Origin of the sequence: Streptococcus oralis, assembly GCF_016028255.1 — a bacterium.
Taxonomy (GTDB): domain Bacteria; phylum Bacillota; class Bacilli; order Lactobacillales; family Streptococcaceae; genus Streptococcus; species Streptococcus oralis_AC.
This window is the reverse complement of sequence record NZ_CP065707.1, coordinates 1,442,399-1,500,069: the sequence shown is the minus strand read 5'-3', so window position 1 is coordinate 1,500,069 and position 57,671 is coordinate 1,442,399. Positions and strand designations below refer to the sequence as shown.

Below are 57,671 nucleotides of genomic sequence, written 5' to 3'. Positions count from 1 at the left end.
ACAAGGGGATACGCGTATCGAGCCAGAATTGCTCCGTCAGCTTTTCCCAAGTTGATTTGTCGATGACATCTTCGATGGCATTCCAGTTAATGGCTTTGTAGTAAGTTTCCATGTTTATAATCTCTCGTTTTTTTGAATTCTTTTTTGAGACAAATACTTTCCTGCTACTGAACTACCTTTTCGTAGTGCATCAGAAGCTATTGTATTAGTTTCGTTTTCTAAAGTTTCTTTTTCTTTTTTAAGATAGGATATTCTCTTTTTATCTTGTGAGTGTAACTCATTTAAAACAGAGTTTTCAAATCTCAATCTATCATATTCTCTTTTCTTTTTACTGAATCCAAACATATACTTCTCTCCTAATTTGAAAAGTTAAGCTGTAAATTTGAACAATTTAGAATAAAAAATTAAATCACACAGCTTTCACATTGGTTAGCACCGACTTCTCCACCGTCGTCTGTAAAGGTACGGACGTAGTAGATAGACTTGATCCCCTTGTTAAAGGCATAGTTACGAAGGATAGACAAGTCACGTGTTGTTTGTTTGTTTTCTTTCTTCCATTCGTAAAGACCTTTTGGAATGTCGCTACGCATGAAGAGAGTGAGTGAAAGTCCTTGGTCCACGTGTTCAGTTGCAGCCGCGTAAACATCAATCACCTTACGCATATCCATGTCGTAGGCAGAAGTGTAGTAAGGAATCGTTTCTGTTGACAAACCTGCAGCAGGATAGTAGATCTTACCGATTTTCTTCTCTTGGCGTTCTTCGATACGTTGCGTAATCGGGTGGATAGAAGCCGAAACATCATTAATGTAGCTGATAGAACCATTTGGCGCTACAGCAAGACGGTTTTGGTGGTAAAGACCATCTGCTTGAACCTTTTCGCGAAGTTCAGCCCAGTCAGCAGCGCTTGGAATAAAGACATCTTTAAAGAGTTCTTTAACACGGTCTGATTTTGGAACAAATTCGCCAGTTACATACTTATCGAAGTAGCTTCCGTTAGCATAGTCTGATTTTTCAAAGTTGTGGAAGGTGATACCACGTTCGCGCGCAATATTGTTTGACTCCACCAAGGTCCAGTAGTTCATAAGCATAAAGTAGATGCTTGTAAATTCAATTGACTCAGGAGATCCGTATTCGATGAGTTGTTGGGCAAGGTAACTATGAAGTCCCATGGCACCAAGGCCAAAGGTGTGAGCCAAACTGTTTCCGTGGTCGATAGTAGGAACAGCTACTATGTGTGAACTATCTGTAACGAAAGTCAAAGCACGAACCATAGCACGGATAGAACGACCAAAGTCTGGTGAGGTCATCATGTTGACCACGTTTGTTGATCCAAGGTTACATGAAACGTCCGTTCCCATTTGAAGGAATTCCTGAGCATCGTTGATCAAGCTTGGTTCTTGAACTTGAAGAATCTCAGAACACAAGTTACTCATGATAATCTTACCATCAACTGGATTTGCACGGTTAGCCGTATCAATGTTGACTACATAAGGGTAACCAGACTCTTGTTGCAATTTAGAGATTTCAGTTTCCAAATCACGCGCTTTGATTTTTGTCTTGCGGATATTTGGATTTGCAACCAATTCATCGTATTTCTCAGTGATGTCGATGTAGTTGAACGGCACACCATATTCAAGCTCTACAGAGTATGGGCTAAAGAGATACATTTCTTCATTTTTTCGAGCCAATTCGTAGAATTTATCGGGTACTACAACACCGAGTGAAAGGGTCTTAACCCGAACTTTTTCATCAGCATTTTCTTTCTTGGTTGAAAGGAAAGCGATGATGTCAGGGTGAAAGACGTTGAGGTAGACAACCCCAGCACCTTGACGTTGCCCGAGTTGGTTTGAGTAAGAGAAGCTGTCTTCAAAAAGCTTCATAACTGGTACGACACCAGAAGCAGCACCTTCATAACCTTTGATAGGAGCTCCGGCTTCACGAAGGTTGCTGAGGGAAATTCCCACACCACCACCGATACGTGAAAGTTGAAGAGCTGAGTTGATGGAACGTCCGATAGAGTTCATATCATCAGTCACCTGAATCAAGAAACAGGATACCAACTCCCCACGACGAGCACGTCCAGCATTCAAGAAGGAAGGAGTAGCAGGTTGGTAGCGTTGGTGGATGATTTCATTGGCAATATCAGTCGCAATCGCCTCATCACCGTCAGCGAAATAAAGCGCATTAAAGAAGACGCGGTCTTCCATGCTTTCAAGGTAATATTCACCGTCATTAGTTTTCAAGGCGTACTGATTGTAAAACTTGTAGGCAGCCATGAATGATTTGAATTGGAAGTTTTGATCCTTGATAAATTGATGCAATTCTTCCAAAAACTCTGGACGGTACTTCTTGAGAAATGCAGTTTCGATATAGTTATGTTCAATGAGGTAGTTGATTTTATCAGTGATTGAATCAAAAACCATGGTATTTGGAACCACATTTTCTTTAAAGAAGGCATCCAAGGCATCCTTATCTTTATGAAGCATGATTTGTCCATTAACAGGACGGTTGATTTCGTTATTGAGACGGAAGTAAGTTACGTCCTCAAGATGTTTTAATCCCATAAAATTTCCCTTATCTAATTACAAAAGAAAGGCTTCTAAGTTAGCCCTAGAAGCGAGTTTCTTCTGGATGATGTACTAAGATTATGCTAATTGTTTCAGTTTTCCTGGTTGGAAGCCTGAAAAGACTTCAGTTGGTGTTTGGATAACAGGAGCAGCACTGAAACCGAGCTCTTTAACTTGATCGATATACTCAGGTTGCTCGTCGAGATTGATCTCACGATAAGCGACATTGTTGCTATCCAAGAAACGTTTGGTCATTTTACATTGTACACAATTATTTTTAGAATAAACCGTTACCATTTCGTAACTCCTCATAAAATTTGATTACTTTCTTAGTATATCAGAAAAAAAAACTTTGTCAAACTTTTTAAACTAAATCTTGTGCCTAAAAGTTACAGTTTTAAAATTAAAATACAAGATATAGTGGTTTTTGAAAGAAGTTGAAAATAGCAAAAATCGTAAGAGCATGAATAAGTTTAGCGGAGACAATGCTTTAACAAAACTGAAACTGTAATATTAATGAAAAAAAGAAAGTCTCTGCACAAGATGTCCCTATATTTTGTATTAAAATATTTAAAAGATAACTAAAATGAAGATGTTAGATTATACTGCATTCATCCAAATAGATTATGAATTTCGTATTCTTGATAGAGAGTATATAACTGTAATTTTTGGGAAGTATTCGCTTTATGTGGTATACTAGTAGTGACCATAGAACTTATAGATAGGAATAAATTTAAAAATGAAGCTATGAAAAGAGTTTATAGCGATTACGATATTTAGGTATATAGACTATTTAAAAAATATAAAAGACAGTAGATGAGTTAGATAAATGTTGAATATGCAAAAACTATTAGAATAGAGTTATTCACTTTAGAAACTTATACTTACTGTGGAAATATATAGTATAATGTTGTTAGGGAAATAGGATTAATAGATTAATAAATGAAAGAATGCAAATCAGGAGGTGCGTAGTGAAAGAAAACGAGGTTATTTTAAAACGGCAATCTACTCGCGTATTTTTTAAGAATGGGGATACGGATTTTTTCTTTAATTGGTTGCTAGGAATCGGTGAAGTTTTTGGCTTCTCTCATGGAGAGCTGTATTATCTTGCTCAAAAGTTAGGTAATTCACCAAAACCTGATGACTGGAAAAATGAGTTTTTATCACATGTGAACTATCTTGAACAAAAGGTTAGTAATTTAGGTTTGAGTGAACAAACAAAGGCGCAGTATTATCTCGCACAGACCTACTCACTTCGATCGGCAATCCAGTTTACTGATCCATTTTCTGCCGAATACTTACCTATCGTTTGTCAAATGGAGAAGGCGTTCTCTAGTGCAATTCATTCACTAGGTACACCGATTGAAAAACTAACTATTGCTTATCAGGATTCCTACTTGCCTGGTTATTATCTTCATAGCGGTGATAATTGCCCAACGCTGATTATGATCGGTGGAGGTGATACTTATCGCGAAGATTTATTTTATTTTGCAGGATATCCTGGATGGATACGAAATTATAATGTTTTAATGGTTGATCTTCCTGGTCAAGGGAGCAATCCTAGTAGAGGGCTAATCTTTGGTGTGGATGCCTCTATTCCAATTTCATTATGCATAGACTGGTTGGAAAATAGAAATCCTAAACTAAATTATTTAGCCATTTATGGTGTCAGCGGAGGGGGATATTTTACCGCACAAGCTGTCGAAAAGGATCCAAGAATTCATGCTTGGATTGCTAGTACCCCTATTTACGACGTTGCAGAGCTCTTCAGAAAAGAATTCGGATCAAGTTTGAAAGCACCTAGTTGGTTAATAAATGCCATTTTAAAATTAGCTGGAAATTTGAATGAATCAGCAAATTTGAATCTTAAAAAGTATGCATGGCAGTTTGGTACTTCTGATTTTAAGAGTGCTATTGATGATGTATTTAACTATGCAAAGATTGTAGATTATCAAAAAATTCAATGCCCATGCCTGTTTATCATGGGAAAGGGTGAGGGTGCTGAACTGCAGCATCAAACTAAGGTAATTTATGAATCACTTAAATCTAAAAATCAACAAACTAAACTTCAAGTATTTGAGGCGGAAAGTGGTGCGGACGCTCATTGCCAAGTCAATAATTTAAGACTCGCCCATAATGTCGTTTTTGATTGGTTGGATACTTTATTTGAATGGAATCAATCAAAGTTTTAGTTCTACTTATACTATTTAGATATATCTACATTTTTACTGTTAGGTGCTACAAGCCTATTTTACTTTAAGTAGCAAATTGAATAAATTCTCTACTGTTGATGGTAAGAGTAGGTTTTAGAATTTCAGTATTTGATGAAGTCTTTTCAAATAATAGGTTGGCTGAGTTATATTAATTATAACTAAATAGTATTATTTTTTTCATTATTTACTAGGATTGTCTTCTGATTGATATTAAGAGAAAATAGCTTTGAAAATTGAATTTTGATGATAACATTTTTGAACAATTAGTGTTTAGATATGCTATTTAATTGCTAGAGTGCTCATTATAATAGAAAAAGAAGTAATTTCATTTTCAGTAAAAGTCCATAAAATACTTGAAAAATTATCTTGAAGATGATATAATACAGTCTTGTAAGGGTTATCACATATAACTCAAAAAGAAAACACTTAAAGGAGAGTCAAACTATGGCTTCTAAAGATTTCCACGTAGTGGCAGAAACAGGTATTCACGCACGTCCAGCAACATTGTTGGTTCAAACAGCTAGCAAATTTGCTTCAGATATCACTCTTGAGTACAAAGGTAAATCAGTAAACCTTAAATCTATCATGGGTGTCATGAGTCTTGGTGTTGGCCAAGGTGCTGACGTTACAATTTCAGCTGAAGGTGCAGATGCTGACGACGCAATCGCTGCTATCACTGAAACTATGGAAAAAGAAGGATTGGCATAAGGAAAATGACAGAAATGCTTAAAGGAATCGCAGCATCTGACGGTGTTGCAGTTGCAAAAGCATATCTACTCGTTCAACCGGATTTGTCATTTGAGACTGTTACAGTCGAAGATACAAACGCAGAAGAAGCTCGCCTTGATGTCGCTCTACAAGCATCACAAGACGAGCTTTCTGTTATTCGTGAGAAAGCAGTAGGTACGCTAGGGGAAGAAGCAGCTCAAGTTTTTGACGCTCACTTAATGGTTCTTGCTGACCCAGAAATGATTAGCCAAATCAAGGAAACAATCCGTGCGAAGAAAGTGAATGCAGAAGCAGGTCTGAAAGAAGTGACAGACATGTTTATCACTATCTTTGAGGGCATGGAAGACAACCCATACATGCAAGAACGTGCAGCGGATATCCGCGACGTGACAAAACGTGTATTGGCAAACCTCCTTGGTAAAAAATTGCCAAACCCAGCTTCTATCAATGAAGAAGTGATCGTCATTGCACATGACTTGACTCCTTCTGATACAGCTCAATTGGACAAAAACTTTGTTAAAGCTTTTGTAACCAACATCGGTGGACGTACAAGCCACTCAGCTATCATGGCACGTACACTTGAAATTGCAGCAGTATTGGGGACAAACAACATCACTGAAATCGTTAAAGATGGTGACATTCTTGCCGTTAACGGTATCACTGGTGAAGTGATTATCAACCCAACTGATGAGCAAGCGGCAGAATTCAAGGCTGCTGGTGAAGCTTATGCGAAGCAAAAAGCTGAATGGGCACTTTTGAAAGATGCTAAAACAGTAACTGCTGATGGCAAACACTTTGAATTGGCTGCCAATATTGGTACTCCAAAAGACGTTGAAGGTGTCAATGCCAACGGTGCCGAAGCTGTAGGTCTTTACCGTACAGAGTTCTTGTACATGGATTCTCAAGACTTCCCAACAGAAGACGAGCAGTACGAAGCTTACAAGGCTGTACTTGAAGGAATGAACGGTAAACCTGTTGTCGTTCGTACAATGGATATCGGTGGAGATAAGGAACTTCCTTACTTTGATATGCCTCACGAAATGAACCCATTCCTTGGATTCCGTGCCCTTCGTATCTCTATTTCTGAAACTGGAGATGCTATGTTCCGTACACAAATCCGCGCCCTTCTTCGTGCGTCTGTTCACGGTCAATTGCGTATCATGTTCCCAATGGTTGCGCTCTTGAAAGAATTCCGTGCAGCGAAAGCAGTCTTTGACGAAGAAAAAGCAAACCTTCTTGCTGAAGGTGTTGCAGTTGCGGATAATATCCAAGTTGGTATCATGATCGAGATTCCTGCAGCGGCTATGCTTGCAGACCAATTTGCTAAAGAAGTTGACTTCTTCTCAATTGGTACAAACGACTTGATCCAATACACAATGGCAGCAGACCGTATGAACGAGCAAGTTTCATACCTTTACCAACCATATAACCCATCAATCCTACGCTTGATCAACAATGTTATCAAAGCAGCTCACGCTGAAGGTAAATGGGCTGGTATGTGTGGTGAGATGGCTGGTGACCAACAAGCTGTTCCACTCCTTGTCGGAATGGGCTTGGATGAGTTCTCTATGTCAGCAACATCTGTACTTCGTACACGTAGCTTGATGAAGAAACTTGACACAGCTAAGATGGAAGAGTACGCAAACCGTGCCCTTACAGAATGCTCAACAATGGAAGAAGTTCTTGAACTTCAAAAAGAATACGTTAATTTTGATTAATTGAAAAGCCCTTGCAACTAAGTTGCAGGGACTTTTTTTGATATTTTTAAAAGAATTTTCAAGCTAATCTTTCTTATATAAAGTCCAATCTTGAGAAAATTGTGGTCAGAATAAAAAAGTACTTAACTGGTTCATAAAATTCTTGACAAGCTGCAAATTTAGGAGTAAACTATTAACCAGTTAAGTACTAGAGAGGAGTTTCTGCAATTTAGAAATGAATTGCAACTAGAAATATCAAAAAGAAAGAGAGTTTCGATGAAAATTAATAAAAAATACCTAGCTGGTTCTGCGGCAGCTTTGATGTTAAGTGTCTGTTCTTATGAATTGGGACTGTATCAAGCCAGAACGGTCAAGGAAAATAATCGTGTTTCCTATATAGATGGAAAACAGGGTGCGCAAAAAACGGAGGATCTAACTCCTGATGAGGTCAGTAAAAAAGAAGGCATTAATGCCGAACAAATCGTCATCAAGATAACTGATCAAGGTTATGTCACTTCACATGGAGACCACTATCATTATTACAATGGGAAGGTCCCTTATGATGCTATCATCAGTGAAGAGTTGCTGATGAAGGATCCAAACTACCAGCTCAAGGACGAAGATATTGTCAGTGAAATCAAGGGTGGTTATGTAATCAAGGTGGACGGAAAATACTATGTTTACCTTAAGGATGCAGCCCATGCGGATAATGTCCGTACAAAAGAAGAAATCAATCGGCAAAAACAAGAGCATAGTCAGCATCGTGAAGGAGGAACTTCAGCAAACGATGGTGCGGTAGCCTTGGCACGTTCACAGGGACGCTACACCACAGATGATGGTTATATCTTTAATGCCTCTGATATCATTGAAGATACTGGCGATGCTTATATCGTTCCTCATGGCAATCATTACCATTACATTCCTAAGAGTGAGTTATCAGCCAGCGAATTGGCTGCCGCAGAAGCCTTTCTATCTGGTAGAAGTGGTCAATCAAACACTGCTACTTATCGCCGTACCAACAACAGTACCAGCAGCGATGTAGATAGATGGACCCCATCCTATAATAATCAAGGTAGTGGCTATACGAACACAAACACGGCTAACAACAGTAACAGTAGCGACGATAGCCAAGCAAGTCAAAGTGATGACATTGATAGTCTTTTAAGACAGCTCTACAAACTGCCTTTGAGCCAAAGACATGTGGAATCTGATGGCCTTGTTTTCGACCCAGCGCAAATCATAAGTCGAACAGCTAGAGGTGTAGCTGTACCTCATGGGAACCATTACCATTTCATCCCTTATTCACAGATGTCTGAATTGGAAGAACGAATCGCTCGCATCATCCCGCTTCGCTATCGTTCAAATCATTGGGTGCCGGATACAAGACCAGAACAACCAAGTCCACAACCGACTCCGGAACCTAGTCCAAGCCCGCAACCTGCACCAAATCCTCAACCATCTCCAAGCAATCCAATTGACGAAAAATTGGTCAAACAGGCGGTTCGAAAAGTAGCTAATGGCTATGTATTTGAGGAAAATGGAACATCTCGTTATATTCCTGCCAAGGAATTATCAGATGAAACTACTGCAGCCATTGATAGTAAGCTAGCCAAGCAAGAAAGTTTAGCTCATAAGCTCGGAGCTAAGAAAACCAATCTCCCATCTGGTGATCGAGGATTTTACAATAAGGCTCATGATTTTCTAGCAAGAATTCATCAGGACTTACTTGATAATAAAGGTCGTAAAGTTGATTTTGACGCTTTGGATAAACTGTTGGAACGTTTAAATGATGAAAGCAGTGATAAAGTTAAGTTGGTCGAAGATATACTTGCATTTCTAGCACCGATTCGTCATCCAGAACGTCTAGGAAAACCAAATGCGCAAATAGCTTACACAGATGATGAGATTCAAGTAGCCAAGTTGGCAGGCAAGTATACAACAGAAGATGGCTATATCTTTGATCCTCGTGATATCACCAGTGATGAGGGGGATGCCTATGTAACTCCGCATATGACCCACAGTCATTGGATTAAGAAAGATAGTTTGTCTGAAGCTGAAAGAGCAGCGGCCCATGCTTATGCTAAAGAGAAAGGTTTGACTCCTCCTTCAACAGACCATCAGAATCCAGGAAATACGGAGGCTAAAGGAGCAGAAGCTATCTACAACCGCGTGAAAGCAGCTAAGAAGGTGCCGCTTGATCGTATGCCTTACAATCTCCAACATACCGTGGAAGTTAAAAACGGTAGTTTAATCATTCCTCATTATGATCATTACCATAACATCAAATTTGAGTGGTTTGACGAAGGACTTTATGAGGCACCTAAGGGGTATAGTCTAGAAGATCTCTTTGCGACTGTCAAGTACTATGTCGAACATCCAAACGAACGTCCGCATTCAGATAGTGGTTGGGGAAATGCAAGTGACCATGTTCAAAGAAACCAAAATGGCCAAGCTGATACCAATCAAACGGAAAAATCAAACGAGGAGAAACCTCAGACAGACAAACCTGAGGAAGAAAATCCACGCGAAGAAAAACCGCAAAGCGAGAAACCAGAATCTCCAAAACCAACTGAGGAGCCGGAAGAAGAATCACCAGAGGAAGCAGAAGAACCTCAGGTCGAGACTGAAAAGGTTGAAGCGAAGTTGAGAGAGGCTGAAGAGTTACTTGCAAAGATCCAAGACCCCATTATCAAGTCCAATGCCAAAGAAACTCTCACTGGCTTAAAAAATAACCTGCTATTTGGTGCTCAGGACAACAATACCATTATGGCTGAAGTTGAAAAGTTGTTGGCATTGTTAAAGGAGAGCAACTAAACCTACCCCAATTTTCTAACTCCTAAAAACAGGATAGGAGAGCTAGAAAAGATAAAATCGAAAAATGAGAGCAGAATGTAAGTTCTAGTTCTCATTTTTTTCATGAAAATATGCAAAATATCTTGACATATAGTGTAAATAAAGATAAACTATTTACTAGTTAATTAAACGGTTAAATACTAGTTAAGGAGTAATGATGAAAAAAAGAACATTTCTATTATTAATGGCAGGTCTGTTGGTTTTTGTCTTAGGAGCATGTAGCCAAAAAGAAAAACAAGAAGCAAAAGGGATGAAGATTGTAACAAGTTTTTACCCAATCTATGCCATGGTAAAAGAGGTATCAGGTGATTTGAATGATGTTCGGATGATTCAGTCAAGTAGTGGAATTCACTCATATGAACCTTCAGCGAATGACATTGCTGCCATCTATGATGCGGATGTCTTTGTCTACCACTCTCATACGCTCGAATCTTGGGCTGGAAGTCTAGATCCTAACTTGAAAAACTCAAAAGTTAAGGTTTTAGAAGCTTCTGAAGGAATGACGTTGGAGCGTGTTCCAGGTTTGGAAGATGTAGAAGCTGGTGACGGTATTGATGAAAAAACACTCTATGACCCACATACTTGGTTAGATCCTGAAAAAGCAGGAGAAGAAGCGCAGATTATTGCAGATAAGTTGTCTGAATTAGATAGTTCTAATAAGGAAACATATCAAAAAAATGCCAAGAAATTTATCGCTAAAGCCCAAGAATTGACTAAGAAATACCAGCCTATTTTTGAAAAAGCGAGTCAAAAGACTTTTGTTACGCAACACACAGCCTTTTCTTATCTCGCTAAGCGATTTGGACTTAATCAACTTGGTATTGCAGGTATCTCTCCCGAACAAGAGCCAAGTCCGAGACAGTTGACAGAAATCCAAGAATTTGTCAAAACCTACAAGGTTAAAACTATCTTTACTGAGAGCAACGCTTCTTCTAAAGTTGCTGAAACCTTGGTCAAATCAACAGGAGTTAGTCTAAAGACACTCAATCCTTTAGAAGCAGATCCTGAAAATGACAAAACATACTTAGAAAATCTAGAAGAAAATATGAATGTTCTTGCAGAAGAATTAAAATGAGGAGATGATGAAAATGAAGAAGAAATACCTTGTAGCAGGATCGGCTCTAGTCCTTTCCTTAAGTCTTTGTATCTATGCATTGAACCAACATCAGGTAGAAGGAAACAAAGATAATAACCGTGTGTCTTATATTGATGGGAAGCAAGACTCTCAAAAAACAGAGACCAAGACACCAGATCAAGTTAGCAAAAAAGAAGATATTCAGGCAGAACAAATTGTTGTGAAAATTACCGATCAAGGTTATGTGACTTCACACGGTGATCATTTCCATTATTACAATGGTAAAGTTCCTTTTGACGCGATTTTCAGCGAAGAACTGTTGATGAAAGATGCTAATTATCAACTGAAAGATGCTGATATTGTCAACGAAATCAAAGGTGGCTACATTATCAAGGTGGATGGCAAGTATTATGTCTACCTTAAAGATGCGGCTCATGCTAATAATGTTCGTACGAAGGACGAAATTGAGCGCCAAAAACAAGGTCATACTCACGATGTACCAACTTCTAACAGTGCAGTGGCGCTTGCTCAATCGCAAGGACGCTATACCACCGATGATGGTTACATCTTTAATCCATCTGATATTATAGAGGATACTGGAGATGCTTATATTGTCCCTCATGGTGGACATTACCACTATATTCCAAAGAGTTCCTTGTCTGCTAGTGAATTGGCTGCGGCCCAAGCCTACCTCTCTGGAACTAGAAAACAAGAAAGTGTGACTGACTATCGTCCTAGTTCAAACGAGACTGGTCAAACTAGCAATCTTAGTCAAGAAGCTGAAAGACCAAGCACTCAAGCGGAGAGTCTTCAGAGTCTATTGCAACAGCTCTATTCTCTTCCACGTACTCAACGTTATGCTGAATCAGATGGATTGATTTTTGACCCTGCTAAGATTTCAAGTAGAACGCCGAGTGGTGTGGCGATTCCTCACGGAAATCACTATCATTTCATCCCATATACAAAGCTTTCTGCCTTGGAAGAAAAGATTGCGCGTATGATTCCTTTATCTAGCGACAGTGGGAAGCCAACACCTTTGGAAAATCCAAGCAAACCAGGAGAGCATCCAGCTCAACCAAATCATCCTCATGACCAAGACGGTGACCATGGAAGTCAGGATACCAACCATGAAGACCATGACCACGATGGAGAGGAGCATGACCACCATCACGGTGAAGACCATGATCACGGCTTTGCAGCTGACCGTGTTATTAGTGAAGATGAGCAAGGGTTTGTAGTTTCTCATGGAGATCACGCTCATTATTTCTTTAAGAAGGACTTGACTGCAGCTCAAATCAAAGCTGCCCAAGATCACTTGAAAGAAAATCATCAGTCTCAGCACGTTCAACCACTTGCAAAGACTGTGGAAAGTTTCTCAAGAGATGCTAGCGATGAAGAAAAAATCAAGTATATCTCACAGACCTACGGAGTACCGCTCGAAGCAATTCGCATTTCAAATGGATTCTTTGTCTTTGGAAATCCGGATCAAGCCTATGATCCAACCCATATCCATCCCTATGCTGTTCGTAAGGAACATGTTCGTATTCCACTTCAAACTGGGAATCCAGAACTTGATTTCCTAAATGAACTTTATACCACTGCCTTACGCGACAATGTTTCTCCTTATAGTTTACAGGTAGAAAATGGTAGTTTTGTGATTCCTCATGGTGACCATAATCACTACATCAAGGTTCAAACCAAGGGATATGAGGTAGCATTAAAGAACAAGATTCCTACCTTACAATCAAGCTATCAGCCGGGAGCTTTTGACGAACAAACTGTTCTTTCTAAAGTTGATCAACTTTTAGCGGAAAGTAGAGGTTTCTATAAAGACCAACCTATCATGCAGAGACGAGTTGAACTTGCTTTGGGTCAATTTACCGAGAACATGAAAAAACTGGCGACCAACTCAACTGCTGGATACCTAGCAGCCTTGGATCTCTTTGATAAACAGTATATCCATGTGGATCAAAGTGTGGCACCAGTTGAAACTTCACCTTTAGATAAGAAGTACCAAGCCCTTGTAGATAAGATCAATACACTGGATACGGACACTTATGGCTTGCCTAAGAAGGATCTTTTGGTACATTTGCAGGAAGCAAAACTAGCACAAGATGAGACAGAGTTGGATGCGATTGAAGCGAAACTTCAAGCCTTGCAAGATTTCCGTGATCGTACAGGAGTAACAACAGTAGAGTACATCAAGTATTTCTATGAACATGTATCTGATGGTCGTCTCAGAGAAGAACTTCGGAACCGTGTTGCCAAATTGACATGGGAACTTTACCAGTCACAATCCTTCCTCAAAGCGACCGACTTAAACAAGTTATTCCCAACTATTTACCAAACTAAGCTAGAAGTAGAAGAGGCTCTCAAAGAAGAACCTGTTTCTACAAAAGCTGGTAAGACTATTCTAGATACGGAAAAAGTAGATAGTCAAACTGCTAAGACAGCCATCTATGAATTCCTAAAAGAACTCTACGGTGATTTTATGCCAGAAGAGCGGGTTAACTATGTTAAGAAGGAAGAAGTGGATGCTCTTCTAACAAAAGCTGCTCAACTCCTAGCACGTGTCAAAGAAGATGGTGTTAAACAATCCCTAGCTGAAGAAGCAGCTAATATCAAAGCGGCTACTGAAAAGGAAAATGCGGACCTTGACGAAGCTAAAACACAACTTGAGGATCTTTTAAATCGTATTGCAGCGACTATCCAACGAGAGAAAAAAGAAGCAGAACAAGATCCGCAAACCGTGATCATCTACCAAAAACTCTATAATGTCTTGCTCTCTCTTCACAAGTACTTAGAGGATAACAAAGGATCCGATGCTGACTTTGAACGTGTCGATGCCCTATTTGATCAACTTGCAGCCAAAAGCAGTGATAAAGAAGGCCTCCTCACTCTAGCTAAAGAAATCATTAGCTTGAACCAGGAACTCCGTTCAAAAGCAAGTAAAACTGATAGCCAATCTAAGTCTGAGAAAGACAGTGAAACAGCTGCTTCTCAAGCGACAGAAAAGCAAGCGCAAAGTGAGTCTGAGACAAGTGCTCAACCAAATGAATAAAAAGAAAGGCGAAGTAGCTGAGCTACCTCGTCTTTTTTAGTCTTTATAAGATACAATGCCAATGATGGTATCCACCGCACGCTCCATAGTCTGAAGGCTCACGTATTCAAAACGTCCATGCATGTTTTCACCACCAGCAAAGATATTTGGAGTTGGGATTCCCATAAAGGAAATCTTAGAGCCATCTGTTCCACCACGGATTGGTTCGATAATTGGCGTGATACCTAAATCTTCCATAACAGCCTTAGCAATGGTAACAGGCGTCATGTCTTTCTCAATGACTTCCTTCATATTGTAGTACTGGTCTGTCAGAGTTAAAGTCACGCGATCATTCCCAAGCTCTTGATTCATCTTGTCAGCGATGACTTGCATAGCTGCTTTACGTGTTTCAAAGGTATCCTTTTCAAAATCGCGAATGATGTAGCTTGCACGCGCCTCCTCGACACTACCTGACACATCCATAAGATGATAGAAACCTTGGTAGCCATCTGTCAGTTCAGGTCGGTCACTCTCTGGAAGTTGATTATGAAAATCAATTGCTAGCTGGAGAGCATTGACCATTTGACCTTTAGCAGTACCAGGGTGGACATTGCGGCCTTGGAAATGCAATTCAGCAGCAGCTGCTGAGAAAGTCTCGTACTGAAGCTCCCCTAGTGGGCCACCATCAACAGTATAGGCAAAGTCAACGTCAAAGTCTTCAGCATCAAAATTGTTAGCTCCAACACCGATTTCTTCATCTGGTCCAAAACCAACTCGAATCTCACAGTGTTTGATTTCGGGATGAGCAGTCAGATATTCAATAGCAGTCATAATCTCAGCAATACCAGACTTGTCATCAGCACCTAGCAAGGTCGTTCCATCTGTTGTGATGAGTGTTTGTCCTGGATATTTCTCAAGGCTCTTGAAATCAGCAGGATCGAGTTTAAATCCAGAATCACCTAAGTCGATAGCTCCACCATCGTAATTTTCGATGACTTGCGGATTAACTCCCTCAGCATTAAAGTCAGCAGTGTCCATGTGGGAGATGAAGCCAATCTTGCGTGTCAAGCTGGGATCATTAGCTGGTAAGGTTCCAATAGCAAAACCATTTGGTAAGTAGTAGACATTTTGCAAACCAACACGTTTCATTTCAGGAATAAGAACGTTGGTCGCAAAATCTACCTGACTTTGCGTACTTGGAGTAGTAGTAGAGTGTTCATCAGAACGCGTATTGACCTTAACGTAGGTCAAAAAACGTTCTAAAAGGTTCGGGTAATTCATAAAAACTCCTTTAATATCATTTTTTTCATTGTATCATAGAATGGAGAGAAAGACAAAGAGAAGTAAATAAAAATAAAATGAATGAAAGCGTTTATTTATGATATATTTCATGGTACAATGGTAATTGAAAAAAATATCACAAGGACATATCAATGAAAAAAGCAATTTTAATGATGACATTCGGTTCACCAGAAGAGATTACCTTTGAGAGTGTGGCGGATTTTTTTACCAATATTCGTCGTGGAGTTAGACCCGAAGATCACGAGATTCAGACTCTCTATGACAACTATGTTCGTATAGGTGGAACACCGCTTCAGAGGATTACACGTGAGGAGGTCAGTCTAGTCAAGGAACGGTTAGGAGAAGAGTATGGCATCTACTTTGCCAACAAATTTTCTCGGCCCTTTATCCCTGATGTGATCAAGCAGATGGAGGCTGATGGTGTTGAAGAGTGTATTTGTTTGATTTTAGAACCACATTATTCCTTCTACTCGGTTATGGGGTATGAGAAGTTTCTGGAAAGTCAGCAGATCCGGTTTTTAGTCATTAAGGATTGGTATCAGCAACAGTCTTTGCTGGACTTTTGGACAGATGAGATTAGCAAAATTTTACGAAACGATGTGGGAGAAGAGTCCTTTAAGGTAATCTTCTCAGCTCACAGTGTTCCAATTTTTGCCTTGGACTTTGGAGATCCTTATATCGATCAGATTTTTGATAATAGCAAGTTGATAGCAGAGCAACTCAGTCTAACAGCCGACCAGTATACCAATACTTGGCAGAGCGAGAGTGATATTGGAATCCCTTGGATTAAGCCAGATGTCTTAGAATATTTGCGAGAACAAAAGCAACATCCAGAGCATTATATCTTTGTCCCGATTAGCTTTATCAGTGAACATATCGAAGTTCTTTTTGATAATGATGTAGAATGTTATGAATTATGTCGAGAATTAGGTGTAACCTATCATCGTCCACCTATGCCAAACACAGACTCTCGTTTAATTGACGCTTTAGTTGATACTATAAGAGCCAATGAGCACAAAGAATTTAAGGAATTTCTCCCAGAAGAAGAAACCTTTGACGAGCTAGCTCCGTCAGCTACCACTAAGGATATTATGGAGGAGACGGACGACCTCCAAATGCCAGAATTTGTCAAAAAACTGATTGAGAAAAAAGGCCGTGAAAATGTGAAGATGCCTTACTTAATTAAGAAAATGCTCGAAAAGGCTGGTAAATTGCCGAAAGAGTAAAGAGTAAAGAAAAAGGATTTAGCATGAAGCTAGATCCTTTATTTGTCTTATTTTTTCTCAAGAAGAGCTTTGATTTCTTGAAGGACTTCAAGTTCAGTTGGAGCAGCAGGTGTATCTTCAGCTGGCTCTTCTTTCTTAGTAAGGTTTTGAGCTTTTTCAACAGCTTTGATAACGAAGAAAAGAACAGTACCAATCACTAAGAAGTTGATAACAGCACTCAAGAAGCTACCGTAACCAACACCATTCCATGAAAGTTCAGCGATACGTTCTACGTTCGCCGCTTTCAAAGCTGGGTTCAAGATAAGTGGAGTGATGATGTCATTTACAAGTGAAGTAACGATAGCACCAAAAGCAGAGGCGATGATCACACCAACAGCGAGGTCAACGACATTACCGCGAAGCAAAAATTCTTTAAGATCTTTTAACATTTTCATAATTTCCTTTCAAAAACTAATCTTAATTGTACCTGAAATAGCTAAATATTGCAACCTTAATGCTTAATGACATCCATTTCATTTATAAAAAACGTATACTTTACTAAAAATATAGTTAAGAATGATAATCAAAACCTGCGCAATTAGCGTTTCGATGGTATTGACCTGATCTAGTTGATCGTTGACAAATTGCCCGATAATATCGGGATAAGATGTAACAAAGATATAAGTTAAAAGAACGTCAAGACCAAGAGTAGAGAGACGAGCTAAGAAAAACTTAGCCAGGCGAGTCGGCCAATTTCTTCTCTCTTGTTTAAAGACGATAGTGTCATTTGTGAGAAAGGCAAAGAGAATCCCAATGATATTTGCAAGAGCAGTCGCTAGGATTTCCTGATGGCTGATATGGTAAATAACCAAACGTGATAAAATCGAGACCAAAGTAGTAGCGCCACCGAAAAATAAGTAGGAGAGGATTTCGTTATCGAAGAATGCTCTTATTAGTTTTTTCATGATTTTAGTATAGCATAAAGCTAGCTATTGTGCTATACTAGTAAGGTTGATAATCTCAACCCTTGGTGCTTAGCTTCTTTCACCAAGCATATTTTACGCGGGAAACCGCCAAAGGAGAAAACATGAAAAAATTAACTGTTCGTGACATGGCAGATATTGCTATCGTTGCTGCTATCTATGTGGTTTTGACCATCACCCCACCCCTTAATGCCATTAGCTACGGTGCCTACCAGTTCCGTATTTCTGAGATGATGAATTTCTTGGCCTTTTACAATCCCAAATATATCATCGGTGTGACGATTGGTTGTATGATTGCTAATTTCTTTAGCTTTGGTCTAATAGATGTCTTTGTCGGTGGGGGCTCTACCCTAGTTTTCCTAAGTCTAGGTGTATGGCTCTTTAGCAAGTACAAGAAAGACTATCTGTTCAATGGTTTGATTCGAAAAGATCATTTCTTCTTTTCAATCCTCTTCTCAATTTCAATGATTACCATTGCAGCAGAACTCTATATTGTTGCAGAAGCTCCATTCTTCTTTACATGGTTCTCTACGGGGATTGGTGAGTTTGCATCACTCATCGTAGGTGCTATTTTAATCGGAAAATTAGGACGCCGAATTGATCTAACAAGATAAGAAGTTTATAAGCTAGATTCTTGCTAAATCTAGCTTTTTTCATTCCATAAATTAAAAGAGAGCGCTTGACAAGAACTAGGAACTATAGTATACTTTTTAGGTAAGCTGATTTAGCTCAGTTGGCAGAGCGCATCCATGGTAAGGATGAGGTCGCCGGTTCAATCCCGGCAATTAGCATGATAGAGACAAAATGACCTTGGGAGACCAAGGCTTTTCTTATCTACCTGTATAAATGAAGCAAAGAGTTTTGTCTGTTGACAAAAGTGACTCTATCTAGTAGAATAGTAGTTGCGATGAGTCGATAGGTAGTCTTCGGACTGCTATTGAGCATAAGGAGGTCATAACGCAGGAGCGGACCTTGATGAGTTGTGTGAACCTGCTCATCACATGAAGATGCCTCTTAGTCCCTGGTCGAATGGCTAGGGATTTTTAATTTTCAGAAAATATAGTCTAAAAATACTTTTCAATTTCTGTAAAAAGTAGTATAATACATCTATTATAGAAATTTTTAGAAAATTCCGAAAGAGGTTATTTATGGGATATACAGTTGCTGTAGTCGGCGCGACAGGTGCTGTCGGAGCTCAGATGATAAAAATGTTGGAAGAATCAACACTTCCAATTGATAAAATCCGTTTACTTGCTTCTGCACGTTCAGCAGGCAAAACTTTGAAATTTAAAGACCAAGATATTACGATTGAAGAAACGACTGAGACAGCTTTTGAGGGTGTTGATATTGCTCTCTTTTCAGCAGGTGGTTCGACATCAGCTAAGTATGCACCATACGCAGTTCAAGCTGGAGCGGTAGTAGTGGATAACACATCTTACTTCCGCCAAAATCCAGATGTACCTTTGGTTGTTCCAGAGGTCAATGCTCATGCACTTGATGCCCACAACGGGATTATTGCCTGTCCTAACTGTTCGACAATCCAAATGATGGTGGCGCTTGAGCCTGTTCGTCAAAAATGGGGCTTGGATCGTATCATCGTTTCAACTTACCAAGCAGTTTCAGGTGCTGGTATGGGTGCTATTCTTGAAACCCAACGTGAACTTCGTGAAGTTTTAAATGATGGTGTGAATCCACGTGATTTGCATGCGGAAATCTTGCCTTCAGGTGGTGACAAGAAACACTATCCTATCGCCTTTAATGCTCTTCCACAAATCGATGTCTTCACTGACAATGATTACACATACGAAGAGATGAAGATGACCAAGGAAACGAAGAAAATCATGGAAGATGATAGCATTGCAGTATCTGCAACCTGTGTACGTATTCCAGTCTTGTCAGCTCACTCTGAGTCTGTTTACATCGAAACAAAAGAAGTGGCACCAATCGAAGAAGTCAAAGCATCCATCGCAGCCTTTCCAGGTGCTGTTCTTGAGGATGACGTAGCGCATCAAATCTATCCTCAAGCTATCAACGCTGTTGGCTCGCGTGATACCTTCGTAGGTCGTATCCGTAAAGACTTGGATTCAGAAAAAGGAATCCACATGTGGGTTGTTTCAGATAACCTCCTCAAAGGTGCTGCTTGGAACTCAGTTCAAATCGCTGAAACGCTTCACGAACGTGGATTGGTTCGCCAAACAGCTGAGTTGAAATTTGAATTAAAATAGTCATATCGTTTAGGAGTTCAGATGAACTCCTTCTTTGAAATAGAGAGGTGTTTCTCATGTCTTATCAAGATTTAAAAGAGTGTAAAATCATCACAGCCTTTATTACCCCTTTCCATGAGGATGGTTCCATTAACTTTGATGCCATTCCAGCCTTGATTGAGCATTTATTGGCCCATCATACAGACGGAATTCTTCTTGCAGGGACGACTGCTGAGAGTCCAACCTTGACTCACGATGAAGAGTTGGAACTCTTTGCGGCTGTGCAAAAGGTTGTCAATGGACGCGTTCCTTTGATTGCGGGTGTAGGTACCAATGATACACGTGACTCGATCGAGTTTGTCAAAGAAGTCGCAGAATTTGGCGGCTTCGCTGCTGGTCTTGCTATCGTACCCTATTACAATAAACCTTCTCAAGAAGGCATGTATCAGCACTTTAAAGCGATTGCGGATGCCTCAGATTTGCCTATTATCATTTATAACATTCCAGGGCGTGTGGTTGTCGAATTGACTCCAGAAACCATGCTTCGTTTGGCTGACCATCCAAATATCATCGGTGTCAAAGAATGTACGAGCTTGGCTAATATGGCTTACTTGATTGAACACAAGCCAGAAGAATTTTTGATTTATACAGGTGAAGATGGGGATGCCTTCCATGCCATGAACCTTGGTGCGGATGGGGTTATTTCTGTTGCATCCCATACAAATGGGGATGAGATGCACGAGATGTTCACTGCTATTGCAGAAAGCGATATGAAGAAAGCAGCTGCTATTCAGCGCAAGTTCATTCCTAAGGTCAATGCGCTCTTCTCTTATCCAAGTCCTGCTCCTGTTAAAGCAGTACTTAACTACATGGGATTTGATGCTGGACCAACTCGTTTGCCATTAGTTCCAGCACCAGAAGAAGATGCCAAACGCATTATCAAGGTCGTTATTGACGGCGACTATGAGGCAACAAAGGCAACTGTAACAGGTGTCTTAAGACCAGATTACTAATAAAGACTATAAAATCCATGACCAAATGATCATGGATTTTTCTTATTTTCCTAAACAGAATTGGCTAAAGAGTTGTGTAATGAGTTCATCAGGAGCAGCATCCCCAGTGATTTCTCCGAGAATTTCCCAAGTACGGGTCAAGTCAACTTGCAACAAATCAACTGGCATCCCCAGTTCAAGACCTTCGTTAACAGCTTGTAAGCTTTCAACGGCCTTTTCAATCAAGGAAATATGACGAGCGTTAGACAAGTAAGTGGCATCTTGCTCGACTAGACCAGCATTTTCAAAGAAGAGATTGTTGATGCGCTCTTCAATTTTATCGATGTTTTGGTTTTTAAGGACTGAAATACGGATGACATCTTCAGGTAGTTCCGAAGTTTCAATCGCTTCAGGCAGATCAGTTTTGTTAAGCAGAATAATGCGATTAGTATCTTGGCTGATTTCTAAGAGTTGGCGGTCTTGGGCGGTCAGAGGTTCGCTAGCATTTAGCACTAGTAGAACCAAGTCAGCTTCCTTGAGGGCTTTTCTAGAACGTTCGACACCGATTTGTTCCACGATATCATCTGTTTCCCGTATACCGGCTGTATCAATCAATTTGAGAGGAACCCCGTTAATGTTGACGTATTCTTCGATAACATCTCGGGTAGTACCAGCAATATCTGTAACGATGGCCTTGTCCTCACGCAAGAGGTTGTTGAGGAGGCTGGATTTTCCAACGTTGGGACGTCCGATGATAGCAGTTAAAATTCCCTCACGAAGGATTTTACCACGACGAGCTGTTCTAAGGAGATTGGTTAGCAATTGTTCAAACTCCATAGTCTTCTCGCGGACAACAGCAGTAGTAGCTTCCTCAACATCATCATACTCAGGATAGTCGATATTGACCTCTACTTGGGCAAGCGTATTGAGGATTTCTTGGCGAGTATTGTTAATGAGCTCAGATAGGGAACCGTCTAGTTGTTTGACTGCGATATTCATAGCCTTGTCTGTCTTGGCACGGATGATGTCCATCACCGCCTCAGCCTGTGTTAAGTCCACACGACCGTTTAGAAAGGCACGCTTGGTAAATTCACCCGGTTCAGCCAATCGAGCTCCTTCACGGATAGCTAGTTGGAGAATTTCATTGGTTACCGCAATCCCACCGTGAGTGTTAATCTCGATAATATCCTCACGAGTGAAGGTCTTTGGAGACTTCATAGCTCCAACCATAACTTCGTCCATGACCTTCCCTGTCTGCGGGTCAATAATGTGACCGTAGTTGAGGGTATGGCTTGCAACCTTGCTCAAGTCTTTTCCTTTGAAAATCTTTTGCGCAATAGCAAAACTGTCAGTTCCACTCAGGCGGACAATCCCGATTGCCCCTTCTCCGAGAGGTGTGGAGATAGCGGCTATGGTGTCAAATTCACGTGTAATCATACTAATTCCTTTTGTATTTCTTTTTTTAGGATATGTATCCAAGCATCTCTTCAAATTGTAACAAAATTAGACTGTTTCTTCAATGGATGCTACTTGGAGATTGAAAAAGCCTAAGCAATTCTGCTTAAGCTAGATTATTTGGTGCGCATTTCCCCTTGAGGGAAGTAGGTTCCTTCTGGCATGTCGTTGATGATGACATGAACGGCTGATTGAGGGGCTCCAGTGTTACGGACAACAGCTTCCGTTACTTCCTTAGCAAGAGCTTTTTTTTGCTCGAGCGTGCGTCCTTCAAATAAATCGATGCGTACAAATGGCATAATAGCTTCCTCCACTAGTTTTTGATTTCTTCTATTTTACCACATTTTGCCGTTTAAAGCTTCAGAAAATTATGATATACTAGAATGTAGCAAAAATTTAGAAATGGACGTGAAATAGAAGCATGGCACAGTTGTATTATCGTTATGGGACCATGAACTCTGGTAAGACGATTGAGATTCTCAAGGTGGCCTATAACTACGAGGAGCAAGGAAAGGGAGTTGTGATTATGACTTCGGCTCTGGATACACGTGACGGTGTTGGCTATGTATCTAGTCGAATCGGTATGAAACGCCCAGCCATTGCGATTGAGGAAACGACGGATATCTTTGGTTATATCCGAGACTTACCTGAGAAACCATACTGTGTGCTAGTCGATGAGGCTCAGTTTCTCAAGCGTCACCATGTTTATGACCTAGCTCGTGTTGTTGATGAGTTAGACATACCTGTCATGGCTTTTGGTTTAAAAAATGACTTTCGCAATGAACTATTCGAAGGTTCCAAACACCTTTTGCTCTTAGCAGACAAGATTGAAGAAATAAAGACTATCTGTCAGTACTGTAAGAAAAAGGCGACTATGGTATTGCGTACGCAGGATGGTGTGCCAGTCTATGATGGCGAACAGATCCAGATCGGTGGCAATGAAACCTATATCTCAGTTTGCCGTAAACATTATTTTGCGCCTGAAATCAATAAGGAGAATGAAGAAAAATGAACATCTATGATCAACTACAAGCTGTAGAAGACCGTTATGAAGAATTAGGAGAATTGCTGAGTGACCCTGATGTAGTATCAGACACCAAGCGTTTCATGGAGCTTTCAAAAGAAGAGGCTTCTACTCGTGATACGGTAACAGCCTACCGTGAGTACAAACAAGTCCTTCAAAATATCGTTGATGCCGAAGAAATGATTAAGGAATCTGGCGGAGATGCGGACTTGGAAGAAATGGCCAAGCAAGAGCTCAAAGATGCCAAGGCTGAAAAAGAAGAATACGAAGAAAAATTGAAAATCTTGCTTCTTCCTAAAGATCCAAACGATGACAAGAACATCATCCTTGAAATCCGTGGAGCAGCTGGTGGTGACGAAGCCGCTCTCTTTGCTGGGGATTTGCTAACCATGTACCAAAAGTATGCTGAAGCTCAAGGCTGGCGTTTCGAAGTCATGGAGGCTTCTATGAACGGTGTGGGTGGTTTCAAGGAGGTGGTTGCCATGGTTTCGGGTCAATCTGTATACTCTAAACTCAAGTACGAATCAGGTGCCCACCGTGTTCAACGTGTCCCTGTGACAGAAAGCCAAGGCCGTGTTCATACCTCAACTGCCACAGTCCTTGTCATGCCTGAAGTGGAAGAAGTAGAATACGATATTGATCCAAAAGACCTTCGTGTTGACATTTACCACGCATCTGGTGCTGGTGGACAGAACGTCAATAAGGTTGCAACTGCCGTGCGTATCGTTCACTTGCCAACCAATATCAAGGTTGAAATGCAGGAAGAACGTACCCAGCAGAAGAACCGTGAGAAAGCCATGAAAATCATCCGTGCGCGTGTTGCTGACCATTTTGCTCAGATTGCTCAAGATGAACAAGACGCTGAGCGTAAGTCTACTATCGGTACTGGGGATCGTTCAGAGCGCATCCGTACTTACAATTTCCCACAAAACCGTGTCACAGACCACCGTATCGGCTTGACCCTCCAAAAACTAGATACCATTTTGTCTGGTAAATTGGATGAAGTTGTGGATGCCTTGGTTCTTTATGACCAAACACAAAAATTAGAAGAATTAAACAAATAATGAAATTAGCTCAATTATTTTCAGATTTTGAAGTAGAGTTGATAAGACAAGGAGAGGAAGCTGAAAGCCTCTCTTTTGTCTATCGTAGCCTGAAAAATCTCTCTTTTACGGACTTTGTTTTTACCCTTCAACAGGAAGTAACGGAAGAGGAAGAAGTTTTTGTTAAAGGAATTTTCCAGCAGTTAGCAACTCACAAACCAGCTCAGTATATCATCGGACAGGCAGATTTCTTTGGAATGCAGTTAAAAGTGGATGAGCGAGTTTTGATTCCTCGTCCAGAAACAGAAGAGTTGGTGGAACTTATCCTCACAGAAAATCCTGAGGAAAGTCTTAATATTCTAGATATCGGGACTGGAAGTGGTGCCATAGCTCTTGCATTAGCAAAAAACAGACCAGATTGGTCAGTAACAGCAGCAGATATTTCCCAAGCCGCCTTAGAGCTTGCATCAGAGAATGCTAAAAATCAAAATCTTAATATATTTTTTAAAAAATCTGATTGTTTTGCAGAAATTTCTGAAAAATATGATATAATTGTATCCAATCCACCCTATATCTCTCGTGAAGATGAGTCAGAGGTTGGTTTGAATGTTTTGCATTCAGAACCTCATCTAGCTCTCTTTGCAGATGAGGATGGCCTAGCTATTTACCGCAGAATTGCGGAAGATGCAAAAGACTATCTCACAGATGGTGGTAAGATTTACCTTGAAATTGGATACAAGCAAGGTCAAAGTGTTCCTGCGCTTTTTAGGAAACATCTTCCTGAAAAACGGGTACGAACACTCAAGGACCAATTTGGTCAAGATAGGATGGTTGTGGTTGATGATGGACAGGATTAGACAAGAGTTGGAAAAGGGCGGAGCTGTTGTTTTGCCTACAGAGACAGTTTATGGTCTCTTTGCTAAGGCCTTAGACGAAAAAGCTGTCGACCATGTTTACCAACTCAAACGTCGTCCTAGAGATAAGGCACTCAATCTTAATGTCGCTTCTCTAGAGGACATCTTGCACTTTTCAAAGAATCAGCCAACTTATCTAGAAAAAATTGTAGAGGCCTTTTTACCGGGTCCCTTGACCATTATCCTCGAAGCCAATGACCGAGTTCCCTATTGGGTCAATTCTGGTCTTTCAACGGTGGGATTTCGGATGCCGAGTTATCCCATTACACTGGATTTGATTCGAGAGACAGGACCCTTGATTGGGCCGTCTGCCAATATCTCGGGTCAGGCGAGTGGAGTGACCTTTGCTCAAATTCTAGAGGATTTTGACCAAGAGGTTTTGGGTCTGGAGGACGATGCTTCTTTAACTGGACAGGATTCGACGATTTTGGATTTGTCTGGAGATAAGGTGAAAATCTTACGCCAGGGGGCGATTAAGCGAGAAGATATTCTTGCTCGGTTGCCAGAGATTTCTTTTGAGGAGGAATGAGATGCTAAGAGATTTGCAAGAAACAGATGTGCATGCTATATGTGAGATTAACCAAGAGGCTTTGGGCTACTCTTTTAGTTCAGAGGACACAGCTAGTCAACTAGCTAGACTGTCTCAGGATTCTCATCATTTCCTACTTGGTTATGAGGATGAAGTCAGCCATGTCCTACTTGGATATGTCCATGCTGAAGTTTATGAATCCCTCTATTCCAAAGCAGGATTTAATATCTTAGGCTTAGCGGTTTCACCTCAAGCACAAGGGCAAGGTATCGGTAAAAACTTACTGCAAGGGTTGGATCAAGAAGCAAAAAGACGGGGTTATGGGTTTATCCGCTTAAACTCTGCTGATCATCGTCTGGGAGCTCATGCATTTTATGAAAAAGTTGGTTATACTTGTGATAAAGTGCAGAAACGGTTTATTCGCATCTTTTAGTTGATTTTCTTATTGAAAAAAAACTAAAGGACCAGTCACACTATAAAGGAGAAGACCTATGATTTTTGACAAAGACGATTTTAAAGCATACGATGCTGATCTCTGGAATGCTATTGCCAAAGAAGAAGAACGCCAACAAAACAATATCGAGTTGATTGCTTCGGAAAACGTGGTTTCCAAGGCTGTTATGGCAGCTCAAGGGTCTATCTTGACAAACAAATATGCCGAGGGTTACCCAGGACGTCGTTATTATGGTGGAACTGATGTAGTAGACGTGGTAGAAACTCTAGCTATTGAACGTGCAAAAGAAATTTTCGGTGCTAAATTCGCCAATGTCCAACCTCACTCAGGAAGCCAAGCCAACTGTGCGGCTTACATGGCCTTGATTGAGCCAGGTGATACCGTTATGGGGATGGATTTGGCAGCAGGTGGACACTTGACCCACGGAGCTCCAGTTAGCTTCTCTGGTCAAACCTACAACTTTGTTTCTTACAGTGTGGATCCTGAAACGGAACTCTTGGACTTTGATGCAATCTTGAAACAAGCCCAAGAAGTAAAACCAAAACTAATCGTAGCAGGTGCATCAGCTTATTCTCAAATTATCGACTTCTCAAAATTCCGTGAAATCGCAGATGCTGTTGGGGCTAAGCTTATGGTCGATATGGCCCATATCGCTGGTTTGGTTGCAGCTGGACTTCATCCAAGCCCAGTACCATACGCTCATATCACTACAACAACGACCCACAAAACCCTTCGTGGACCGCGTGGTGGTTTGATCTTGACAAATGATGAGGACCTAGCTAAGAAAATCAACTCAGCTATTTTCCCAGGTATTCAAGGCGGTCCTTTAGAGCATGTTGTTGCTGCTAAGGCGGTTTCATTCAAAGAAGTTTTGGACCCAGCCTTCAAGGAATATGCTGCTAATGTCATCAAAAACAGCAAGGCTATGGTTGAAGTCTTCTTGCAAGACCCTGATTTCCGTATCATCTCAGGTGGTACTGAAAATCATCTCTTCCTAGTGGATGTGACTAAGGTTGTAGAAAACGGAAAAGTGGCTCAAAACTTGCTGGATGAAGTTAATATTACCCTAAATAAAAACTCAATTCCATACGAAACCTTGTCACCATTCAAGACAAGTGGAATTCGTATCGGAGCAGCAGCCATCACTGCACGTGGATTTGGTGAAGAAGAAAGCCGTAAAGTGGCTGAACTCATCATTAAAACCCTTAAAAATGCAGAAAATGAGGCTGTATTAGAAGAAGTGAGAAGTGCGGTCAAAGAATTGACAGATGCCTTCCCACTATACGAGGACTAATACTTTTATGGACATTTATATTAAGAAAGCTATTATCCATCAGTTCAGCCCAGATGAAACCGAGCTGTTTCTAGCGGATAAGTTTCTCAATATCACTCCAAAAATCGAGGAATACCTGCGTAAAAAAATTGAACGTGTGTATTCAGATGAAGCTAAGACTGGGATTTTCGAAGAAGAAAATCCCTTCTTCAATCACATCACAGACGATTTGGTGGAGACATCAGTAACACTGGCTAATCTATGGAAAGAGGAGTTTAGCATTTCTGAAAATCTCAAGACCAATGACTTGGTTTTTGTTCAGTTTTCTAAAGAAGGCGTTGAACATTTTGCTTTCTTGCGAATTGCCCTGCGCGAGACCTTGATCCACCTCGGTGGAGAAGTTGATAATCCAATCAAGCTGACTCAGAATAACCTGCCTGGATTTGGAACGGGGGCTGATGAGGCTTTGGTGGTCAATCTTCAAAGCCGCAAGTACCATCTCATCGAAAAACGCATCAAGTACAATGGGACTTTTTTGAACTACTTTTCAGAAAATCTCCTAGCTGTTGCACCTAAGATTTCGCCAAAAAAATCCATCAAGGAACTGGAAAAAACGGCCCAGAGAATTGCAGAGTCCTTTAACACAGATGATTTTCAATTTCAATCCAAGGTCAAATCAGCGATTTTCAACAATCTTGAAGAAAGCAATGAACTGTCACCTGAAAAATTGGCTAATGACCTTTTTGACAACAATCTGACAGCTCGTTTGAGCTTTATCGACCAAGTCAAGGAAGCCGTACCAGAACCAGTCCAGTTTGATGAAATTGATGCCAGTCGTCAGCTCAAGAAATTTGAAAATCAAAAACTTTCCTTGTCAAATGGAATTGAACTCATCGTTCCCAATAACGTCTATCAAGATGCGCAGTCTGTTGAGTTTATCCAAAATGACAATGGAACCTATTCTATCTTAATCAAAAATATCGAGGATATTCAAAGTAAATAATGTTTAAATTTATAAGAAGAGTGCTTGTGCTAGCAGTCTTCCTTTTCGCAGGATACAAAGCTTATCATATCCATCAGGATGTTAAACAAGTCATGACCTACCAACCCATGGTGCGAGAAATCTTGAGCGAAAGAGATACTCCAGCCAATGAAGAGTTGGTGCTCGCCATGATTTATACGGAAACGAAGGGAAAAGAGCGGGATGTCATGCAGTCTAGTGAGTCTGCTAGTGGCGCTACCAATACCATCAAAGACGATGCCTCTAGTATTCGCCAAGGGGTTCAGACACTAACAGATAATCTCTATTTGGCACAGAGCAAAGGAGTAGATGTCTGGACCGCTGTTCAAGCCTATAATTTTGGACCTGCCTATATCGACTTTATCGCTCAGAATGGCAAGGAAAATACTCTGGCCCTAGCCAAGCGTTACTCCCGAGAAACGGTCGCTCCAATCCTTGGTAATACTACAGGGAAGACCTATACCTATATCAACCCTATTTCTATCTTTCACGGAGCCGAACTCTATGAAAATGGTGGAAATTATTACTACTCGAGACAGGTTCGCTTTAATCTCTATATCATGAAATTCTTTAATTTCTTCTAAACATCTGGTTTGACCAGGTGTTTTTCACTATAAGCTTTCTTTAAGATTGTTTTATTAACCTAGAAGGGTAAAGGAGGGAATACCCCATGAGAAAGAAATTCTTTCTAACAAGTGCTGCAGTATTGTGGGCCGTAACAGCTATGACGAGTGTCCACGCAGCAACTGATGTTCAAAAAGTAATCGATGAAACCTATGTACAACCCGAATATGTCCTAGGTTCTTCTCTATCTGAAGACCAGAAAAACCAAACTCTTAGCAAACTTGGCTATGACGCATCAAAAGACACCAAAGATATCAAAACTATGACACCTGATATCTATTCGAAAATTATGAATGTGGCTAATGATGCTAGTCTACAGCTCTATTCATCAGCCAAGATTCAAAAGCTGGGGGATAAGTCGCCTCTAGAAGTCAAGATTGAAACGCCTGAAAATATCACCAAGGTGACGCAAGATATGTACCGTAACGCAGCAGTGACGCTGGGAGTGGAGCATGCCAAAATCACAGTTGCAGCTCCTATTCCAGTTACAGGAGAGAGCGCCCTAGCAGGGATTTACTACTCGTTAGAGGCCAATGGTGCCAAAGTACCGCAAGCTAATAAAGACTTGGCCCAAGAGGAGCTAAAAGCCTTATCAGATATCAATGCTGAAAACAAGGACAAGTCAGGGTACGATGCCAATAAACTCAATGTCGCTTTGGCAGATATCAAGGCAGGAATCGCAAAGGCAAAAGAAGCCAAAGGCAATCTGACAGAAGAAGATGTTCGCAAAATTGTAGAAGACACACTAAAAAACTACAAACTCGATCAGGTTATAACAGGAAACCAGGTCAATATCATCATCAATTTTGCACTCAACCTTTCAAAGAGTGACATTTTGAACAATGCTGATTTCACTAAAACCCTAAATGACCTCAAGGAAAGTATTGTTTCCCAAGCTGGAGATAGTTTTAAAAATATCAATCTCAACTTTGATGCCAATAAAGCGCTGGAAGACGGGGGCAACTTCTTTAGCTCCCTTTGGCAAGCCATTGTCAACTTCTTCAAGAGTTTTGGTGCTTAGGTCATTTCATGATATAATAGATGGTAACAGAAATGTTGCCGTCTTTTTTTAGACCGATAGAAAGTGAAGAATATGTTAAAGAAAAATGATATTGTAGAAGTTGAAATTGTTGATTTGACCCATGAAGGGGCAGGAGTTGCCAAGGTAGAAGGCTTGGTCTTTTTTGTAGAGAATGCTCTTCCGACTGAGAAAATTCTTATGCGTGTCCTTAAAGTCAATAAAAAAATTGGCTTTGGGAAAGTTGAAGAATACCTTGTTCAATCACCTCATCGTAACCAAGATTTAGATTTGGCTTACCTGCGTTCAGGAATTGCTGACTTGGGGCATCTTGCCTACCCAGAACAGCTCAAGTTTAAAACCAAGCAAGTCAAAGACAGTCTCTACAAAATTGCTGGCATTAGAGATGTAGAGGTCGCTGAAACGCTGGGTATGGAACATCCAGTCAAGTACCGAAATAAGGCACAGGTGCCCGTTCGTCGAGTGAATGGTATCTTGGAAACTGGCTTTTTCCGTAAGAATTCGCACGACCTCATGCCCCTTGAAGATTTCTTCATTCAGGACCCTGTCATTGACCAAGTTATTGTGGCTTTACGAGATTTGCTTCGTCGTTTTGATTTAAAACCTTATGAAGAAACGGAACAGTCTGGCTTGATTCGGAACCTTGTTGTGCGTCGCGGGCATTATTCAGGACAAATCATGGTTATCTTAGTGACTACACGTCCCAAAGTTTTCCGAGTAGAACAATTGATTGAACAAGTCATCAAGCAGTTCCCAGAGATTGTCTCTGTCATGCAAAATATCAACGACCAGAATACCAATGCGATTTTTGGGAAAGAATGGCGCACACTTTATGGTCAAGATTACATTACGGACCAGATGTTGGGAAATGACTTCCAAATCGCTGGACCAGCCTTTTACCAGGTCAATACTCAAATGGCGGAGAAACTCTATCAAACGGCCATTGACTTTGCAGAGTTAAAAGAAGATGATGTGGTGATCGATGCCTACTCAGGGATTGGAACGATTGGACTGTCCGTTGCGAAGCATGTCAAGGAAGTTTATGGTGTTGAAGTGATTCCAGAAGCAGTAGAGAATAGCCAGAAAAATGCTTCTTTGAACAAGATTACTAATGCTCACTATGTTTGTGATACAGCTGAAAATGCAATGAAGAATTGGCTCAAGGAAGGTATTCAACCAACTGCCATTCTTGTTGATCCTCCACGTAAGGGATTGACCGAGAGCTTTATCAAAGCAAGCGATCAAACAGGAGCAGACCGCATCGCTTATATTTCATGTAATGTGGCAACCATGGCGCGTGATATCAAGCTCTACCAAGAGTTGGGATATGAATTGAAGAAAGTCCAGCCGGTGGATCTTTTTCCGCAGACGCATCACGTCGAGTGTGTAAGTTTGCTAGAGAAACATAGTTAATCCTCTCGCTTTCTCATTTTAGGGTGAGAGGCTTCAAAGCTCCAGTGGAGCTTTGAACTCCCAGAACCTTTTGAGTTCTACAGACGCATCATGTTAAGGCGGTATCACTGCTTGTTCAAACTGATTGAACAAGTATTTATCTAGTGAAAGTTCTACAGCAAGGAGTTTAAACATGAAATTCCATGAATTTGGTGATAAGAATTTGCCTCCTATTTTACTGATACATGGTGGTGGCAGTTCTTGGTGGAATTATCTTCGTCAAGCACGAATCTTGTCAAAAGAATACCGTATTATTCTACCCAATTTGAATGGCCACGGCGAGGAATATCAACTTGATTATGCTTCTACTGAAGATTCTGCTTTGGAGATTCTAGACTATATCAAAGCAAACTGTGGTGGGAAATTGTTTGCAATCGGTGGTGTTTCACTTGGTGGTCAAATTGCCATGGAGCTTTTGTCTTTAGACAGTGAAATTGCAGATAAGGCCATCATAGATGGAAGCCTCTGTATTCCTCAACCAAGGTTAGCTAAAATCAACATCTTTCTAGTGTCTCTATTTGGTAAACTGATGTTCAATAAATTCTCTTGCAAACTTCAATTAAGCATGATGAACAAACTCTATCCTAAACTAGCTTATCCAGAGGAAATAAAAGCTTATTATCTAGAGGATCTACCAAGGACACCTATCAAAACATTGGTGACCATTTACAAAACATATATGGGACGTTACAAGCTGAAGGACACGATTTCTGCTAGCAAGGCTCAGGTTCTGTATATCTATGGTGAAAAAGAATTGAACTGTGTGAAAGAATCAGCGAAATTATTTCATCAGCTACATTCAAATACAATTTTGTATGAAGCAAAGGGCTATAACCACGGCTATTTATCAGCTTACCTGCCTTATGAGTGGATTGATTTGGTGGTGCCATTTTTAAAGAGTGATTCATTTGAAATGTGTAACGAATCTGATATGCCATAAGGAGGAAACGGATGCTAGGAGCAATAGTTGGAGACATTGTAGGTTCAGTTTACGAATGGAACAATATCAAAACGAAGGATTTTTCTTTATTTCGTGAGGATTGTCTTTTCACTGATGATACAGTTATGACCTGTGCTGTTGATGGTAAAAATGTATAAACCTGTGAACGAAAGTGATTAAGAAAAGCCTTGATTGTAAGGCTTTTTGTTATATTAAAAATTCAAATTGAAAAGTAATCAATTTAAACAATAATATGGTCTAATACAGATTGTTAAATATTGAACTTATATAACTGTTATGGTATAATATAGACAGATGAAACAGAGATAACAGTTGGATAGTTAGGAGGATATGGAGGGTGAATATACAGATTGATAATTCAAGTGATAATCCGATTTATTTACAGATTAAAAATCAAATAAAAGCTCAGATTATTTCGGGAGAATTAAAGGTTGGCGAGCAATTACCATCAATCAGATTTTTAGCTAAAGAACTTCGAGTGAGTATGATAACTGCTAAAAGAGCTTTTGATGAGCTAGAACTTGATGGTTTCATTAATTCAGTTCAAGGTAAAGGTAATTTTGTTGCAGCTCAAAATAAAGAGCTTATTCGAGAAGAATATTTGAAACGAATCGAATCAAAGATGCAAGATATTCTTGAGCTTTCAGCGATTGCAGGTGTTACCAATGATGAGTTGGTAGAGATGTTTAGTAGTTATATGGAGGGAAAATATGAGTGATTTTGCTATTGAAATCAAAAACTTGGTTAAAAAGTTTGATGGCTTTACATTAGGACCGATAGATTTTTCTATTCCTAAAGGCTCTATTGTCGGTTATATTGGCCAAAACGGTGCTGGTAAAAGTACAACCATAAAATTATTGTTAGGATTACTTAAGAAAGATTCAGGAGAAATTAAAATTTTAGGTTATGATAATCCTAATAGTCTTGAATTGAAAGATAAAATCGGAGTAGTGTTTGATGATTTATTAGTGCCGGAAGAAATGACACTTGTTGATTTGGAAAAATTTTGTTCAAGGGTATATTCAAAATGGGACAGAGAATTTTTCTATCAATTAATAAAAAAATTTAATTTATCTGAAAAACAGGCTATTAAAAGTTATTCTCGTGGAATGAGAATGAAATTATCGATGGCAGTAGCTTTATCTCATAAAGCAGAAATTCTCATTTTGGATGAAGCTACGAGTGGATTGGATCCGATTGTAAGGGAGGAAATTTTAGATTTTCTTCTTGACTTTATTCAAGATGAGAATCATACAATTTTAATATCGTCACATATCCTATCAGATTTAGAGAAAGTGGCGGATTATATTGCTTTTATCAATGATGGTAAAGTTCTTTTTGTTGAACCAAAGGATGAACTCAAAGAAAACTATGGTATCTGTACTTTATCTAATGAAGAAGTTGAAAATCTTGATGAGGAAGCCATAATTGGAAGAAGGATACACTCATTCGGACAAGAGTTGCTTGTAAGAAGAAATCTTGTTCCAGATGGAATCAGATTACAAAAACCATCTATCGAAGATATTATGATTTATTTTGTGAAAGGAGGTAAAAGATAATGACTGCATTGATATTAAAAGATATAGCTACTTTAAAGAAAACACTACTATTAACAATTGCTCTCTGTATTGCCCTCATTGTGTATGGTGTGTATGAAAATGAAATTTTTATGATACCGCTTATTTGTACAATGATACCGTTAATTTTAACTGCAATCGCTTTTGGTTATGATACGAAATCGAAATTTGAACAATTTGCCTTTTCAATGCCGATTAAAAAGAGTAGCTTTGTATTAAGTAAATTGTTTTTTGCGTTTGTTTTTGGATTAGTAGGTTCAGTTTGTTTATTTGTTCAATTGGTAATAAAAAAAGAGATGTTAATAGACAGCATCATATTTATCTCACTAATTACATTAGTTGCAAGTATTTTGATATCAGCTATTCAACTTCCGTTTATCCTTAAGTACGGTGCTGAAAAAGGTAGGCTAATCATGGTTATAACATACTTTACAGTATTTGCTCTGTCTAGTTTTTTTAAAGCAAAATCAGATTTACTGTCTAATGTTGTAGAGTTTTTCTTAAAGAATTCGAGATTAATGATTTTAATTGGAATGTTTTTTGTCAGTATTGTTATCATAGGAATTGCTATAAAAATATCTATTTTAATTATGGAGAAAAAAGAATACTAGAGAAGTTGAGAGTAGATTATAAAAACTTAGAAGGTGGCAAATCTTATGCTAGGAGCAATAGTTGGAGACGTTGTAGGTTCAGTTTACGAATGGAACAATATCAAAACGAAGGATTTTTCTTTATTTCGTGAGGATTGTCTTTTCACTGATGATACGGTAAGTCCGAACCGCTGAGTGTGTGAGTTTGTTAGTGAAACGTTGCTAATCCTCAAAATAAAGAAGCCAAAATTCCATTATTTTGAGATGAAAACCTAAACTGTTTTTAAGGAGGTGTTATATTGATAGAGAGTAGACCTGGGGTTGATAAAATCACATCCTTTGATGAATTTAATAAATACTATTGGTATCGTGATGAACTCTCACAGATATGCAGGTCATTAGGACTTGAATATAGAGGTACAAAACAGGAACTCAATGATATTATTGAGCAGTATTTTAAGGGAAATTTGATTAAAAAATCATCAATAAAAAGGAAAAAGAAACAAGTAGAAGTCGTTGCTTTAGATACGCCCTTACTTGAGTGTGGATTCTCCTTTAACGCACACTTTAGAGAATATTTCTCAACTTTAACAGATGTTTCGCCATTTAAATTTACTGCTGATATGGCGACAGCTTGGAGAAAAGTAAAAAGAGAAAATGATTTGAGTTTTACAATCCAAGATATGCTAAAAGTTTACTATGGAGATTCAGATTATGCCAAGTATGATCATTCGGTTTGTCAATGGAATCAATTTCTAAAGGATTTCTGTGCAGACGAAAATAGTGCCAACTACTCTAATAAACTAAAAGTAGCTTCTATTCTTTGGAAAGAAGTTAGAAATTCAAGTAATGAAAAAATATATTCAAAAAATCTTTTGACTGAATATGCTGATAAAGTAAAAGAGTATGGCAAGTAGGAATGTCAGTATAAACCAATAGTTCACAGGGAGGAAGTTTATGCTATGCGTGTTTCTGATAAAGAGAAGCTAGATTCTAAGAAAATTGAATTTGATTTTATGGAAAAAGTTGCTTCTCTTGGAGTTCGTAAATTTTTAAAAGATAGACCTCAAGTATCTCCCTCTTTTGCATCTGGTATGATAGATGGATATTTTGATGACGAGGTTCCGGATTTATTTTAGAAACTTCTTGCAATTTACATTCTAAGCAACCTAGTTGGAACCCTTCCATGGGCTGTTCCTTATGGAGAAGAGGAAGTAGCAGTAATGCAAAATCAAGCTAAGGAAATTTTGGAATGGTATGACTATATGAACCGAATAATCCCAAGTTGGTATATGAACAAGAATAATGCTGAATAATAAATGTTATAATCGTAAGAGAATAGGATGGATAATTTAACGTTTAGATAGAAAAATATAAAGAATATTGAAATCATTTGTTGTAACTGTGTAAAAGATAGTTTAGTATTTGCTGAGATAAAACCGAATGCAATCATGTGACTGAAAAGATAACATAACAATAAAAATTTGAGGAGGAATGTAGGATGTTGTTGGATGATGAAAGATATGCAGAGGTTATTGCTTATGGTAAGGAAGCTGTAACAAAGATAGGCGAAAACAAGTTCGAGGAGGGATTCGTTCTTGCAGAACAAAGTTGGAACGCTTTTCCAGAGTCGGGAACAAAATGGAATCAGGGATACAACTATGCGAAAAGCTTTTTCAAGCATGCGATCGGAAATAGAGATATGGTGATAGCAAAATCTTGGTTGGACAGAATGATCGAAAACAATGATGAGCTGCACTTGTTTGATTCTGAGGTTGAACACATGAAGGCAAAGTATGAATTTGAACTTGGAAGCTTAGACGAAGCATTTGAACTATGGAAGAATCTGCTCAAACAAAAAGGTGTAGGCAACCGATATTTCCAGTCTGACGATCCAAAGTATAAGGAATTCTATCAATCAAGAAAATAATTTTATTCAACAAAAGTAACTAAGAGAAATCAATCTTAGAGAGGATTGTGATATCTGTATAAGGAATTGTTATAAAAAGATGAATCAACATAAGGAAAAATAATTGCTGGAGGAACTATGAACCAAATTGAGAAGTATCGAATATTGAGTGCAGGAAAAGCATTTGGTCACCGTGCCAAAATTGCTTTGGTCTTGCTTGATAGCAGCACAGCTTATGAAGAATTAAAAGAAGAAGCCTCACAAAGCATGGTTGCTGGAAGTTATGACTGTGTAGGTGGAGATCCGGCTGTAATACTTGAAAGAATAGCAATAGAATTGATATGTCGTGACACCCGTAATACATGGTATTTACCTGATAATGTAAAATTTTGGGATAAGCGTTTCGGCAGTTTGTTTGAAAATAAGTTTTTTTGCTATGATGATGATATAGAAACATGGAGCAAGATACTTTACAAATATTTTGTAAAACTGCAGTGGATGCCGAAAAGAGAAGATTATACTTCAACAAGGAGCTATAATAATGTTTGGGGATATTTTGCAGAACTTTTAGCAGTTGTAAAACAAAATAATCATCCTGAGTTTGATAAGTATTATGAAATTGCAGTTCAAAATGGAATGAATCCAGTGGTTTTGGAAAGAAAGTTACAAGAACTGTCTGAAATCAAACAACAATTTTCTATAATTTAACAGGTAGTCACTCAGTTTAGAAAAAATGTGACAAAAAATGAATCAATTTATGTTCGAAAGGAAAGAATTACAGATTTTATATCCTTTGAAGCCGTTGTATGTGCAGTGTAGTAGCTGCCGACGATATAATCTAGATAGCCAATCCTTTTCATAAGCAGCAGAAACCTAAAATAAGACCTTAGAATAAAAGCTACAAATCTCTAGTTCTATGAAATAATGTTGAATCAGCAAATCTTTTATATTTGCTGATTTTTAACTATCAAGGCAAGTGAGTCATCCTTTTACTTAGATTCTATGTCTGATTTTCGAATTGAGATTATTGAAGATTTTTAATATAATAAAGTAGAAATAACGAACATTTAAACGAACATTTAGATGAAATTAACATTTGAGGTTTAGAGTAAACATGAGTCTATTATTTGAAGAATTTAAAACCATTTGTTTCCATTTAAACCAAGTCGGAATTACACCGACGCTTATGGGGTCTTTGGGATTTGAATACCGTTCAAATGAAGAATGGGAGCCATCTGACATTGACATTCATGTCCCTGGAGATCCTAGAGGATGGGAAGCGCCTGATCATCTCAGGATTTATGACTGGGACAAGATAATGAAAGTTATGAACCACTTAGGCTACACCTTGATAGATATTCATGAGCATGAATTCCAAAAAGATGGCTTGAGTGTTGAATTTGGAAGTATCGATTCCTTACCTGATTTTGCAGGAGTTTCGGAATCGGATATAGAGCTGATTCATCTTGAGAACATCACTTTTCGTGTTCCAAGTCTGGAACAGTATCTAAGTATTTACAAAGTTTCTTCTCAAGACTCCTATCGAAACAATCAAAATAGCAATAAAGATTTTAAGAAGATTGAATGGCTGGAAAGACATTTGTAAATCATCATTTAAAAAGTAGTAAGTTGTGAGATTTACTGCTTTTTTATTTTCATAAACAAACTATTGGAAAATACAAACGAGCCTTGCAAATAAAATTTTAAAGTAGTATACTGGAGTTATGATTATGAAAACGTTTGCGTCGCAGATGAATGAAAGTAAATCAGGAGACAAATACAGTGGAATTAACAGCTATTTACCATAGACCAGAGTCGGAGTATGCTTATCTTTATAAGGATAAGACAATGCACATTCGTATCCGGACTAAGAAAGATGATATTGAAAGCATCAACTTACATTATGGTGATCCTTTTATCTTTATAGAGGATCGTTATGAAGCAATCAAGGAGATGAGGAAACTTACCTCCGATGCTTTGTTTGATTACTGGCAAGTGGAGGTTACAGTTGGCTATGCGCGACTCCAGTATCTCTTTGAACTCAAGGATAAGCAAGGGCAGAGTATCTTGTATGGCGATAAGGGATGTGTTGAAAACACGCTCGAAAATCTTCATTACGAAGGAAACGGCTTTAAGCTTCCTTATATTCATGAAATTGATGCTTGTCATGTACCTGACTGGGTTTCAAAGACGATCTGGTACCAGATTTTTCCAGAACGCTTCGCAAATGGAAATCCTGAGATTTCTCCAGAGGGGGCTCTAACTTGGGATTCCTCTATCAAACCAAAGACGAGCGATTTCTTTGGCGGAGATTTGCAAGGCATTATTGACCATCTGGATTACTTGCAGGACTTAGGGATTACAGGACTTTATCTCTGTCCGATTTTTGAATCTCCAAGCAATCACAAGTACAATACGACGGATTATTTTGAAATTGACCGTCATTTTGGAGACAAGAAAACATTCCGTAAACTGGTGGATCAAGCCCATCAGAGAGGTATGAAAATCATGCTGGACGCTGTTTTCAATCATATCGGAGACCAATCTCCACAGTGGCAGGATGTCCTCAAACATGGTGAAGATTCTATTTATAAAGACTGGTTCCATGTTCAAGAGTTCCCAGTGACCAAGGATAAGCTAGGTAATCCGAGAAAACTCCCTTATCACACCTTTGCCTTTGAGAGCTATATGCCTAAGCTCAATACGGCAAATCCTCAAGTGAGAGACTATTTGTTGAGCGTTGCGACCTACTGGATTGAAGAGTTTGATATCGATGCTTGGCGCTTGGATGTGTCTAATGAAGTAGACCATCAATTTTGGCGAGATTTTCGAAAGGCAGTTTTAGCTAAGAAGCCCGACCTTTATATTCTTGGAGAAGTCTGGCACACGTCTTGGCCTTGGCTAAATGGCGATGAATTCCACGCAGTCATGAACTATCCTCTCTCTGATAGTATCAAGGATTATTTCTTGCGAGGGACTAAGAAGGCACCTCAATTTATCGATGAGATCAATAGCCAGTCTATGTACTATAGACAACAGATTTCGGAAGTGATGTTCAATCTCTTGGATTCGCATGATACGGAGCGCATTTTGACTACTGCCAAAGGAGATGTACAACTTGTTAAGTCTGCCCTTACTTGCCTCTTTTTGCAAAGGGGGACACCGTGTTTCTACTATGGAACGGAGTTAGAGTTAGGTGGAGGACCAGACCCAGATTGTCGTCGTGTCATGCCTTGGGAACGTGTTTCCGACAGTAATGAGATGCTTCATTTCATGAAGAAATTGATTCAGCTTCGCAAGGATGCTACAAACATTATTCAACATGGCACCTATAGCCTGAAAGAAATCAAGCCAGATGTGGTATCTCTGGCATGGGATTATGATGGCCAAAAGGTCCAAGCCATTTTTAACCAATCAAGTGAAAACTATCTTGTAGACCGTGATTCTGTAGCGCTAGCCAGTCATTGTCAAGAACTAGATAATCAGCTTGTCATCTTACCAAAAGGATTTGTGATTCAATAAAAAATGAGAAGAGAAAGACTGTAATGATGGGCAACCATTCGTTCCAGTCTTTTTTCTATTTATGTAGTATAATAAAGGAAATACCAGAGGTAAACCCTTAGAAAAAAGAGAACGATGAACCATCTAGTCCAATCTTTAAAAGAAAAGATCACTGACCAAATGTCCATGGTTCGACAAGTTCCTAATGATGATGAAGAATTTTATCAAGTCCATTTAGATATTTTCTATAAGCCGACTAGTGAGAATGCAGAGTTTAGAGAGTTTATAGGGACGAAGATCTTGATGAGAACATCTTTGACTATATTCGAAACTCGGAGATTTTGCCGATGCTAAAGACAAGGAATACCTCAAAGTAAAAATTTATTTAGATGAAACTTAGTAAGGAGAAATCATGTTTAGTTTTTTTAAGCGAAAAAGAAACAAGCGGTTCAATCAGGAGTCACATGACAAGGCTAAAGAAAATCAGGCTGTTTCTGAAAAGAAACTTGATGTAGAAAATGATGAAGCAAATGTGGATTCTGAACAAATCCTCCATTTTGATCATTTAAATTTTAAATTGGCCGTCATTCAGGTCTTAATGTACGATTTACAAGTATTGAAACCATCCTTTGATATTTATGATTTTGCTGATCGATACAGTACAGAAGAGATTGATACTGAAAGCATGGAAGTTATCAAACCTGCTCTTGAGTATTTTGAAGCCTTATCTATTCCTAAGAAATATGCTGAAGAGGTCAAAGAAATTTACATGGATGGTGGAAATGAGATTTATATGAATATCATTCCGCAATGGGATGGAGAAGATGGAACATTTGATTTGAATGAGCTCAGTTTATCCGAACTGCAACAATTTCCAAACTTGAAAGAAGCAACTATTTTAAGTAGCAATTTTGATAGCGTGAAAGTAATCTTCGATGCGGCTGGTATTGAAGTCGAGCTATTATAATTTTAGTTATCAAGTCAATTCATGTTAAAACAATAATTGGATCACGCTTTAAAAGGAGTATGAAAATCAATGGATGCTAACATACTTAGAGTTGTAAAAATAGATAAAGAAGCACTTTATGAATTTATCTATGAAAACTTTATAGCACAACAGGAAGAATTGTTAGACATATCCAAATCTGAAGTGATGAATGATTTTGCAATAGATTGGGAAAAAGGGGAGTTTCTATTTACTGCGCATAGACAGGAAAACATGGCTGGAGAATTGATTTCCTTACCAGAAGGACTAAATGCGGAAACATTACTGGAAAACTTGCCTGTTACAACTGATTCTGTACTTAAACCAAATCAAATCTATAAAGATTATTCATTTGACGATTTGAGCAAATTTATTTGATGAGAGTATTTTATATCGCAGAGATTGCAGATGATAGAGTGCGGTGAGTTACAGTTAATTACAAGAGAAAAGTGTGAAAAAATACAATTCAAATCTGAGTTTACTCAATCGAGTGTAACTTACTCGAATTTAAATAGTCGATCTAGTGTTGAAGAAGTGAAGAATTTATTATCCACTCATACTATCATTAGAAGGAAGCAAGTCAAAGAATTCAACTTATAAAAGTCCCTTTATCGTAGAGAATATTGATTAGATAGCAAGGAAGAGGAAAATATGAAACTATTTAAAAAAATTTCCTATCTATTTATTATTATAGTTGGCGCCCTTCTACTAAGTGCCTGTGTTTTGCATAAAGAAGACAAAGAGCGACTAGTTCGATATCTCAATAACGTCTATGGGGAAAATGCTTATGAGATGAAAGAAGATCCCAGGCATCCCTATTATTGGTTTGTGACATTGAAGGGTTATCCAAATATTCCCTTTACTTGTAGTGTGTCCCATGATTGGCTAGCAATGGGATCACCTTTTATTCATTCTGATTTTGAAGAAATCTTCTGCACAAGAGCTCTTGCGGAATATAAGGAAAATCATAATCTAGGTGACGATGTCCTTTCCTATCTGCATCCTGTAAATTTTGTCTATTCTACAGAAGTAACAAATTTAGATCAGCTAAAAGAATCCTATGACAAGATGCTGGACTTTATCAACTATACTAGCTTGAAGTATCCTATTTTAGATGAAACTGATTGTTTCGGGGTACGAATGGATATCAGTGGTATTCGATTAAAGAGCTCGAGGAGGAATCTTGATGGTTCAATCGATACCAGTATTTATCGACAAGTTTGCAATGCAGAAAATGGGAAATTAAACATAAGACCTTTTGAAGAAATTCGTCAAGAATTGGAACCCCAACTACGAACGCACCCTGAGAATTCAAAGGGATTTGTATTTGTAGTAAACACGACCTCCTTTGTACTGGGAAGCGATACACTTGATGATTGCTTATATAAGCATTTCGAATTATCATCTACCACAGTAGAAGAACTTCAAAAGATCAAGTTGCAACCTGGAGAAAGCAGCGAAAGCTATATATTGGCCAAAGACTATAATGATAATAGCTTAGAGTATTATACAAAAGTTACAGTGCAGGTGAAAAATCTAAGTGATAAGGAATGTTCTGTTTTAGATGGAACGTTGGTGAAGGCTGTCATCTCTGATCCGGCAAGTATGTATATTGGAGATGTCTATTTTGAATTTGATAAAAGAAAAGAATTAACCGCTGATTTATATGATATGCTTGGAATAAAAAGGCCCTCCACTAGTGAAGAGGAGAGCGACGGAGTTCCCTATAAAAATATAAGGGTTTTATTTAAGATGAAGACCTATTTCAAAGAGATAGACAGCATTACATTATCCTATCAGGAGTAGGGATTTTCTTACTCCCAGATTGTATGCTGGACTCTTACACCGTATCGATAGGGGGACTGATCACTATTGAAATTTGCCACAAAATGATAGCTGCTCCATAGCACATAGTCAGCAGTTTGCAGCCTCAGACTGAAGTAGGTGTCCTGTTTCACTTCTTTAGCATCAGCAGGTTTCAGTGAAAAGATATCTGTTAATTTTTTTGTTTTAAAGTCATTGATTGTAAGTTTGGAGAGGTCTTGGTTATTGATGTTAACTTGGGAGAGTTGCGGGCTGTCTGCTGAGATTTCATAGTATGTGACCACGCAGTTCTCGAGTTTATCAGTGTCTTTCCACTTTGGTGTAATGCTCATAAGACCGTAAGATTTACCATCTCGAACTATTTCAAGCAGTTCTCCGTAGTAGAAGTGGTCATTGCGTTTGTTCACAATCTCGCTCTCAGGATTTTTTCCAGTAAAGCTGAACCCCTGGTCCAGTAGTTCTGAAGCCCTTGTTTCTCCGACCACCACATTGGTCTTATCGATTTGTATTCCAAAAGGTTGAGCAGGAAAGCCAGTGATGAAGATGCAAAAAGTAAAGATGAAAGTAGTCAAAAAGACAGCACCAACAACCGCATTAGATGATGAATAGCGGTGATGGTTTTTCCTTGGACGCTTTACTATAAATAACATTAAGTTGATAAGGTTTCTAAACAGCATACTTGCTACAACAATGGCAAATTGAGCCTTTAAACAAGTATAAAGAGCTGCTGGAAAATTGTCCATTTTAACATACAATGCCACTAAAGTGAGGATATTAGCCAGAACAAAATAGAAAATAAATAGGTTTACTTCTTTGAGAGCGTTCCTATTAGTGATATCTTCATATTCAATATGGTAGCGTCCTTGAAAACCTTGCCCAAACTGATACATCCACTTAGGAACTTCTTCGCCGGCTCTAACGGCACTCGCCAGTTTAAAATAGAGATAAATCGTACAGACTAAGAATAGGAAAAAAATAAAATAAAAAGTCAAAGCAAATATAAAAAAGCCCATTGCTATTCTCCTTTTCAAACTATAATCCACATTTTGGATACACCTTTATTATAACACTTTATAGGGAAAACATCTGAGGATACTATTCATCAGATAAGAATCAGACCTTAGCGATAATAAGCTTTTATAAAACATAAATATTGTCATTTAACATAGAAATTTTGGAGGAAAAACAAATGGGAATGATTGCTAATTATAGATATATCAATGATCAGTATTTACATCAAATGAAAAGGTTTAATGCTGAAGAAGATGATCAATTTGAGATAGTAGAGGAAGCAGAACTTTTACTTGATATAGATAAGATGTGGGATGTTCTTCATTTTGTGCTTACAGGTGTTGGCACTTCAAATCCTAGTGGAAATGATACTTTGAGCGTTGCTGTTTTGGGTGTGACACCTCTTGAAAATGTTACGGAATATATTGCTTATACAGAAAAAACAAAAGTAGTAGAGATTTGTTCAGCTTTGGAAAACTTTGATATTGAAGAAGCCATGGCGCATTTTAGTATGCAAGCTTGTAAAAATGCTGATCTTTATCCTGATATTTGGGATTATGATGAAGAAGAGGAAGAGATTGAAGAAGAAATCTGCGAGTATTTCCAAGCAATGAAAGATTTTTACAAGAAAATTTTAGAGCTCAATGGTAATGTCATGGTCACTATTTGTTAAAAGGTTTATCAAACGTTTCTAAAAGAATAAAATAGCTTGAGGCAAAAAATGGATAAAGAAGATTTACAAAAAGCATATCTTGACTTGGAAAAAGAAAGCTTTCCTTCTGGTAAAAGAATCAAATTTGTAGCTAATTTGGGTAGTTCCCAAGAAATCGCATATCATTATGAACTGATTTGCAAAGATTGGAATGAAGGTAGAAACCTGCATTTAGAAGGTAGCTTTGATAAACATGGAAGAGATGGATTAGAGTTTCTATTTGAACAGTTGGATGAAGTTAAAGATGAAAAACAAAGTGTATTGACTGCGTATCTTATAGCGGAAATCCTTTCTAAATCAAAGCATCGAGATTTTTATTGGTCGCTTTGTGACCAACTGATTCCTATTCTCATTTCACTTTTAGATATAAAGAATACTATTCTTCGTCAAAAGGTGGTCATAGCTTTAGGTTGGGTAGGAACAGAAAAAGAAATTGGTCTTTTGACAAGACAAATGCTAGGTGATGGAGATGCTTTTTGTCGTGCATGGTCTGCGACAAGTCTCATGCAACTGTCCTTTCATAGAGTAAAAGTAGAAATCATATCCAAAGAAGCAAAGACCAGTTTTATTCAAGCTATTACCGAAGAAAAAGACCTCTATGCTTGCGGTATGATGAAAGAAGCAGCTCAAATATTATTTGGCAAGAGATGGATATCATCTTCTGCGGTAGAAAATATGGACCTTGAAAAAATTAAAAAGGCTCAAAAATCTGCTATTAGATTTCTAAGTAAGCATTATACACCAATCATATAGAAACATTTGAGAGTTATTTGATAGATAAGTTTCTCCAGCTCTAAAACTACAAAGAAACATATTATCAATATCAGCACCTGAAATGTATGAATGTTGTGGTCATCATTATTTCTTTCTACATAGTAAGCCTGCAGTACACTGAAACTACAGGCTTTTGTCTTTTAAGTGGTATAATAGAAGAAAAACGAGAAGTGTTTTATATATAAAGGGTTCCAAGATCCAATATTAATCGAGGATGGTAATAGATCCGTTTGTGGCTATCTATTCAGATGTCTTGACTGTAAAAAATATCATCTCTGGGTAGATGCGGATTAGGAAACTAGTGTAAACTGGCCAAGAAATGTTCAAATTATAAGAGAGGATGATGGCATTGGAGAATTTAGAGATTTTTGAGATTGCATCTAAGTATTTTCTAGGACAAATGACTGGGTTCAAAGACTTATTAGCTAGTAAGATCAATCAATTGGATAGTATTGATTGGGTTCATAATAAAGGAAGCGTAAAAACTTGCAAAGCTGATGAAACGGGTCGAAAGATGAGATGTAAGGTTGATTGGGATATGGTCTAAAAGTCGAATTATCGCTTAATGAGGTTGAGCTGATTTGGGAAGCGTTTCAGAAGTTTTTTAAAGAAAGCTATTTCGAAAGGATTGAAAGAAATAGAAACAATGAAGAATTAGGAAGATACGAATTTATTGCAAGGACTCCTAAAGGAGATGAAATTGAGTGCAGGATTTACCTAGCTAATGAATGGAATATTCCTCAGATTTCGATTTCAGTCTTTGTTTCTTCTCGCTATAAGAATTGCGATTTTAGCAAGTAATGGAAAAGATGGGTAGAAAAGGTGAGATATGAAGCGCTTAGACCGGGACAATATGCAAAAAAGCCTTGAGGCCTTGTATGTTTTGGATGATTATTTAACAGATCCTTCAAAAGACTATTTGAGATTGATACGAAAGAAAGTAACGGACTTCACTAGCCGATACAGCATTGATAACGGTGCTGGGGATTCTTTGGATGTGATTTTTACAGAAGAAGTGGTCTTGATAAAGGGATTTGATCATGAAAATAGTCTCAATCAGTTTGCAGCTGACCAATGGAATCAGAACATTATCGACAGGATTTATGAAGGTATTGATGAAAAATGGCTGAATCTTTTAACTTTAAAAGAAAGAGAAGAAACAACATTTTGTATCTGGTATGATGGTATCATTCATCAAAATAACATTGAGAATAATAATGGCGGAACTTGGTTATTGGGATACACCTTTGATACATACGATAGGTTTAAAGAATTTATGATAGAATATTATTCTTTTTTGATGATAAGTTGTTGAAAAAACTCTATACTGATGGTAGTTTGTCTGATAGAGAATTGGCAGAACTGACACATGAATATCGAGGTTAGAAAATAATGGAACTGACGTTAAAAAGCACCCCAGAAAAATACAAAAAAATGGTAGATGAACTCTTGCCTCCGTTATTGGAATTATTACAGAAATTAACCTTTTTGGAAGAAGAAATCTATGAACGCAACAAGGAACTCGATGCTGAAAAAAGGCTACTCAAGATACCTTCACATCAGATCCATCCCGAGTGGAATGAACTGATGGACGAATACCATCAACGCTATCTGGCTCTCCTTGATGGCTGTGTAAGCGAGAAACTCTTATCAAAAGGGGCTAGGAACTCCTATGGCCATCCAAGTGAGTATTCATATTTACGAGGCGAGAATTTTTCCGTTTGGTTTACCATGCGAAAAAGGGATCTGGCAACGGTCATACTATACTATGAGGAAGCTTTGGAAATGAAACATAAGTTTGTGCTTAGGTTGATTGATGGCAAATGGTTGATTGATGAGAAATTCTATGGATTTGGCGGTGAAAAAACATGGTATGTCGATATGCTCTGAACAAGATCCCTATGTTTCCTTCACCAATAATCACAAATTATCTAGACTGCAATTCCTTGAATTAGAAGATTTTTAATTCGTTCTCCAAGCTTTAGACGAGGTTTTATATGAAAGGTCATAAGCGAAAGGATTACCTCTATCGGTATCTACTCTACAGATTTGAAAAGGAAACTTGTAAGAATAGTGCTTTGGAAAGGATCAATCAGGAGGCCAAAGAAAGAATCTGTCGGCAGGCGACAAAAACCACCAGACGGATTAGTGTATTTGTCGGTCTGGTCTATTTGATTCTGTTTTGCTTGATAATTATCTGGCTGAATGCGAATTGCTCCCAAAATCCATTTTTTCTATGGTATCAAGGCTATATAGAATCACTATTTCCATTGATCAATGGTGATTGGGGGAGTAGTTGGATTGAGAAAAAAGGGACGATATTATGGATTGCTATTAAGGCCTTCCCCATATTTGTTCTTAATGGGATCCCCTTTCTTTTACTCGTGCTACTGATTGCGAATAGAACTTTAAAAAAGAAAATAAAGGCTGAATGTATCAACTAAGGAGAAAAAAGATGGGCAGAATGATTGCAATCGGATCACTAGTTTTTCTTGGACTAGCATTTTTGGGGATTGGACTTGGCTTGTATTTCTTCCTCAAAAGGCTGGTAGTGAATGGGGAATCCGTCTTAGACGAGCCAGTAAATGAGCAAACTCGTACAGATAAGATGGGGCTTGGCGAGCTTCTAGTTTACTTGTCGATAATTGCGATTGCTGGCGTTTTTGTAGTGCAAATAATGAGTAGGGGAGGAACTGGTAATGCTATCTTGGCAAGAATTGTGATCCTACCACCAATTATGGCACTTTTTAATGCTAGAAAACGCACGGGCAAAGCTATGATTGCGCTTGTGGTTTCTTTTATGGTGGCATTATTTGTTATGATTGCATACGGTCAGATAGGGTTGCCACCTAAAGCACCAGAATTGATGATAGATGACAAGTCGATCACGCTAACACAAACAAGTGTGAGTGATCTTCTGAAAGAAGGTTTTGACATCTACATCAGGGAGAATGACAGCTTTAGTAACGATTATGATGAGGCTCTTTCTTCGGGGAAAATCAAAAAATATCAGGCTGATAAGAGTATTTTTATCGAAAAAGGTTTTCATCGAGATAGTAATGTTGTGTCGTATGCTCCCTATCTTCTTGGAAAAGATGGTTTAATCCTTGGAAGTATTGCATTATATGGAGATGAAATAAAAGAAACTGTCTTAGAGGACTGTAAAATTATCCAGTTTAAACTGGATGAAGACCGTATTTCAGTAGCAAGAACAAAAGCTATCTCCTACAAACTGAATGGTGTAGATTTACTGACTAGAATTGAAGAAGGAACCATGCGAACAACCTTTGGTGATAAATTATGGTCAGTTCCGCCTGCACATCCTGTAGACTCGACCCAACTATGGTATGGACTTCAGTGGAAAAGTCGTAGCGACCACCTATTTTGGAATGAATATTTTTCCTTGATTCGTTTGGATGAAAACTACCATATGATAGACTTTGAGCTAATTGGAGAAGTAGCGCGTGACGATTGAAGGAAATGGTAAACTACTATAGTCTTTGGACGTGGTTCTATTTGTACTTTGGTCAAGATTAGTATATAATTTACGATAGAGAAATTTACTGGCTAGGAGAAGGAAATGGAATTAAAAGATTTTACAGAAAAAGAACAGGAGATGATAAGGCAGGGATTGACAACATCTGAAATTAGCGATAAGGAAACCGCTGCGAAAATCCTTGCCCTAGTACCTCAGGAATGGATCAAACGCATCCCATTTTTCGTGAGAAAACACGCAACAACTCGGACAATAAAGCGAATTTCCATCGAACATCCAGAACTTTATGCTATTGCGAAAAGAAGTGGTGAGATTCCTGAGAAGGAAAGAGAAGAATTGCGCCAAATCATTACAGATATTTTCCAAGAGAAAATGAATAAGCATAAGATTAAATAATTTTGAGAGGAACTAAAAATTAGTTCCTTTTTTAATCGTTTTCAGTTGATTGGACTTTAACTTTTGGGTGGCAATTTAACTATTCGCGAACAAATTTTAAGAAAATTTAAAAAAAGTACTTTACAAGCTCTTGTAAACATGATATAGTTATAAGGCTTAGAAAATGAGATGATGTTTTCTAGCAAATATAAACCCGAGTAAAAAATGCCTACGGACAGGCAGGGTTGAATGCCGAAGCGTGGTTGAAAAGCCACATTATTGATAGGGTTAAAAGCCTACTTTTATAAGTTGATGTTAGGACGCTTGTCCTAATTCATAAATTTTAGTGTGGTGAAAGCACACGTCATCTTGTGAAACGATCAATAAAGTACGTAATATTTGCTACTAGAGAGTTAGGAAACATCGGGAACAGACATACTCAACAGAAACCAAAATAAAAACGTCAGAAGATTGCAGAGCAGGTGAAAACCTGCTCTTTTTTCATAAGTCAAGCTTTGGTCGCCTTCATTTTTTTAGGCGCTAAAAATATGGTAAAGGAGTATGTCTTGATAAAGTTAGATCAGAACCAGGCCCCTATTTATGAAGGACTGATTAAGTTACGAAAGAAAAGGATTGTTCCCTTTGATGTACCAGGTCATAAACGCGGACGGGGAAATCCAGAACTTGTTGAATTGTTGGGAGAAAAATGTGTTGGCATTGATGTCAATTCTATGAAACCCTTGGATAATCTAGGCCATCCCATTTCGATTATTCGAGATGCAGAGGAGCTGGCTGCGGATGCTTTTGGAGCAGCGCATGCCTTTCTCATGATTGGTGGAACAACATCATCTGTTCAAACCATGATTCTTTCCACCTGCAAGGCTGGAGATAAGATTATTCTGCCGCGAAATGTTCACAAATCTGCTATCAATGCGCTGGTTCTATGTGGTGCCATTCCCATCTATATTGAGATGAGTGTAGATCCTAAAATTGGCATCGCTTTAGGTCTTGAAAATGACCGTGTTGCACAGGCCATCAAGGAACATCCGGATGCTAAAGCTATCCTAATCAACAATCCTACCTACTATGGTATTTGTTCAGACCTCAAGGGTTTAACGGAAATGGCTCATAAAGCTGGCATGCTGGTTTTAGTAGATGAAGCTCATGGAGCGCATTTGCATTTTACAGACAAATTGCCACTATCTGCTATGGACGCTGGCGCTGATATGGCGGCGGTCTCTATGCATAAGTCTGGTGGGAGTTTGACCCAGAGCTCCATACTGCTTATCGGGGAGCGTATGAATCCTGAATATGTTCGACAGATCATTAACCTGGCCCAGTCTACATCTGCCTCTTACTTGTTGATGGCAAGTCTTGATATTTCACGTCGTAATCTAGCTCTTCGTGGTAAAGAGTCTTTTGAGAAGGTTATTGAACTATCCGAGTATGCTCGTCGTGAAATCAATGCTATCGGTGGTTACTATGCCTACTCAAAAGAGTTAATAGACGGTGTGTCGGTCTGTGATTTTGACGTGACCAAGCTGTCAGTCTACACTCAGGGTATTGGCTTAACAGGTATCGAAGTTTATGACCTCCTGCGAGACGAATATGATATTCAGATTGAGTTTGGGGATATTGGCAATATCTTGGCTTATATTTCCATCGGCGACCGCATCCAAGACATCGAGCGTCTGGTCGGTGCTTTGGCTGATATTAAGAGACTCTATTCAAGAGATGGAAAGGACTTGATTGCTGGAGAATATATCCAACCAGAGTTAGTGCTTTCTCCTCAGGAAGCCTTCTATTCAGAGAGAAGAAGTTTAACCTTGGATGAGTCTGTTGGACAGGTCTGTGGGGAATTTGTCATGTGCTATCCTCCAGGGATTCCAATCCTAGCACCAGGTGAACGCATTACACGAGAAATTGTGGATTATATCCTATTTGCCAAAGAACGTGGTTGTTCCCTCCAAGGGACGGAAGATCCAGAGGTCAATCACATCAACGTCATTAAGAGAAAGGAGAACTAGATGGATTTATGGTTTTCTGAAGTTCATACTCCAGATGTGAAATTATCTTTGAGAACAGCTAAGCAACTCTTCGCTGGAAAAAGTGAATGGCAGGATATAGAAGTATTAGATACTCCCGCTTTTGGGAAAATATTAATCTTAAATGGCCATGTCTTGTTTTCAGATGCAGATGATTTTGTCTACAATGAAATGACCGTCCACGTACCGATGGCTGTCCATCCCAATCCAAAGAAAGTCTTGGTTATAGGGGGGGGCGACGGCGGAGTTGCCCAAGTATTAACACTCTATCCTGAACTGGAGCAAATCGATATCGTGGAACCAGATGAAATGCTTGTTGAGGTTTGTCGTGAGTATTTCCCAGACTTTGCTGCAGGGCTAGATGACCCTCGTGTTACCATTTATTATCAAAATGGACTGAGATTTTTGAGAAACTGTGAGGATGATTACGATATCATTATCAACGATGCGACGGATCCATTTGGACATACGGAAGGGCTCTTTACCAAGGAATTTTACGGAAACAGTTACAGAGCCTTGAAAGAAGACGGCATCATGATTTATCAGCATGGAAGTCCCTTCTTTGACGAGGATGAGTCAGCTTGCCGAAGCATGCACCGCAAGGTCAATCAAGCCTTTCCAATCAGCCGGGTCTATCAGGCACATATTCCAACTAGCCCAGCTGGCTATTGGTTGTTTGGATTTGCATCGAAAAAATACCACCCTGTCAAAGATTTTGACAAGGAAGGCTGGAAAAAACGTCAGCTTTTCACAGAATACTACACTGCAAACTTACACGTGGGATCCTTTATGTTGCCTAAGTATGTAGAGGATATCTTAGAAGAAGAGGAAGGAAAAAAATGAGTCGTTTACTAGTTATTGGATGTGGGGGCGTTGCCCAAGTTGCTATTTCAAAGATTTGTCAAGATAGCGAAACCTTTTCAGAGATTATGATTGCTAGCCGTACCAAGTCAAAATGTGATGACTTGAAGGCTAAATTAGAAGGTAAAACAAGTACAAAGATTGAAACAGCTGCTGTTGATGCTGACAAGGTTGAAGAAGTGATTGCCTTGATTGAAAGCTACAAGCCAGAAGCTGTTTTGAACGTAGCTCTGCCATACCAAGACTTAACTATCATGGATGCTTGTTTAGCGACTGGAGTTCACTATATCGACACAGCTAACTACGAAGCTGAGGACACAGAAGATCCTGAGTGGCGTGCCATTTATGAAAAACGTTGCAAGGAACTTGGTTTTACAGCCTACTTTGACTACTCATGGCAGTGGGCTTATCAGGAGAAATTCAAAGAGGCAGGCTTAACAGCTCTGCTTGGATCTGGTTTTGACCCAGGTGTGACTAGTGTCTTTTCAGCCTATGCTCTCAAACACTATTTTGATGAAATCCACTATATCGACATTTTAGACTGTAATGGTGGTGACCACGGTTATCCATTTGCGACTAACTTCAACCCAGAAATCAATCTCCGCGAGGTTTCTGCACCAGGTTCTTACTGGGAAGATGGAAAGTGGGTAGAAGTCGAAGCTATGTCTATCAAACGTGAGTATGATTTCCCTCAGGTTGGTCAAAAAGACATGTATCTCCTTCACCATGAAGAAATCGAATCATTGGCTAAAAACATTCCAGGCGTCAAACGGATTCGTTTCTTTATGACCTTTGGTCAATCTTATCTAACTCACATGAAATGCTTGGAAAACGTTGGTCTCCTTCGTACAGATGCGATTAATTTTAACGGACAAGAAATCGTTCCGATTCAATTCTTAAAAGCCTTGCTTCCAGATCCAGCCAGCCTCGGGCCACGCACTGTTGGTAAAACCAATATCGGATGTATCTTTACAGGTGTCAAAGATGGTGTTGAAAAGACCATCTACATCTACAATGTTTGCGACCATCAGGAATGCTACGCAGAGGTTGGTTCACAAGCTATTTCTTACACTACAGGCGTTCCAGCCATGATTGGGACAAAATTGGTTATGAACGGAACTTGGAAACAGCCTGGAGTTTACAACCTTGAAGAATTGGATCCAGATCCATTTATGGAAGCTTTGAATGAGTATGGTTTACCTTGGGTTGTGGTTGAAAATCCACAAATGGTGGACTAATGAAGCTAGAACAAGTACCAACACCAGCTTATGTCATTGACTTGGCAAAGTTAGAAGCCAACTGCCGCATTTTACAAGAGGTTCAGGAAAAGTCTGGTTGCAAGGTTTTGCTCGCCCAGAAGGCATATTCTCTTTACAAAACCTATCCCTTGATTAGCCAGTATCTATCCGGTACAACTGCAAGTGGTCTCTATGAAGCTAAGTTAGCTAGAGAAGAGTTCCAAGGGGAAGTCCATGTATTCGCGCCAGCATTTAAGGATGCGGACTTGGAGGAATTACTTGAGATAACAGACCATATCGTCTTTAACTCGGAGAGACAGTTGCGTAAGCACGGTCCTCGTTGCCGAGAGGCTGGTATCAGTGTCGGTTTGCGCCTCAACCCTCAGTGTTCAACTCAAGGAGATCACGCGCTCTACGATCCTTGTGCACCTGGCTCCCGTTTTGGAGTTACCCTAGACAAGATACCGAGTGATTTGCTGGACTTGGTGGATGGCCTTCATTTTCATACCCTTTGCGAGCAAGGTTCAGAGGATTTAGAGACAACTTTGAAAGCAGTAGAAGCGCAGTTTAGTTCTTATTTACATGAGGTAAAATGGCTCAATATGGGTGGAGGACACCACATCACAAGAGAAGACTACGATGTGGATTTACTGATTTCTGAAATCAAGCGTATCCGAGAAACTTACAATCTTGAAGTCTATATCGAACCGGGTGAAGCCATTGCGCTCAATGCAGGTTATCTAGCAACTGAGGTATTGGACATTGTAGAAAATGGTATGGAAATCTTGGTTTTAGATGCCTCTGCGACCTGTCATATGCCAGATGTACTTGAGATGCCCTATCGTCCACCTTTGAGAAATGGCTTTGAAGCTCAGGAAAAAGCCCATACCTACAGACTTTCTTCCAATACCTGTCTGACGGGTGATGTGATTGGTGATTATAGTTTTGAAAATCCTGTCCAAATCGGTGATAGACTTTATTTTGAAGACATGGCTATTTACTCCTTTGTTAAAAATAATACCTTTAATGGTATTGGATTGCCAAGTCTCTATCTTATGGACGAGCAGGGAGACTGCAGCTTAGTCAAAGCTTTCGGCTATCAAGACTTTAAAGGGAGATTATCATGATGGACAGTCCAAAAAAATTGGGTTTTCGTATGCCAGCAGAGTATGAACCACACCATGGTACCCTCATGATATGGCCGACTCGACCAGGATCGTGGCCTTTTCAAGGAAAAGCTGCCAAAAGAGCATTTACTCAGATCATCAAGACCATAGCAGAAGGGGAAAGAGTCTATCTTTTGGTGGAGCGGAACCATCTATCTGAAGCCCAATCTTATCTTGTAGACAAGGTTGTTTATTTAGACATTCCCACCAATGATGCCTGGGCTCGTGATACAGGTCCGACCATTCTTGTTAATGACAAAAGAGAAAAGTTGGCAGTTGATTGGTCTTTCAATGCTTGGGGTGGGGCTGTGGATGGTCTGTATCAAGACTATGAAGAAGATGACCAAGTAGCTAGGCTTTTTGCTGAGGACTTGGAAATGCCTGTTTACGATGCTAAACCTTTTGTACTAGAGGGAGGCGCGATACACAGCGACGGTCAAGGCACGATTCTCGTAACTGAAAGTTGCTTACTTAGTCCCGGTCGTAATCCTCATCTAAGTAAAGAGGAAATCGAGTATACCTTATTAGAGAGCCTTGGTGCTGAAAAAGTTATCTGGCTTCCTTATGGTATTTATCAGGACGAAACCAATGAACACGTTGATAATGTTGCAGCTTTCGTTGGTCCTGCAGAGCTTGTCTTGGCTTGGACAGATGATCAAAATGATCCTCAGTATGCCATGTCTGCAGCTGATTTAGCTCTCTTAGAGAAAGAAACTGATGCAAAAGGCCGTTCCTTCACTATTCATAAACTTCCGATTCCGGCTATTCGTCAGGTTGTCACTAAAGAGGATTTACCAGGCTATACCTATGAAGAAGGGGAAGAGGAGCGTTATGAGGGCGAGCGTCTTGCGGCTTCCTATGCCAATTTCTATATTGCCAACAAGGCTGTCTTAGTGCCACAGTTTGAGGATGTAAACGACCAAGTGGCTTTAGATATTATCAGCAAGTGTTTCCCAGACCGCCAAGTTGTCGGAATACCAGCTAGAGATATTCTTTTAGGTGGTGGCAATATCCACTGTATCACCCAACAAATCCCAGAATAGGAGAAGAAGATGAGAAATGTAAAAGTTGCAGCGATCCAGATGCAATGCGCTAAGGATGTTGAAACGAATATTCAAACAGCTGAACGTTTAGTTCGACAAGCAGCTGAGCAAGGATCCCAAATTATTCTCTTGCCTGAATTATTTGAACGTCCCTATTTCTGTCAGGAACGCCTGTATGACTACTACCAGTATGCCCAGTCGGTGACAGAAAATACAGCTATTCAGCATTTTAAGGTGATTGCTAAGGAACTAGAAGTTGTTTTACCCATCAGTTTCTATGAAAAAGATGGTAATGTCTTATATAACTCTATTGCTGTCATTGATGCTGATGGGGAAGTGCTGGGCGTTTATCGAAAGACCCACATACCAGATGACCATTATTATCAAGAAAAGTTTTACTTTACGCCTGGTAACACTGGTTTCAAGGTCTGGGATACTCGCTACGCTAAGATTGGGATTGGCATCTGTTGGGATCAATGGTTCCCTGAAACAGCGCGCTGTCTTGCATTGAATGGTGCTGAATTACTCTTTTATCCAACAGCCATCGGTTCAGAGCCGATTTTGGATACAGACAGTTGTGGTCACTGGCAACGTACTATGCAAGGGCACGCAGCAGCTAATATTGTTCCAGTCATTGCAGCCAATCGTTACGGTTTGGAAGAAGTCACTCCTAGTGAGGAAAATGGTGGACAGAGTTCCAGTCTTGACTTCTACGGTTACTCATTTATGACGGATGAAACGGGAACTATTCTAGAACAAGCCGAAAGACAAGGAGAAGCTGTTCTCTTAGCTACTTATGACCTTGACAAGGGAGCAAGTGAACGCCTAAACTGGGGACTGTTTCGAGATAGAAGACCAGAAATGTACCAACGAATTACGGACTAGAAGGTAAATTTCATAATAAATTTTTGATATTCACGCCTGTCTTACAAAAATGTAAGATAGGCTTTTTAAATGTAAGATGGGTGTACGATTATGCGTAGAAATGTATGCTATACTCTATGTAGATTAAAAAGAAAGAGGTTTATTATGAAAAAATGGAATGCAACGCAGTTGAAGTACCTGATGGCAGCAGTAATGGTTCTAGACCATATCCCTCATATCACGGGAATCGTTTCTCCTCTGTGGGAAGGTATTCTTCACGCCTTGACCCGTTGTGTGGGAGTTTGGTTTGCCTATATGGCTATGGAAGGCTTCATCCATACTCGAAATTTGAAAAACTACCTCATTCGTCTCTGGTCTTGGGCGCTTATCATGTTCGCAGGTAATAGTTTACTCAATGCCCTGTTCGCCTCTAAGGGAGTAATGGTTAATAACAACATTTTCTTAACTTTGGCCATTGGTGTCACCATGCTTTGGCTTGGTTTTCCTCGAAAAGAGATGGATCAAAAAGAGAAGTTATGGCGTCGGATTGGGGTTGCTGTACTCTTGATTTTCGGTTGTCTTTTTACTGAGGGTGGCATCACTATGCTACCATTTCTCTTAATTAGTTACTCTTGTCGAAATCGCAAGGGATTGCGAAATCTTCTCTATACTCTCCTTTGGGCCTTCCTGTTAGTGACTTCTATCCATACCTATGATACTTGGTACCAAACCTTGGAAATGATGCTTTACAATTCCGACTGGCTCTTTATCACTGTCTTTCCTTTTATGACCTTGTATAATGGACAGCGAGGACAAGAAACCAGTTGGAGTAAATATTTCTTTTATATTTTCTACCCAGCTCATCTATGGATTATAACCTTGATTGCTTATTTGGTTAAGTAGATTCAATTTCCATTAGCTCCTTCTTACTTACAATGTGAGAGGAGCTTTTCTGTGTCTGGAAATCCTAACAAAACATGTTATAATAGTTTTAGAAAGGACGGTGTTTATGGCTAAGATATTGGTTATTGAAGATAATAATGAAATCCAA

57 protein-coding genes, 1 tRNA gene, 5 pseudogenes and 1 riboswitch (2 of these 64 running past the window's edge) are annotated in these 57,671 nt (G+C 39.2%); of the genes and pseudogenes, 53 read left to right on the top strand and 10 right to left on the bottom strand.

Annotated features, from left to right (window positions below; genetic code table 11):
- The 4 genes from nrdF to nrdH all read right to left on the bottom strand — a co-directional run.
- Positions 1 to 112, bottom strand: the beginning of a protein-coding gene (nrdF, locus tag I6G42_RS07355) for a class 1b ribonucleoside-diphosphate reductase subunit beta (protein WP_000451372.1). It extends 851 nt beyond the left edge of the window; the window shows 112 of its 963 coding nt (coding positions 1-112); it begins with the start codon at positions 110 to 112; its stop codon lies beyond the left edge, outside the window.
- 2 nt (positions 113 to 114) lie between these two features.
- Positions 115 to 345: a hypothetical protein gene (locus I6G42_RS07350; RefSeq protein WP_038805318.1), complete on the bottom strand. Its 231-nt coding sequence runs from the start codon at positions 343 to 345 to the stop codon at positions 115 to 117.
- A 59-nt stretch (positions 346 to 404) separates the two neighbouring features.
- Positions 405 to 2,564: a class 1b ribonucleoside-diphosphate reductase subunit alpha gene (gene nrdE / locus I6G42_RS07345; protein ID WP_038805317.1), complete on the bottom strand. Its 2,160-nt coding sequence runs from the start codon at positions 2,562 to 2,564 to the stop codon at positions 405 to 407.
- Between the two features lie 81 nt (positions 2,565 to 2,645).
- Positions 2,646 to 2,864: a glutaredoxin-like protein NrdH gene (nrdH, locus tag I6G42_RS07340; RefSeq protein WP_000259240.1), complete on the bottom strand. Its 219-nt coding sequence runs from the start codon at positions 2,862 to 2,864 to the stop codon at positions 2,646 to 2,648.
- A gap of 674 nt (positions 2,865 to 3,538) precedes the next feature.
- Between nrdH and I6G42_RS07335 the strand changes: the two genes are divergently transcribed.
- From I6G42_RS07335 to I6G42_RS07310, 6 genes are all read left to right on the top strand, one after another.
- On the top strand, positions 3,539 to 4,759 hold the full coding sequence (locus I6G42_RS07335) for an alpha/beta hydrolase family protein (protein ID WP_038805316.1): 1,221 nt from the start codon (positions 3,539 to 3,541) through the stop codon (positions 4,757 to 4,759).
- 465 nt (positions 4,760 to 5,224) lie between these two features.
- Positions 5,225 to 5,488 (top strand): phosphocarrier protein HPr, encoded by a 264-nt coding sequence (locus I6G42_RS07330; protein ID WP_000146948.1) that lies wholly within the window; start codon positions 5,225 to 5,227, stop codon positions 5,486 to 5,488.
- Positions 5,489 to 5,493: 5 nt separating this feature from the next.
- On the top strand, positions 5,494 to 7,227 hold the full coding sequence (gene ptsP, locus I6G42_RS07325) for a phosphoenolpyruvate--protein phosphotransferase (RefSeq protein ID WP_038805315.1): 1,734 nt from the start codon (positions 5,494 to 5,496) through the stop codon (positions 7,225 to 7,227).
- Between the two features lie 255 nt (positions 7,228 to 7,482).
- Complete coding sequence (locus I6G42_RS07320) at positions 7,483 to 10,020, top strand: pneumococcal-type histidine triad protein (protein ID WP_038805314.1); 2,538 nt, start codon at positions 7,483 to 7,485, stop codon at positions 10,018 to 10,020.
- Positions 10,021 to 10,216: 196 nt separating this feature from the next.
- Positions 10,217 to 11,134: a metal ABC transporter substrate-binding protein gene (locus I6G42_RS07315; protein ID WP_038805313.1), complete on the top strand. Its 918-nt coding sequence runs from the start codon at positions 10,217 to 10,219 to the stop codon at positions 11,132 to 11,134.
- A 13-nt stretch (positions 11,135 to 11,147) separates the two neighbouring features.
- Complete coding sequence (locus I6G42_RS07310; RefSeq protein ID WP_050562302.1) at positions 11,148 to 14,195, top strand: pneumococcal-type histidine triad protein; 3,048 nt, start codon at positions 11,148 to 11,150, stop codon at positions 14,193 to 14,195.
- Positions 14,196 to 14,231: 36 nt separating this feature from the next.
- Here the strand turns inward: I6G42_RS07310 and pepT are convergent, their stop codons facing one another.
- Positions 14,232 to 15,455, bottom strand: coding sequence for a peptidase T (pepT, locus tag I6G42_RS07305; protein ID WP_038805311.1), 1,224 nt, complete (start codon positions 15,453 to 15,455; stop codon positions 14,232 to 14,234).
- 152 nt (positions 15,456 to 15,607) lie between these two features.
- Between pepT and hemH the strand changes: the two genes are divergently transcribed.
- Positions 15,608 to 16,702: a ferrochelatase gene (gene hemH / locus I6G42_RS07300; protein ID WP_038805309.1), complete on the top strand. Its 1,095-nt coding sequence runs from the start codon at positions 15,608 to 15,610 to the stop codon at positions 16,700 to 16,702.
- Between the two features lie 47 nt (positions 16,703 to 16,749).
- On the opposite strand, the gene mscL is transcribed toward hemH, so the two are convergent.
- Positions 16,750 to 17,130, bottom strand: a complete 381-nt coding sequence (gene mscL, locus I6G42_RS07295; RefSeq protein WP_000910209.1) for a large conductance mechanosensitive channel protein MscL — start codon at positions 17,128 to 17,130, stop codon at positions 16,750 to 16,752.
- Positions 17,131 to 17,214: 84 nt separating this feature from the next.
- Entirely contained in the window at positions 17,215 to 17,646 is a 432-nt protein-coding gene (locus I6G42_RS07290) for a GtrA family protein (RefSeq protein ID WP_038805307.1), read from the bottom strand.
- 28 nt (positions 17,647 to 17,674) lie between these two features.
- A riboswitch (PreQ1 riboswitch) is annotated at positions 17,675 to 17,771 on the top strand.
- Between I6G42_RS07290 and I6G42_RS07285 the strand changes: the two genes are divergently transcribed.
- From I6G42_RS07285 to dapA, 4 genes are all read left to right on the top strand, one after another.
- Positions 17,769 to 18,278: a QueT transporter family protein gene (locus tag I6G42_RS07285; protein WP_000737307.1), complete on the top strand. Its 510-nt coding sequence runs from the start codon at positions 17,769 to 17,771 to the stop codon at positions 18,276 to 18,278. It overlaps the preceding riboswitch by 3 nt.
- A gap of 104 nt (positions 18,279 to 18,382) precedes the next feature.
- Positions 18,383 to 18,455, top strand: a tRNA-Thr gene (locus tag I6G42_RS07280).
- A gap of 357 nt (positions 18,456 to 18,812) precedes the next feature.
- Entirely contained in the window at positions 18,813 to 19,889 is a 1,077-nt protein-coding gene (locus I6G42_RS07275; protein WP_038805306.1) for an aspartate-semialdehyde dehydrogenase, read from the top strand.
- Positions 19,890 to 19,945: 56 nt separating this feature from the next.
- Positions 19,946 to 20,881: a 4-hydroxy-tetrahydrodipicolinate synthase gene (dapA, locus tag I6G42_RS07270; protein ID WP_038805305.1), complete on the top strand. Its 936-nt coding sequence runs from the start codon at positions 19,946 to 19,948 to the stop codon at positions 20,879 to 20,881.
- 42 nt (positions 20,882 to 20,923) lie between these two features.
- Here dapA and mnmE read toward each other — a convergent pair whose 3' ends face one another.
- Both mnmE and I6G42_RS07260 read right to left on the bottom strand, forming a co-directional pair.
- The gene (mnmE, locus tag I6G42_RS07265; protein ID WP_038805304.1) at positions 20,924 to 22,297 is read right to left on the bottom strand and encodes a tRNA uridine-5-carboxymethylaminomethyl(34) synthesis GTPase MnmE; all 1,374 of its coding nucleotides are present in this window, start codon (positions 22,295 to 22,297) and stop codon (positions 20,924 to 20,926) included.
- A gap of 134 nt (positions 22,298 to 22,431) precedes the next feature.
- Positions 22,432 to 22,614, bottom strand: coding sequence for a 4-oxalocrotonate tautomerase (locus tag I6G42_RS07260; RefSeq protein WP_001117401.1), 183 nt, complete (start codon positions 22,612 to 22,614; stop codon positions 22,432 to 22,434).
- 122 nt (positions 22,615 to 22,736) lie between these two features.
- Between I6G42_RS07260 and I6G42_RS07255 the strand changes: the two genes are divergently transcribed.
- The 26 genes and pseudogenes from I6G42_RS07255 to I6G42_RS07140 all read left to right on the top strand — a co-directional run bounded on the left by I6G42_RS07255 (position 22,737) and on the right by I6G42_RS07140 (position 43,017).
- Positions 22,737 to 23,327, top strand: a complete 591-nt coding sequence (locus I6G42_RS07255; protein WP_038805303.1) for a thymidine kinase — start codon at positions 22,737 to 22,739, stop codon at positions 23,325 to 23,327.
- Positions 23,324 to 24,403, top strand: coding sequence for a peptide chain release factor 1 (gene prfA / locus I6G42_RS07250; RefSeq protein ID WP_001028815.1), 1,080 nt, complete (start codon positions 23,324 to 23,326; stop codon positions 24,401 to 24,403). The genes I6G42_RS07255 and prfA overlap by 4 nt, the downstream gene beginning before the upstream one ends.
- The gene (prmC, locus tag I6G42_RS07245; protein ID WP_038805302.1) at positions 24,403 to 25,239 is read left to right on the top strand and encodes a peptide chain release factor N(5)-glutamine methyltransferase; all 837 of its coding nucleotides are present in this window, start codon (positions 24,403 to 24,405) and stop codon (positions 25,237 to 25,239) included. The genes prfA and prmC overlap by 1 nt, the downstream gene beginning before the upstream one ends.
- Positions 25,223 to 25,825, top strand: coding sequence for an L-threonylcarbamoyladenylate synthase (locus I6G42_RS07240; RefSeq protein WP_038805301.1), 603 nt, complete (start codon positions 25,223 to 25,225; stop codon positions 25,823 to 25,825). Before prmC ends, I6G42_RS07240 begins: the two co-directional genes overlap by 17 nt.
- A gap of 1 nt (position 25,826) precedes the next feature.
- Positions 25,827 to 26,258, top strand: a complete 432-nt coding sequence (locus tag I6G42_RS07235) for a GNAT family N-acetyltransferase (RefSeq protein WP_038805300.1) — start codon at positions 25,827 to 25,829, stop codon at positions 26,256 to 26,258.
- Between the two features lie 58 nt (positions 26,259 to 26,316).
- On the top strand, positions 26,317 to 27,573 hold the full coding sequence (gene glyA, locus I6G42_RS07230; RefSeq protein ID WP_038805299.1) for a serine hydroxymethyltransferase: 1,257 nt from the start codon (positions 26,317 to 26,319) through the stop codon (positions 27,571 to 27,573).
- A 7-nt stretch (positions 27,574 to 27,580) separates the two neighbouring features.
- A complete protein-coding gene (locus I6G42_RS07225; RefSeq protein ID WP_038805298.1) occupies positions 27,581 to 28,555 on the top strand; it encodes a nucleoid-associated protein in 975 nt (324 codons plus the stop codon).
- Entirely contained in the window at positions 28,555 to 29,157 is a 603-nt protein-coding gene (locus tag I6G42_RS07220; RefSeq protein ID WP_004240129.1) for a lysozyme family protein, read from the top strand. Before I6G42_RS07225 ends, I6G42_RS07220 begins: the two co-directional genes overlap by 1 nt.
- 86 nt (positions 29,158 to 29,243) lie before the next feature.
- Positions 29,244 to 30,218, top strand: coding sequence for a DUF1002 domain-containing protein (locus I6G42_RS07215; protein WP_038805297.1), 975 nt, complete (start codon positions 29,244 to 29,246; stop codon positions 30,216 to 30,218).
- Between the two features lie 72 nt (positions 30,219 to 30,290).
- On the top strand, positions 30,291 to 31,649 hold the full coding sequence (gene rlmD / locus I6G42_RS07210) for a 23S rRNA (uracil(1939)-C(5))-methyltransferase RlmD (RefSeq protein ID WP_038805296.1): 1,359 nt from the start codon (positions 30,291 to 30,293) through the stop codon (positions 31,647 to 31,649).
- Between the two features lie 172 nt (positions 31,650 to 31,821).
- Positions 31,822 to 32,628, top strand: coding sequence for an alpha/beta hydrolase (locus I6G42_RS07205; RefSeq protein WP_038805295.1), 807 nt, complete (start codon positions 31,822 to 31,824; stop codon positions 32,626 to 32,628).
- A gap of 11 nt (positions 32,629 to 32,639) precedes the next feature.
- Positions 32,640 to 32,768, top strand: a pseudogene (locus I6G42_RS07200) (ADP-ribosylglycohydrolase family protein); the annotation flags it as partial.
- 218 nt (positions 32,769 to 32,986) lie between these two features.
- On the top strand, positions 32,987 to 33,367 hold the full coding sequence (locus tag I6G42_RS07195) for a GntR family transcriptional regulator (RefSeq protein ID WP_038805294.1): 381 nt from the start codon (positions 32,987 to 32,989) through the stop codon (positions 33,365 to 33,367).
- Positions 33,360 to 34,208 carry an ABC transporter ATP-binding protein gene (locus I6G42_RS07190; RefSeq protein WP_038805292.1) on the top strand — a complete coding sequence of 283 codons (849 nt, stop codon included), beginning with the start codon at positions 33,360 to 33,362 and terminating at the stop codon, positions 34,206 to 34,208. Before I6G42_RS07195 ends, I6G42_RS07190 begins: the two co-directional genes overlap by 8 nt.
- Positions 34,208 to 34,837, top strand: a complete 630-nt coding sequence (locus I6G42_RS07185; protein WP_038805291.1) for an ABC-2 transporter permease — start codon at positions 34,208 to 34,210, stop codon at positions 34,835 to 34,837. The genes I6G42_RS07190 and I6G42_RS07185 overlap by 1 nt, the downstream gene beginning before the upstream one ends.
- Positions 34,838 to 34,882: 45 nt before the next feature.
- Positions 34,883 to 35,011: an ADP-ribosylglycohydrolase gene (locus I6G42_RS10070; RefSeq protein ID WP_080641294.1), complete on the top strand. Its 129-nt coding sequence runs from the start codon at positions 34,883 to 34,885 to the stop codon at positions 35,009 to 35,011.
- 104 nt (positions 35,012 to 35,115) lie between these two features.
- A complete protein-coding gene (locus tag I6G42_RS07180; protein ID WP_038805290.1) occupies positions 35,116 to 35,733 on the top strand; it encodes an SAP domain-containing protein in 618 nt (205 codons plus the stop codon).
- 150 nt (positions 35,734 to 35,883) lie between these two features.
- Positions 35,884 to 36,132: pseudogene (locus I6G42_RS10340) on the top strand (phosphotransferase family protein); the annotation flags it as partial.
- 185 nt (positions 36,133 to 36,317) lie between these two features.
- On the top strand, positions 36,318 to 36,746 hold the full coding sequence (locus tag I6G42_RS07170; protein WP_038805289.1) for a hypothetical protein: 429 nt from the start codon (positions 36,318 to 36,320) through the stop codon (positions 36,744 to 36,746).
- Between the two features lie 117 nt (positions 36,747 to 36,863).
- On the top strand, positions 36,864 to 37,433 hold the full coding sequence (locus tag I6G42_RS07165) for a hypothetical protein (protein WP_038805288.1): 570 nt from the start codon (positions 36,864 to 36,866) through the stop codon (positions 37,431 to 37,433).
- Between the two features lie 406 nt (positions 37,434 to 37,839).
- Positions 37,840 to 38,331: a phosphoribosylanthranilate isomerase gene (locus tag I6G42_RS07160; RefSeq protein ID WP_038805287.1), complete on the top strand. Its 492-nt coding sequence runs from the start codon at positions 37,840 to 37,842 to the stop codon at positions 38,329 to 38,331.
- 176 nt (positions 38,332 to 38,507) lie between these two features.
- Entirely contained in the window at positions 38,508 to 40,247 is a 1,740-nt protein-coding gene (locus I6G42_RS07155) for a glycoside hydrolase family 13 protein (protein WP_038805286.1), read from the top strand.
- Positions 40,248 to 40,403: 156 nt separating this feature from the next.
- Positions 40,404 to 40,626: pseudogene (locus I6G42_RS10065) on the top strand (hypothetical protein); the annotation flags it as partial.
- A 12-nt stretch (positions 40,627 to 40,638) separates the two neighbouring features.
- A complete protein-coding gene (locus I6G42_RS07150) occupies positions 40,639 to 41,193 on the top strand; it encodes a DUF6892 domain-containing protein (protein WP_038805285.1) in 555 nt (184 codons plus the stop codon).
- Between the two features lie 69 nt (positions 41,194 to 41,262).
- Entirely contained in the window at positions 41,263 to 41,589 is a 327-nt protein-coding gene (locus tag I6G42_RS07145) for a hypothetical protein (protein ID WP_038805284.1), read from the top strand.
- Positions 41,590 to 41,862: 273 nt separating this feature from the next.
- Positions 41,863 to 43,017 (top strand): hypothetical protein, encoded by a 1,155-nt coding sequence (locus I6G42_RS07140; RefSeq protein ID WP_038805283.1) that lies wholly within the window; start codon positions 41,863 to 41,865, stop codon positions 43,015 to 43,017.
- Positions 43,018 to 43,025: 8 nt separating this feature from the next.
- Here the strand turns inward: I6G42_RS07140 and I6G42_RS07135 are convergent, their stop codons facing one another.
- Positions 43,026 to 44,048, bottom strand: a complete 1,023-nt coding sequence (locus I6G42_RS07135) for a hypothetical protein (RefSeq protein WP_038805282.1) — start codon at positions 44,046 to 44,048, stop codon at positions 43,026 to 43,028.
- A 176-nt stretch (positions 44,049 to 44,224) separates the two neighbouring features.
- On the opposite strand from I6G42_RS07135, the gene I6G42_RS07130 reads away from it, so the two are divergent.
- The 16 genes and pseudogenes from I6G42_RS07130 to I6G42_RS07050 all read left to right on the top strand — a co-directional run.
- Positions 44,225 to 44,719, top strand: coding sequence for a YfbM family protein (locus I6G42_RS07130; RefSeq protein WP_038805280.1), 495 nt, complete (start codon positions 44,225 to 44,227; stop codon positions 44,717 to 44,719).
- A 48-nt stretch (positions 44,720 to 44,767) separates the two neighbouring features.
- The gene (locus I6G42_RS07125; RefSeq protein ID WP_038805279.1) at positions 44,768 to 45,511 is read left to right on the top strand and encodes a HEAT repeat domain-containing protein; all 744 of its coding nucleotides are present in this window, start codon (positions 44,768 to 44,770) and stop codon (positions 45,509 to 45,511) included.
- A 364-nt stretch (positions 45,512 to 45,875) separates the two neighbouring features.
- A pseudogene (locus tag I6G42_RS10335) lies at positions 45,876 to 46,333 on the top strand (hypothetical protein).
- Positions 46,334 to 46,361: 28 nt separating this feature from the next.
- Positions 46,362 to 46,918, top strand: a pseudogene (locus I6G42_RS07110) (hypothetical protein).
- Positions 46,919 to 46,924: 6 nt separating this feature from the next.
- The gene (locus tag I6G42_RS07105; protein ID WP_038805278.1) at positions 46,925 to 47,422 is read left to right on the top strand and encodes a hypothetical protein; all 498 of its coding nucleotides are present in this window, start codon (positions 46,925 to 46,927) and stop codon (positions 47,420 to 47,422) included.
- 107 nt (positions 47,423 to 47,529) lie between these two features.
- Complete coding sequence (locus I6G42_RS07100; protein ID WP_038805277.1) at positions 47,530 to 47,976, top strand: hypothetical protein; 447 nt, start codon at positions 47,530 to 47,532, stop codon at positions 47,974 to 47,976.
- Between the two features lie 11 nt (positions 47,977 to 47,987).
- Positions 47,988 to 49,007, top strand: coding sequence for a hypothetical protein (locus I6G42_RS07095; protein ID WP_038805276.1), 1,020 nt, complete (start codon positions 47,988 to 47,990; stop codon positions 49,005 to 49,007).
- Between the two features lie 105 nt (positions 49,008 to 49,112).
- Entirely contained in the window at positions 49,113 to 49,424 is a 312-nt protein-coding gene (locus I6G42_RS07090) for a hypothetical protein (protein ID WP_038805275.1), read from the top strand.
- A gap of 545 nt (positions 49,425 to 49,969) precedes the next feature.
- A complete protein-coding gene (locus I6G42_RS07085; RefSeq protein ID WP_038805656.1) occupies positions 49,970 to 51,430 on the top strand; it encodes an aminotransferase class I/II-fold pyridoxal phosphate-dependent enzyme in 1,461 nt (486 codons plus the stop codon).
- A complete protein-coding gene (speE, locus tag I6G42_RS07080) occupies positions 51,431 to 52,291 on the top strand; it encodes a polyamine aminopropyltransferase (protein ID WP_038805274.1) in 861 nt (286 codons plus the stop codon).
- Positions 52,288 to 53,547 (top strand): saccharopine dehydrogenase family protein, encoded by a 1,260-nt coding sequence (locus I6G42_RS07075; RefSeq protein WP_038805273.1) that lies wholly within the window; start codon positions 52,288 to 52,290, stop codon positions 53,545 to 53,547. The genes speE and I6G42_RS07075 overlap by 4 nt, the downstream gene beginning before the upstream one ends.
- A complete protein-coding gene (gene nspC / locus I6G42_RS07070; RefSeq protein ID WP_038805272.1) occupies positions 53,547 to 54,674 on the top strand; it encodes a carboxynorspermidine decarboxylase in 1,128 nt (375 codons plus the stop codon). The genes I6G42_RS07075 and nspC overlap by 1 nt, the downstream gene beginning before the upstream one ends.
- Positions 54,671 to 55,756, top strand: coding sequence for an agmatine deiminase (gene aguA, locus I6G42_RS07065; RefSeq protein ID WP_038805271.1), 1,086 nt, complete (start codon positions 54,671 to 54,673; stop codon positions 55,754 to 55,756). Before nspC ends, aguA begins: the two co-directional genes overlap by 4 nt.
- Before the next feature lie 9 nt (positions 55,757 to 55,765).
- Entirely contained in the window at positions 55,766 to 56,641 is an 876-nt protein-coding gene (gene aguB / locus I6G42_RS07060) for an N-carbamoylputrescine amidase (RefSeq protein ID WP_038805269.1), read from the top strand.
- A gap of 144 nt (positions 56,642 to 56,785) precedes the next feature.
- Positions 56,786 to 57,523: a TraX family protein gene (locus tag I6G42_RS07055; protein ID WP_038805268.1), complete on the top strand. Its 738-nt coding sequence runs from the start codon at positions 56,786 to 56,788 to the stop codon at positions 57,521 to 57,523.
- Positions 57,524 to 57,629: 106 nt separating this feature from the next.
- Positions 57,630 to 57,671 carry the start of a response regulator transcription factor gene (locus tag I6G42_RS07050; protein WP_038805267.1) on the top strand. 660 nt of this gene lie beyond the right edge of the window, so only the first 42 of its 702 coding nucleotides appear in the window; its start codon is at positions 57,630 to 57,632; its stop codon lies beyond the right edge, outside the window.

Bases quoted from the DNA above. Each gene is read 5' to 3' on its own strand.
- I6G42_RS07140 (WP_038805283.1), top strand. From the start codon at position 41,863: ATGAAACTATTTAAAAAAATTTCCTATCTATTTATTATTATAGTTGGC.
- I6G42_RS07095 (WP_038805276.1), top strand. From the start codon at position 47,988: ATGGGCAGAATGATTGCAATCGGATCACTAGTTTTTCTTGGACTAGCA.
- mscL (WP_000910209.1), bottom strand. From the start codon at position 17,130: ATGTTAAAAGATCTTAAAGAATTTTTGCTTCGCGGTAATGTCGTTGAC.
- I6G42_RS07260 (WP_001117401.1), bottom strand. From the start codon at position 22,614: ATGCCATTTGTACGCATCGATTTATTTGAAGGACGCACGCTCGAGCAA.
- I6G42_RS07330 (WP_000146948.1), top strand. From the start codon at position 5,225: ATGGCTTCTAAAGATTTCCACGTAGTGGCAGAAACAGGTATTCACGCA.
- I6G42_RS07290 (WP_038805307.1), bottom strand. From the start codon at position 17,646: ATGAAAAAACTAATAAGAGCATTCTTCGATAACGAAATCCTCTCCTAC.
- I6G42_RS07285 (WP_000737307.1), top strand. From the start codon at position 17,769: ATGAAAAAATTAACTGTTCGTGACATGGCAGATATTGCTATCGTTGCT.
- nrdE (WP_038805317.1), bottom strand. From the start codon at position 2,564: ATGGGATTAAAACATCTTGAGGACGTAACTTACTTCCGTCTCAATAAC.
- ptsP (WP_038805315.1), top strand. From the start codon at position 5,494: ATGACAGAAATGCTTAAAGGAATCGCAGCATCTGACGGTGTTGCAGTT.
- speE (WP_038805274.1), top strand. From the start codon at position 51,431: ATGGATTTATGGTTTTCTGAAGTTCATACTCCAGATGTGAAATTATCT.
- I6G42_RS07090 (WP_038805275.1), top strand. From the start codon at position 49,113: ATGGAATTAAAAGATTTTACAGAAAAAGAACAGGAGATGATAAGGCAG.
- I6G42_RS07105 (WP_038805278.1), top strand. From the start codon at position 46,925: ATGGAACTGACGTTAAAAAGCACCCCAGAAAAATACAAAAAAATGGTA.
- I6G42_RS07225 (WP_038805298.1), top strand. From the start codon at position 27,581: ATGGACATTTATATTAAGAAAGCTATTATCCATCAGTTCAGCCCAGAT.
- I6G42_RS07310 (WP_050562302.1), top strand. From the start codon at position 11,148: ATGAAGAAGAAATACCTTGTAGCAGGATCGGCTCTAGTCCTTTCCTTA.
- I6G42_RS07185 (WP_038805291.1), top strand. From the start codon at position 34,208: ATGACTGCATTGATATTAAAAGATATAGCTACTTTAAAGAAAACACTA.
- prmC (WP_038805302.1), top strand. From the start codon at position 24,403: ATGAAATTAGCTCAATTATTTTCAGATTTTGAAGTAGAGTTGATAAGA.
- aguA (WP_038805271.1), top strand. From the start codon at position 54,671: ATGATGGACAGTCCAAAAAAATTGGGTTTTCGTATGCCAGCAGAGTAT.
- I6G42_RS07125 (WP_038805279.1), top strand. From the start codon at position 44,768: ATGGATAAAGAAGATTTACAAAAAGCATATCTTGACTTGGAAAAAGAA.
- I6G42_RS07100 (WP_038805277.1), top strand. From the start codon at position 47,530: ATGAAAGGTCATAAGCGAAAGGATTACCTCTATCGGTATCTACTCTAC.
- I6G42_RS07275 (WP_038805306.1), top strand. From the start codon at position 18,813: ATGGGATATACAGTTGCTGTAGTCGGCGCGACAGGTGCTGTCGGAGCT.
- rlmD (WP_038805296.1), top strand. From the start codon at position 30,291: ATGTTAAAGAAAAATGATATTGTAGAAGTTGAAATTGTTGATTTGACC.
- I6G42_RS07160 (WP_038805287.1), top strand. From the start codon at position 37,840: ATGAGTCTATTATTTGAAGAATTTAAAACCATTTGTTTCCATTTAAAC.
- I6G42_RS07235 (WP_038805300.1), top strand. From the start codon at position 25,827: ATGCTAAGAGATTTGCAAGAAACAGATGTGCATGCTATATGTGAGATT.
- I6G42_RS07170 (WP_038805289.1), top strand. From the start codon at position 36,318: ATGTTGTTGGATGATGAAAGATATGCAGAGGTTATTGCTTATGGTAAG.
- I6G42_RS07145 (WP_038805284.1), top strand. From the start codon at position 41,263: ATGGATGCTAACATACTTAGAGTTGTAAAAATAGATAAAGAAGCACTT.
- I6G42_RS07350 (WP_038805318.1), bottom strand. From the start codon at position 345: ATGTTTGGATTCAGTAAAAAGAAAAGAGAATATGATAGATTGAGATTT.
- I6G42_RS07315 (WP_038805313.1), top strand. From the start codon at position 10,217: ATGAAAAAAAGAACATTTCTATTATTAATGGCAGGTCTGTTGGTTTTT.
- I6G42_RS07320 (WP_038805314.1), top strand. From the start codon at position 7,483: ATGAAAATTAATAAAAAATACCTAGCTGGTTCTGCGGCAGCTTTGATG.
- dapA (WP_038805305.1), top strand. From the start codon at position 19,946: ATGTCTTATCAAGATTTAAAAGAGTGTAAAATCATCACAGCCTTTATT.
- nrdH (WP_000259240.1), bottom strand. From the start codon at position 2,864: ATGGTAACGGTTTATTCTAAAAATAATTGTGTACAATGTAAAATGACC.
- pepT (WP_038805311.1), bottom strand. From the start codon at position 15,455: ATGAATTACCCGAACCTTTTAGAACGTTTTTTGACCTACGTTAAGGTC.
- I6G42_RS07220 (WP_004240129.1), top strand. From the start codon at position 28,555: ATGTTTAAATTTATAAGAAGAGTGCTTGTGCTAGCAGTCTTCCTTTTC.
- glyA (WP_038805299.1), top strand. From the start codon at position 26,317: ATGATTTTTGACAAAGACGATTTTAAAGCATACGATGCTGATCTCTGG.
- I6G42_RS07215 (WP_038805297.1), top strand. From the start codon at position 29,244: ATGAGAAAGAAATTCTTTCTAACAAGTGCTGCAGTATTGTGGGCCGTA.
- prfA (WP_001028815.1), top strand. From the start codon at position 23,324: ATGAACATCTATGATCAACTACAAGCTGTAGAAGACCGTTATGAAGAA.
- I6G42_RS07150 (WP_038805285.1), top strand. From the start codon at position 40,639: ATGTTTAGTTTTTTTAAGCGAAAAAGAAACAAGCGGTTCAATCAGGAG.
- I6G42_RS07255 (WP_038805303.1), top strand. From the start codon at position 22,737: ATGGCACAGTTGTATTATCGTTATGGGACCATGAACTCTGGTAAGACG.
- I6G42_RS07205 (WP_038805295.1), top strand. From the start codon at position 31,822: ATGAAATTCCATGAATTTGGTGATAAGAATTTGCCTCCTATTTTACTG.
- mnmE (WP_038805304.1), bottom strand. From the start codon at position 22,297: ATGATTACACGTGAATTTGACACCATAGCCGCTATCTCCACACCTCTC.
- I6G42_RS10070 (WP_080641294.1), top strand. From the start codon at position 34,883: ATGCTAGGAGCAATAGTTGGAGACGTTGTAGGTTCAGTTTACGAATGG.
- I6G42_RS07240 (WP_038805301.1), top strand. From the start codon at position 25,223: ATGATGGACAGGATTAGACAAGAGTTGGAAAAGGGCGGAGCTGTTGTT.
- hemH (WP_038805309.1), top strand. From the start codon at position 15,608: ATGAAAAAAGCAATTTTAATGATGACATTCGGTTCACCAGAAGAGATT.
- I6G42_RS07135 (WP_038805282.1), bottom strand. From the start codon at position 44,048: ATGGGCTTTTTTATATTTGCTTTGACTTTTTATTTTATTTTTTTCCTA.
- nspC (WP_038805272.1), top strand. From the start codon at position 53,547: ATGAAGCTAGAACAAGTACCAACACCAGCTTATGTCATTGACTTGGCA.
- aguB (WP_038805269.1), top strand. From the start codon at position 55,766: ATGAGAAATGTAAAAGTTGCAGCGATCCAGATGCAATGCGCTAAGGAT.
- I6G42_RS07190 (WP_038805292.1), top strand. From the start codon at position 33,360: ATGAGTGATTTTGCTATTGAAATCAAAAACTTGGTTAAAAAGTTTGAT.
- I6G42_RS07055 (WP_038805268.1), top strand. From the start codon at position 56,786: ATGAAAAAATGGAATGCAACGCAGTTGAAGTACCTGATGGCAGCAGTA.
- I6G42_RS07075 (WP_038805273.1), top strand. From the start codon at position 52,288: ATGAGTCGTTTACTAGTTATTGGATGTGGGGGCGTTGCCCAAGTTGCT.
- I6G42_RS07130 (WP_038805280.1), top strand. From the start codon at position 44,225: ATGGGAATGATTGCTAATTATAGATATATCAATGATCAGTATTTACAT.
- I6G42_RS07165 (WP_038805288.1), top strand. From the start codon at position 36,864: ATGAACCAAATTGAGAAGTATCGAATATTGAGTGCAGGAAAAGCATTT.